General features: G+C 60.6%; 53 protein-coding genes and 3 tRNA genes (1 of these 56 only partly in view). 47 read left to right on the top strand and 9 right to left on the bottom strand.

The features are described from left to right. Positions 1-113: 113 nt before the first annotated feature. The 8 genes from GQ651_RS09320 (at position 114) to GQ651_RS09280 (ending at position 7,311) form a co-directional block, all read left to right on the top strand. Positions 114-1,313: an MFS transporter gene (locus GQ651_RS09320; protein ID WP_160763883.1), complete on the top strand. Its 1,200-nt coding sequence runs from the start codon at positions 114-116 to the stop codon at positions 1,311-1,313. 108 nt (positions 1,314-1,421) lie between these two features. Further along, the gene (locus GQ651_RS09315) at positions 1,422-2,414 is read left to right on the top strand and encodes a hypothetical protein (RefSeq protein WP_160763882.1); all 993 of its coding nucleotides are present in this window, start codon (positions 1,422-1,424) and stop codon (positions 2,412-2,414) included. Positions 2,415-2,688: 274 nt separating this feature from the next. Continuing rightward, positions 2,689-3,804 (top strand): tyrosine-type recombinase/integrase, encoded by a 1,116-nt coding sequence (locus GQ651_RS09310; protein WP_160763881.1) that lies wholly within the window; start codon positions 2,689-2,691, stop codon positions 3,802-3,804. Continuing rightward, a complete protein-coding gene (locus tag GQ651_RS09305; RefSeq protein ID WP_160763880.1) occupies positions 3,801-4,292 on the top strand; it encodes a hypothetical protein in 492 nt (163 codons plus the stop codon). The genes GQ651_RS09310 and GQ651_RS09305 overlap by 4 nt, the downstream gene beginning before the upstream one ends. A gap of 82 nt (positions 4,293-4,374) precedes the next feature. Beyond that, the gene (locus GQ651_RS09300; RefSeq protein ID WP_160763879.1) at positions 4,375-4,587 is read left to right on the top strand and encodes a hypothetical protein; all 213 of its coding nucleotides are present in this window, start codon (positions 4,375-4,377) and stop codon (positions 4,585-4,587) included. Positions 4,588-4,700: 113 nt separating this feature from the next. Continuing rightward, on the top strand, positions 4,701-4,967 hold the full coding sequence (locus GQ651_RS09295; protein WP_160763878.1) for a winged helix domain-containing protein: 267 nt from the start codon (positions 4,701-4,703) through the stop codon (positions 4,965-4,967). Positions 4,968-5,698: 731 nt separating this feature from the next. Next, the gene (locus GQ651_RS09285) at positions 5,699-5,929 is read left to right on the top strand and encodes a hypothetical protein (RefSeq protein WP_160763876.1); all 231 of its coding nucleotides are present in this window, start codon (positions 5,699-5,701) and stop codon (positions 5,927-5,929) included. Positions 5,930-6,162: 233 nt separating this feature from the next. After that, positions 6,163-7,311 (top strand): phage major capsid protein, encoded by a 1,149-nt coding sequence (locus GQ651_RS09280; protein WP_160763875.1) that lies wholly within the window; start codon positions 6,163-6,165, stop codon positions 7,309-7,311. Between the two features lie 580 nt (positions 7,312-7,891). On the opposite strand, the gene GQ651_RS09275 is transcribed toward GQ651_RS09280, so the two are convergent. Then, complete coding sequence (locus GQ651_RS09275) at positions 7,892-8,401, bottom strand: hypothetical protein (RefSeq protein ID WP_160763874.1); 510 nt, start codon at positions 8,399-8,401, stop codon at positions 7,892-7,894. A 137-nt stretch (positions 8,402-8,538) separates the two neighbouring features. Between GQ651_RS09275 and GQ651_RS09270 the strand changes: the two genes are divergently transcribed. After that, a complete protein-coding gene (locus GQ651_RS09270; protein ID WP_160763873.1) occupies positions 8,539-8,988 on the top strand; it encodes a hypothetical protein in 450 nt (149 codons plus the stop codon). A 351-nt stretch (positions 8,989-9,339) separates the two neighbouring features. Here the strand turns inward: GQ651_RS09270 and GQ651_RS09265 are convergent, their stop codons facing one another. The 4 genes from GQ651_RS09265 to GQ651_RS09250 all read right to left on the bottom strand — a co-directional run bounded on the left by GQ651_RS09265 (position 9,340) and on the right by GQ651_RS09250 (position 12,445). Beyond that, positions 9,340-9,930: a hypothetical protein gene (locus GQ651_RS09265; protein WP_160763872.1), complete on the bottom strand. Its 591-nt coding sequence runs from the start codon at positions 9,928-9,930 to the stop codon at positions 9,340-9,342. Positions 9,931-10,284: 354 nt separating this feature from the next. Beyond that, positions 10,285-10,482 (bottom strand): hypothetical protein, encoded by a 198-nt coding sequence (locus GQ651_RS09260; protein ID WP_160763871.1) that lies wholly within the window; start codon positions 10,480-10,482, stop codon positions 10,285-10,287. 76 nt (positions 10,483-10,558) lie between these two features. Further along, entirely contained in the window at positions 10,559-11,911 is a 1,353-nt protein-coding gene (locus tag GQ651_RS09255; RefSeq protein ID WP_160763870.1) for a KAP family P-loop NTPase fold protein, read from the bottom strand. 459 nt (positions 11,912-12,370) lie between these two features. Next, a tRNA-Thr gene (locus GQ651_RS09250) sits at positions 12,371-12,445 on the bottom strand. Positions 12,446-12,539: 94 nt separating this feature from the next. On the opposite strand from GQ651_RS09250, the gene GQ651_RS18715 reads away from it, so the two are divergent. From GQ651_RS18715 to GQ651_RS09115, 28 genes are all read left to right on the top strand, one after another. Further along, positions 12,540-12,698 (top strand): hypothetical protein, encoded by a 159-nt coding sequence (locus tag GQ651_RS18715; RefSeq protein WP_227258016.1) that lies wholly within the window; start codon positions 12,540-12,542, stop codon positions 12,696-12,698. Between the two features lie 2 nt (positions 12,699-12,700). Next, on the top strand, positions 12,701-13,969 hold the full coding sequence (gene murA / locus GQ651_RS09245) for a UDP-N-acetylglucosamine 1-carboxyvinyltransferase (RefSeq protein WP_160763869.1): 1,269 nt from the start codon (positions 12,701-12,703) through the stop codon (positions 13,967-13,969). Continuing rightward, positions 13,966-14,445, top strand: a complete 480-nt coding sequence (locus GQ651_RS09240) for a DUF2948 family protein (protein WP_160763868.1) — start codon at positions 13,966-13,968, stop codon at positions 14,443-14,445. The genes murA and GQ651_RS09240 overlap by 4 nt, the downstream gene beginning before the upstream one ends. 66 nt (positions 14,446-14,511) lie before the next feature. Then, positions 14,512-15,813, top strand: coding sequence for a histidinol dehydrogenase (hisD, locus tag GQ651_RS09235; protein WP_160763867.1), 1,302 nt, complete (start codon positions 14,512-14,514; stop codon positions 15,811-15,813). 42 nt (positions 15,814-15,855) lie between these two features. Continuing rightward, a complete protein-coding gene (locus GQ651_RS09230) occupies positions 15,856-16,335 on the top strand; it encodes a UPF0262 family protein (protein ID WP_160763866.1) in 480 nt (159 codons plus the stop codon). Continuing rightward, positions 16,336-16,803, top strand: a complete 468-nt coding sequence (locus GQ651_RS09225; protein WP_160763865.1) for an arsenate-mycothiol transferase ArsC — start codon at positions 16,336-16,338, stop codon at positions 16,801-16,803. It begins immediately after the preceding gene. Next, positions 16,800-17,387 (top strand): GNAT family N-acetyltransferase, encoded by a 588-nt coding sequence (locus GQ651_RS09220; protein WP_160763864.1) that lies wholly within the window; start codon positions 16,800-16,802, stop codon positions 17,385-17,387. Before GQ651_RS09225 ends, GQ651_RS09220 begins: the two co-directional genes overlap by 4 nt. 178 nt (positions 17,388-17,565) lie before the next feature. Beyond that, positions 17,566-17,784 (top strand): translation initiation factor IF-1, encoded by a 219-nt coding sequence (gene infA / locus GQ651_RS09215; RefSeq protein ID WP_160763863.1) that lies wholly within the window; start codon positions 17,566-17,568, stop codon positions 17,782-17,784. Positions 17,785-17,795: 11 nt separating this feature from the next. Continuing rightward, the gene (locus tag GQ651_RS09210) at positions 17,796-18,374 is read left to right on the top strand and encodes a Maf family protein (RefSeq protein ID WP_160763862.1); all 579 of its coding nucleotides are present in this window, start codon (positions 17,796-17,798) and stop codon (positions 18,372-18,374) included. Then, positions 18,371-19,402 (top strand): ribonuclease E/G, encoded by a 1,032-nt coding sequence (locus tag GQ651_RS09205; protein ID WP_160763861.1) that lies wholly within the window; start codon positions 18,371-18,373, stop codon positions 19,400-19,402. The genes GQ651_RS09210 and GQ651_RS09205 overlap by 4 nt, the downstream gene beginning before the upstream one ends. Beyond that, the gene (locus tag GQ651_RS09200) at positions 19,399-19,578 is read left to right on the top strand and encodes a DNA gyrase inhibitor YacG (RefSeq protein WP_160763860.1); all 180 of its coding nucleotides are present in this window, start codon (positions 19,399-19,401) and stop codon (positions 19,576-19,578) included. Before GQ651_RS09205 ends, GQ651_RS09200 begins: the two co-directional genes overlap by 4 nt. An 88-nt stretch (positions 19,579-19,666) precedes the next feature. Beyond that, positions 19,667-19,741 (top strand) — tRNA-Phe (locus GQ651_RS09195). A 166-nt stretch (positions 19,742-19,907) separates the two neighbouring features. After that, positions 19,908-21,107, top strand: a complete 1,200-nt coding sequence (locus GQ651_RS09190; RefSeq protein WP_160763859.1) for a tyrosine-type recombinase/integrase — start codon at positions 19,908-19,910, stop codon at positions 21,105-21,107. Then, positions 21,104-21,856 carry a hypothetical protein gene (locus GQ651_RS09185; RefSeq protein ID WP_160763858.1) on the top strand — a complete coding sequence of 251 codons (753 nt, stop codon included), beginning with the start codon at positions 21,104-21,106 and terminating at the stop codon, positions 21,854-21,856. Before GQ651_RS09190 ends, GQ651_RS09185 begins: the two co-directional genes overlap by 4 nt. Positions 21,857-21,937: 81 nt before the next feature. Next, positions 21,938-22,258 carry a helix-turn-helix transcriptional regulator gene (locus tag GQ651_RS19085; protein WP_406565449.1) on the top strand — a complete coding sequence of 107 codons (321 nt, stop codon included), beginning with the start codon at positions 21,938-21,940 and terminating at the stop codon, positions 22,256-22,258. A gap of 32 nt (positions 22,259-22,290) precedes the next feature. After that, the gene (locus GQ651_RS09175; RefSeq protein ID WP_160763856.1) at positions 22,291-24,633 is read left to right on the top strand and encodes a virulence-associated E family protein; all 2,343 of its coding nucleotides are present in this window, start codon (positions 22,291-22,293) and stop codon (positions 24,631-24,633) included. Positions 24,634-25,424: 791 nt separating this feature from the next. Next, complete coding sequence (locus GQ651_RS09170; protein WP_160763855.1) at positions 25,425-26,774, top strand: DNA cytosine methyltransferase; 1,350 nt, start codon at positions 25,425-25,427, stop codon at positions 26,772-26,774. Between the two features lie 20 nt (positions 26,775-26,794). After that, complete coding sequence (locus GQ651_RS09165; RefSeq protein ID WP_319637377.1) at positions 26,795-28,333, top strand: ATP-binding protein; 1,539 nt, start codon at positions 26,795-26,797, stop codon at positions 28,331-28,333. Between the two features lie 15 nt (positions 28,334-28,348). Further along, complete coding sequence (locus GQ651_RS09160; RefSeq protein WP_160763853.1) at positions 28,349-30,565, top strand: Z1 domain-containing protein; 2,217 nt, start codon at positions 28,349-28,351, stop codon at positions 30,563-30,565. Next, the gene (locus GQ651_RS09155) at positions 30,565-31,578 is read left to right on the top strand and encodes a PD-(D/E)XK motif protein (RefSeq protein ID WP_160763852.1); all 1,014 of its coding nucleotides are present in this window, start codon (positions 30,565-30,567) and stop codon (positions 31,576-31,578) included. Before GQ651_RS09160 ends, GQ651_RS09155 begins: the two co-directional genes overlap by 1 nt. A gap of 165 nt (positions 31,579-31,743) precedes the next feature. Beyond that, positions 31,744-33,339, top strand: coding sequence for an alpha/beta hydrolase (locus GQ651_RS09150; protein WP_160763851.1), 1,596 nt, complete (start codon positions 31,744-31,746; stop codon positions 33,337-33,339). Between the two features lie 82 nt (positions 33,340-33,421). Then, the gene (locus GQ651_RS09145; RefSeq protein ID WP_160763850.1) at positions 33,422-33,913 is read left to right on the top strand and encodes a hypothetical protein; all 492 of its coding nucleotides are present in this window, start codon (positions 33,422-33,424) and stop codon (positions 33,911-33,913) included. Positions 33,914-34,340: 427 nt separating this feature from the next. After that, the gene (locus tag GQ651_RS18710) at positions 34,341-35,117 is read left to right on the top strand and encodes a helix-turn-helix transcriptional regulator (RefSeq protein WP_227258015.1); all 777 of its coding nucleotides are present in this window, start codon (positions 34,341-34,343) and stop codon (positions 35,115-35,117) included. A gap of 434 nt (positions 35,118-35,551) precedes the next feature. After that, a complete protein-coding gene (locus GQ651_RS09135) occupies positions 35,552-42,085 on the top strand; it encodes a beta strand repeat-containing protein (RefSeq protein WP_160763849.1) in 6,534 nt (2,177 codons plus the stop codon). A 46-nt stretch (positions 42,086-42,131) separates the two neighbouring features. Continuing rightward, positions 42,132-42,860 carry a SapC family protein gene (locus GQ651_RS09130; protein ID WP_160763848.1) on the top strand — a complete coding sequence of 243 codons (729 nt, stop codon included), beginning with the start codon at positions 42,132-42,134 and terminating at the stop codon, positions 42,858-42,860. Beyond that, complete coding sequence (locus GQ651_RS09125; RefSeq protein WP_160763847.1) at positions 42,857-44,161, top strand: TolC family protein; 1,305 nt, start codon at positions 42,857-42,859, stop codon at positions 44,159-44,161. Before GQ651_RS09130 ends, GQ651_RS09125 begins: the two co-directional genes overlap by 4 nt. Continuing rightward, the gene (locus GQ651_RS09120) at positions 44,158-46,299 is read left to right on the top strand and encodes a type I secretion system permease/ATPase (protein ID WP_319637374.1); all 2,142 of its coding nucleotides are present in this window, start codon (positions 44,158-44,160) and stop codon (positions 46,297-46,299) included. The genes GQ651_RS09125 and GQ651_RS09120 overlap by 4 nt, the downstream gene beginning before the upstream one ends. Positions 46,300-46,302: 3 nt before the next feature. Further along, the gene (locus GQ651_RS09115) at positions 46,303-47,613 is read left to right on the top strand and encodes an HlyD family type I secretion periplasmic adaptor subunit (RefSeq protein WP_160763846.1); all 1,311 of its coding nucleotides are present in this window, start codon (positions 46,303-46,305) and stop codon (positions 47,611-47,613) included. A gap of 64 nt (positions 47,614-47,677) precedes the next feature. Here the strand turns inward: GQ651_RS09115 and GQ651_RS09110 are convergent. Continuing rightward, positions 47,678-47,751, bottom strand: a tRNA-Cys gene (locus GQ651_RS09110). Positions 47,752-47,868: 117 nt separating this feature from the next. On the opposite strand from GQ651_RS09110, the gene GQ651_RS09105 reads away from it, so the two are divergent. The 4 genes from GQ651_RS09105 (at position 47,869) to GQ651_RS09090 (ending at position 51,665) form a co-directional block, all read left to right on the top strand. Continuing rightward, positions 47,869-48,522, top strand: coding sequence for a protein-L-isoaspartate O-methyltransferase family protein (locus tag GQ651_RS09105; protein ID WP_160763845.1), 654 nt, complete (start codon positions 47,869-47,871; stop codon positions 48,520-48,522). A gap of 23 nt (positions 48,523-48,545) precedes the next feature. Continuing rightward, positions 48,546-49,910, top strand: coding sequence for a TolC family outer membrane protein (locus tag GQ651_RS09100; protein ID WP_160763844.1), 1,365 nt, complete (start codon positions 48,546-48,548; stop codon positions 49,908-49,910). Positions 49,911-49,979: 69 nt separating this feature from the next. Further along, positions 49,980-51,089 carry a hypothetical protein gene (locus tag GQ651_RS09095; RefSeq protein WP_160763843.1) on the top strand — a complete coding sequence of 370 codons (1,110 nt, stop codon included), beginning with the start codon at positions 49,980-49,982 and terminating at the stop codon, positions 51,087-51,089. Positions 51,090-51,095: 6 nt separating this feature from the next. Then, on the top strand, positions 51,096-51,665 hold the full coding sequence (locus tag GQ651_RS09090) for a cobalamin biosynthesis protein CobQ (RefSeq protein ID WP_160763842.1): 570 nt from the start codon (positions 51,096-51,098) through the stop codon (positions 51,663-51,665). Positions 51,666-51,678: 13 nt separating this feature from the next. Here GQ651_RS09090 and GQ651_RS09085 read toward each other — a convergent pair whose 3' ends face one another. Further along, positions 51,679-52,965, bottom strand: coding sequence for a homoserine dehydrogenase (locus tag GQ651_RS09085; RefSeq protein ID WP_160763841.1), 1,287 nt, complete (start codon positions 52,963-52,965; stop codon positions 51,679-51,681). A 62-nt stretch (positions 52,966-53,027) separates the two neighbouring features. Further along, complete coding sequence (locus tag GQ651_RS09080; protein ID WP_160763840.1) at positions 53,028-53,309, bottom strand: hypothetical protein; 282 nt, start codon at positions 53,307-53,309, stop codon at positions 53,028-53,030. Between the two features lie 83 nt (positions 53,310-53,392). On the opposite strand from GQ651_RS09080, the gene GQ651_RS09075 reads away from it, so the two are divergent. Further along, complete coding sequence (locus GQ651_RS09075) at positions 53,393-53,980, top strand: TetR/AcrR family transcriptional regulator (protein ID WP_160763839.1); 588 nt, start codon at positions 53,393-53,395, stop codon at positions 53,978-53,980. Beyond that, positions 53,977-54,474: a hypothetical protein gene (locus GQ651_RS09070; protein ID WP_160763838.1), complete on the top strand. Its 498-nt coding sequence runs from the start codon at positions 53,977-53,979 to the stop codon at positions 54,472-54,474. The genes GQ651_RS09075 and GQ651_RS09070 overlap by 4 nt, the downstream gene beginning before the upstream one ends. Here the strand turns inward: GQ651_RS09070 and GQ651_RS09065 are convergent. Further along, positions 54,456-54,707, bottom strand: a complete 252-nt coding sequence (locus GQ651_RS09065) for a hypothetical protein (protein ID WP_160763837.1) — start codon at positions 54,705-54,707, stop codon at positions 54,456-54,458. The genes GQ651_RS09070 and GQ651_RS09065 overlap by 19 nt on opposite strands. A 156-nt stretch (positions 54,708-54,863) precedes the next feature. On the opposite strand from GQ651_RS09065, the gene GQ651_RS09060 reads away from it, so the two are divergent. From GQ651_RS09060 to GQ651_RS09045, 4 genes are all read left to right on the top strand, one after another. After that, positions 54,864-56,294 (top strand): Glu/Leu/Phe/Val family dehydrogenase, encoded by a 1,431-nt coding sequence (locus tag GQ651_RS09060; protein WP_160763999.1) that lies wholly within the window; start codon positions 54,864-54,866, stop codon positions 56,292-56,294. A gap of 213 nt (positions 56,295-56,507) precedes the next feature. Further along, a complete protein-coding gene (locus GQ651_RS09055) occupies positions 56,508-56,921 on the top strand; it encodes a TadE/TadG family type IV pilus assembly protein (protein WP_227258014.1) in 414 nt (137 codons plus the stop codon). Between the two features lie 9 nt (positions 56,922-56,930). Next, positions 56,931-57,353, top strand: a complete 423-nt coding sequence (locus GQ651_RS09050; protein WP_160763835.1) for a TadE/TadG family type IV pilus assembly protein — start codon at positions 56,931-56,933, stop codon at positions 57,351-57,353. Between the two features lies 1 nt (position 57,354). Beyond that, on the top strand, positions 57,355-57,671 hold the 5' portion of the coding sequence (locus GQ651_RS09045; protein ID WP_160763834.1) for a Tad domain-containing protein. It continues 1,147 nt past the right edge of the window; the window shows 317 of its 1,464 coding nt (coding positions 1-317); it begins with the start codon at positions 57,355-57,357; its stop codon lies off the right edge, out of view.

Below are 57,671 nucleotides of genomic sequence, written 5' to 3'. Positions count from 1 at the left end.
GAACGGATCGGTACGCAACGCCCTTGTATCGATGACGGGACCTTCGCTATGGGTGACTAGCACTGATGGCACCGGTTCCTTTCGACCGGTTTGAAGGCTTCTAACGCATGAATGTGAGCGCGCTCGCGTCGGGCCAATTCCGCAGGTATCTCGGCGGCAACGTCTTTGCGTTGAACGCGCTCTGGATGCTGCGCGTGACCGTCGGCTGGATCGCGTGGGAACTGACGGGATCGGCCAGCTTCGTGGGCCTCGTGGCGTTTCTCTATTTCGCGCCGACGATGGTGGCGGGGCCGCTTTTCGGCGTGCTGACCGACCGGATCGACATCAAGCGCGCGGCAGTCCTGACCCAGAGCACGCTTATGTTCCTGGCCGCGAGCTTGTCGGTTCTCTACGGCTCGGGCCTGCTGACGCCCTTCGGGCTTCTCGCCTATGCGACGCTGACGGGCCTGACGATGTCGGCCCATGCGCCTGTCCGCATGTCGCTTGCGCCGCGCCTTGTCGAGCGCGACAGGATCGGCTCGGCGGTCAATCTTGTGGCGATGAACTTCAACATCGCGCGCATGACCGGTCCGGCGCTGGCAGGCTACCTGATCGCCGAGTTCGGGGTCTTTACCTGCCTTCTCGTGACGACGGTCTGTTACCTTCCCTTCATTCTGGCGCTGGCAACCCTCCGCCCGAGGGCGCGGCAGGGTCAGGGCACCGAGAAGGTGCGGTTCTTCGAGGCGCTTCTGGCCGGGTTCGGCTATGTCAGAACGGATACCAATATCCGCGCGGCGCTTCTGATCGCCGCGCTGTCGTCGTTCTTTCTGCGCGGTATCATCGAAGTGCTGCCCATCCTTGCGGACGGAGTGTTCGACCGGGGTGCGTCCGGGCTTGGCCTTCTGACATCGGCAGCGGGGGTCGGGGCGGTCCTTGGCGGGCTGTTTCTGGCGATCCTGCCGGGGCGACCGGACGGCAGCGTCCCGCCACTCATCCCCGCGCTTTATGCTTTGGGATTGGGCGTTCTCTCCGCACTCGGCTTGTTTCAGGTCTGGGGTGTGGCCATGGCGCTTGTTGCGGCGCTCGCTTTCGTCGCGACGGTCGTCAGCATCTTCTGCCAGAGCGCGATCCAGATGCAGATCGATGACACCTATCGTGGCCGGGTGATGAGCATCTGGGCCGTCGTCGCGATCGGGTCCGCGGCCCTTGGCTCGCTCGCTTTCGGGGGGCTCGCGGATGTGATGACTTTCCGTGCGACAGCACTGACGATGGCGGGTGCGGGCCTTGCGGCGCTAATTGTGCGGATCGCGGTTCGCATCGCGCGCAGAGGGTGATTGCCGGAGCGGGCGGGTCTCGGCCCCCCCGTTGCCGCATCGGTCGCGCTCGGATAGGACTTTTTCGATGACCTGCCATCGTCCATACCTCAGAGAGAGACAGCGGTCGTGACGCGCTCGGCCGATTCCAAGGGGCTTGTCGCCGAACGCGCGGTTCTCTTCCCGGTCTCTTCACAGTTTCAACTGCTGAACGGTCTGGCCTATGCGCACCACATCCGCGCGAAAGGATCGAAGGCTGAGATTGTTTTCGGCCTGACAGATTACTGGAGCACCGGAATGGATGGTGCGTCCTATGAGAGCGTCGCGGCTGAACTCGGCGTCAGGATCACGGACATGACCGGGTTTCAGCAGGACCTCGCCCGTTTCAAGGGCGCGCCGGGAGTGGTTCATCTGACGACGCAGCCGACATACCGGCGCAGGAAGGGTGCGAGGCAGGTCGAGATCGACGATGGGACGGGCAACTACCGCTCCGACGAAGGGATTTTGTACCGGGACCTGTGCCGCGAGGCTGCCGTTCTGGGAAAAGACATGCCGAGCCGCAGGAGATACGGGCTGGCGCAACTGAAGAAGCGGATACGGTCTCTCTTCGTGACCGTTCCTCATTTCGGGATGCTTGAGGATCGGTTTCAATCGCAGGTTCGTCCGAACGCGGCCTATGTGGAGAGCGCGCGCGCCGTGCTGGCCGGCATGTCTCAGGCTGGTCGCCGGCACGACCTGCCGGATGAACCGTTTGCGTTTCTGATCCTTCCGCCGATGCGGCTGGCGCATCTGGCACCGGACAGGGATTGGCTGGCACGTCTTATCGACAGTCTTATCAGTGATTACGGCGCCGTCGTTCTCAAGCCACATCCCGCCGACCATACCGACACGCTGAATTTCGGAGCATTGCCCGTGACGCTCGAAACCTCGCCCGGAACGGCCGAGCGGCTGATGTTCGAGGCGGGCGACCGGATCAAGGCGGTGGTTGGCTTTCGGTCGACTGCGTCGTGGACCGCGAAACTGCTCTTCGACCTGCCAAGCCTGCGCGTTGGCCCGCCCGTCGCAGACCCGAATGTCGAGCGCATCTTCGGGAGCCTTACCGAGCCTTACGAGGTGACGTAGATCGACGCCTGAACGATCGGCTTGGCCGATAGCGTCGGTCCCGACAGGACCTGTTCGCTGGCGCATCTGCATTTTGGAGGACTAAGGACTGGTGCTGCCGGAGAGATTTGAACTCTCGACCTCTCCCTTACCAAGGGATAAATTCCCTCAAGTTGACCATAGTTGGCTATCAGCTAACCTTAGATATGTCCTGAATTTATTGACTGATTGTGTCAGCTAGCTTTAGTTCAGCCCAGGCAGCCCTTGTTAGCTGTTTTTGACTAAGGTTTGACTAATGGCTGATTTGAGGACGAAGACCGCCCGCGCCAAGCTGGCAACCGGCAAGGCCCATGCTCAGAAACTCGGTACCGGCCGCGCCCTGGTCTACCGAAGGCAGACGGAAGGCCGATCAGGTTCATGGATGCTGCGCACCGCCAAGCCGACCGGGGGATACGCCCACGAAACGCTCGGCACCGCTGACGATACTTCACCCGCAAACGGCGGCGACTGTCTCAGCTATGAGCAAGCCCTATCGAAGGCCGTTGGACAGTTGGACGCGGACCCGTCGAAAATCACCGTTGCCGATGCTCTGGACGATTGGGCGGAATGGAAATGCCGGACGGCGACGACCGCCAAGCGATGCACCGACCTTCGCAACCAAGCGCGCCGCATCGGCAAGGCATTCCCCACGACGGCGCTAAAGACGCTCACCGCCCGCGACGTTACCGCATGGATGAACAGCATCGTGGAGGCAGGCACCAACCCGCAGGCCCGCCGCGCCACCGCCAATAGGGAATTGGCCGTCCTCAAGGCCGCCCTGACGCGCTACGCCGACCTGCACAATTACCAAGGGGCGCGAGCATGGGTATCGGTGCAGAAATTCACCAAGGCGGACAGCTTCGGAAAGCGCATGGTCATCTTGACGGAAGCCGAGGAAGCCCGCCTGATCGACGCGGCACGCCAAGACGTGGCCGACCTGCTCAAGGCGCTTCAACTGACCGGGGCGCGGTGCGGCGAGATTGCCGGGGCCGTGGTGAGCGACCTTGAAGGCAACCGACTGGCGCTCACCGGCAAGACAGGCCGTCGCGTCATTGTGCTTTCACCCGACAAGGCCGAGTGGTTCCGGCTCAAGGCTGGCAACCGCCACCCTGATGCCCCTCTGATACCACGGCAGGACGGGCAGGCATGGCCTGACGGCGGCCACATGAAGCCCGTCAGAACCGCCGTGAAGGCCGCAGGGTTGCCCGAGGACGTGACAAGCTACGCCCTGCGTCATGGCTTCATATCGCGCGCCCTGAGCCGTGGCGTGCCGACCGTGGCCGTTGCTCAGCATGTCGGATCGAGCGTGGATATGATCGAGGCGACCTATGCGAAATTCACGGCCGCGCAACTGGCGGAGTGGTTCGCATGAACGAGTCGGAAGCAAGTCCCGAAACGCTGAAAGCGGTGGATATGGTCAACGGTCTCGCCGCTCGCTTTGTCGAACGCTTGTTGATGCTGAAATACGTGGACACGCCAGATGGACAGGCCGCAGCAATGAAGCAGGCCGAGGAAATGTCTCGCTTCTTTGTGGAGCAGCTAGACGAGCTTTCCGACAGCCCGGCTTGCAGAAATGTCCATGTGAAGCTGGCGATTGCCGAGGCACGGGCAGACATAGAGCACATTGCCGGTGACTTTGCCGTTTTGCGCCGCGTCACAAAATACACTGCAGACCGGCACAGGGGCGGAGCAACAGAGGCCGCACGGGTTGCTGAAGAGCGCGAGGCTGTTCGGCACTATTTCAATGAGCCCGGCGATACCTGGAAGACCGTGAAACGCAAGATGGAAGAAGACGGCGCAGACGTGCCGACAGACAGAGCCTTGCAGGCTCGGCTCACAGAAATTCGTAAGGGAAGATGACAAATTTCGCGGCTAAGTAGGGGCCGCAAAAGGGGAACGACTACGAAGCGTCTACCAGTTGACCGCAACTAAGGACGCACAAATGTCAGACACCGCAATTCCCCGCCTACAGTTCTCTATTGCCGAGGCTGCTGTGGCTCTCGACCTTCCGCAATCGACGCTCGAAAGCGAATGCCGCCACGGTCGCGGGCCGACCTTCTTCACGGTTGGCCGCCGCAAATACACGACCGTCGAACTTATTCGCGAGTGGCAGGCGAAGAAAATCGCCGAAGCTCAGTCCGAGAGCGCCGCCTAAAAACCCCTGCCGCGCGGGACGGTGCGAGGCAGGGGTGAAGATCGAACTGCAGTATAACGGTTCGGTATCTGAATTCCCCATGCACCGCCTGCGCGCAACAAGCGAGCAGCAACATGAAACTCTCAGTCACCATCGAAGGGTATGACAGCCCGATAGCACTCAAGGGCCGCACGGCTTGGGCCTTGCAGCAACTCATCATCGCCGGATCGACCGGCGTCAGCACTGTTGACCGGCCCGCGCCCAGGTGGAGCGCATACGTCGAAAAGCTGCGCAAGAAGGGCATCCACGTCGACACGAAGTGGGAGCGCCACGGCGGCGCCTTTCCCGGCCGACATGGGGTGTATGTGCTTCGTAGCGTCGTGCAGATCGAGGCCGCGTAATGGCGGGCTTCGCCAAATATGAGCGGAGCGAAGTTCAACTTTCCGCCTGGAAGGCTCTGACGCCAGCCGCGCGGGAAGTCTACATGCGCCTGAAGCTGAGATGCTTCGCGGAAGGCAAGAGGCTGAATAACAACGGCAGCGTCTTTCGCTCACCTCGCGACCTCGCGAAGGACACTGGCCTGAGCGTCAAATCCGTCTCGGCCGGCCTAGCTGATCTGCAGGCGAAAGGCTGGATCATTGCCACCGGGGCTTGGTCGCTCGGACTGGACGGGAAAGGCCGCACGGCGACATGGCGTCTAACCATGCTTGCCTCGGGCGCAAAGCCACCATTCAAGCCACCCACGCGCGAACCCGAGAGGTGGAGCGAAGGCTATGACTTCCCGGTACCGGTATACGGGAGCTATCGCCCAAAACCCCGAAAGGCACGGATCAAAAATGTAACCCCTAATCCGAATAGGGCGCACCACCGCGCCCCAATAGGACGCACCCACGAAGCTGAATTGCCCGAAAATGTCGTCGAAGTGCGCCCGAATAGGAAGCATGGGGGCGGGCAATGAGTGCGCCCGAATGGGAGGCATATCTAGTGCCATCTCTCTGGGTTTTTTCGCGGGACGGCACGGGGGGGCATTCAAAGTTCAGCGCCAGCTCGCATGGAAACCCGCCACCCACGTGCGCGTGCAATATCACCTCGGAAAAAGGGGGGTACCCCCCCCCTCACGAAAGGACCGACAATGACCGACACTGAACACGAGCAGATCGCCAGCCTAAAGCCGGGCCTTCAAAACCTCGCCAACCAAGCCGAAAGCCTCGGCATCGATCGAGAGGGCTTCGCGGCAAGCCTGATCGGCTTCGGACATGCGCTGATCGAAGCAAGGGACGGCAGACTTGCCGCTGACAGCTTCCTTTTGAGCCTCGCCCAACAGGCCATCCACGGCGCTGAAACCGGAGGGAGGGCAAGTTGAGTATTGGCGCTTTCACGGTGGGGTGCTATGATACCTCTGTCGGGTTTCTCAGCCCGGCACCCGGTCCCAGCCTGAGCGAGTCGGCGGACTGGAAGACGAGCCTGGCCTTTGTGAGAAAGGTTGGGATGAGGCGGACCCCAGCCGCGGGATGTGGCCGGTCCCCGAGAGTAGGGCCTTCGGGATGAAGGCGCGCTTTGAGAATTCGCATGAAACCTACACTCGGAGTACGCCCAATGGCACTCGATATCACAGCAGTTGAAGATGCGCTCAATCAAGTCGAGCAGAAGCTTCACAAGAAATACACGAGTCGCATCGACGAGCTTGAAACCGAAGTCACTGGCCTTCGCGACAGCATGACCGGAATGCAGCAGAAGGGCTTCGGCGGCGGCCTCATTGGCAGCACGTCGCGGAAATCTATCGGCGCCGAAATCCTCGGCTCTGACGCCTGGAAAGACGTTGCCGCCAAGCGCACCGCCCGTGCTGGCCTCGAAATCAAGAACACCATTCTTGGCGAAGGTGGCTCACCGCAAGACCCGACCGACACCGGCGTTGTTCCCAAGGACAACATGCCGGGAATCGTCGGAGGTGCCTTCCGTCCCCTGCGGCTCTTGGACGTGGTGCCACGCGGCACGGCGACCTCGAACCAGGTTCACTACACGCGGGAAGCCTCTTGGACGAACAACGCGGCCGAAACGGCAGAAGCGGCCCAGAAGCCGGAATCTACGCTAATCTTCGAGGGCATTGACGAACCGGTGCGGACCATCGCGACGTTCCTCAAAGTGTCGCGGCAGGCCATGGACGATCAACCGGCCCTTCAAAGCTACATCGATGCGCGCTTGCGTCACGCGGTGGAGCAGCGGCTCGAACAGCAGATCATCCAGGGCAACGGCTCATCTCCGAACCTCTCGGGCATGAACCAGACCGGCAACCACACCGACCTCACCGTGGTCACGGCCGACAACGACTTCGACGCCCTGAACCGGGCAAAGCAGCAGGTTGTCGTCTCGGACTACATGCCGAGCGCCTTCCTCGTGAACCCGGCAGACTTCGGACGCTTGGAACGCACGAAGACCGGCATCTCGGGCGATGCGTCGTACCTGGCGCAGGGTGGCAACAGCATCACCTATCTTCGGAACGGGATGCAGCCCATGACGTGGGGCTTGCCCGTCATCATCTCCAACAGCGTGCCGTCCGGCTCGTTCTTCTGCATCTCGACCGACAGCATGATGCTTTGGTCGCGTCAGTCCACCGTGGTCGAAATCTTCGACCAGAACGAGGATGACGTGGAGAAGAACCTTCTGACCATTCGAGCGGAAGGCCGATGGGCTTTCGGCGTCTGGCGTCCTGCCGCCGTTATCTTCGGCGCATTCCCTGACGCGTAAGGCATACCAGAGCCTGCCATGAGGCAGGGCGTCCAAGCCGAGAGTGGGCGTGCATGAAAAACCTCGGCAGTCGTGGGCGGCTCTCCTGGCGTTGACACGGCACAAGCGAGGCTCACCGCCGCAAGGCGCTCGCCTGTATTAGCGCCCGCCCGGAACGACCACCGGGCGGGCACCCATAATTCAAGCGGAGTTCCACCTTGGTCTTACCAGCGCCAACAATTCCTCAAGAAGGCCATCTTTCAGCCTCGTTTCGGAAATTACTTGGGAAACAACTGCCGACTGGAACTGCGTTCACGATCGAGCAGACAAAAAATTGGGGCCGCCCAAGTGGACGACCCCAGAACACATGCAAATCACTCGTTACTACACTCAAGAGTGTCGCTCTTCGGAGCGGCGCTTTTGAGGCATCGAGGGACAGTCTTCATGACAATTTAGTGCGAACCCCACGCTGCCTATGAAACAAAACGACGCATCAGCCCCCGGGGGGCGTGAAAAGTAAACAATGCGCGTCAGAGGAAACCGACTAGCCAGCGCTTCTCACACATCCCCAATTCAAACCTTTGGCCGATCTCCCCACCGTTCATTTGGCGTCAGTTGTGTCTGATCCGCTAAAGAAATTATCGTGGCTTGCGTGATCAACCAACTTTTCGGCGACAGCTTCTAACGACTGAATGCTCGGAAGATTTCTCGCACCTGTCAGAAGTTCTTTGATCATCTCACCAGATGGGTACTCTAACGCTTTTCCCGAAAAGAACGGTGAGACATCATCAATTGCTCTGATGTCATCGGCGGTCAGGAATCCGTCTGGAAGCTGCGGTTGAGCGGACCTACTCAGTTTCGAAAGGTCATGCCGAATGCGCTGATTTTCGTCCTTTCTCGCTTGAGTATTATTGTTGTTCAAGAGAAGGGCCTTCAGAACGAGCTCAATGGCTACGGAGTACAAAAAGTACCGATACAGTTTTCTTTCTTTTCCGCTATCAAACGACTTGGCTGACTGAAAAATATCATATGCCAAACGCGCCATGTGGTATGGGGTATAGTCGAACCTGCCTGGCTCAGCCTTCAGATGATGCACTTTTGCTCCCGTCATGGCAGATTCCCCTTTCCGGCCTATCGTAGCCGCAAGCCATCGTTCTGGGCGAGCGTAAAGCGAGCTGCAAGGCGGGGCATCAAGAGGGCGAAGCACTAAAGCCTTAAAGATGGCTCGTCTGTGGCGTATCAAGCCCTATGGATTCGAAAGGTTACATCCAGAGGGTGCTTCAACCGCTGGTCGAGAAGTTGCGCGAGAAGCCTTATGATCAGTCGCTTACCTATTCAGCGTCGATCCTGATCTATCATTGCGCTGATTGGATTGCGGAAGAGAACCGAGAGAAGCCGGGCGTAGTTGTGGCGCGCCTCATATCTCGCGAGCCCATGTTCGAGTACCTTCAAGCAGTTGCGAATATGCACAAGCACAAAGAGCTTCGCCGCGACACACGATTCAAGGGGCTTACGAGCGCACTGAAGCCATCTCAACTAAATGCTGTATTTGGCGGGAAGCTGATTTTCCTCCCTGGAGGCCGGATGGTCACGAACCGCACTGAGGCCTTCTATGAATTCCAGGATGGCACTCGGATCAAGCCGCTCGACCTTATTGAAGCGTGTCTGGTCGCGGTAAAGAAAGAGACCGGCGTGTGATTGCGGCCTAGCGCAATCTCACTCCCGGCCCGCCGCCCTTCTCCACAATGACTCGTGCGCAAGCGGTTTCCGCGCCGCAGGGATTTCGTAGCGGCGAAGGCCGAGGTCGGTCAATGACGGAGCATTGTTGGCGTCTGCAACGTTGCTCACCCTATCACCGCCGGACTTTTGAACCTCCCCACGTTCCTGCGCGGCGTCATATTCGTCGGCCAATCTCGACTTGGCTCTGGATTCAAAAGAAGTGGCAAAGTGAGACTAGCCCCTGAGCATAACGGAAGCACACCGTGCGATCCGGGCGGAGGTGCGGCTGGCGTTCGAGCGAGCAACCGTCCGTATCGTGAGCCTCGAGACCTAATCCTCCAGACTGAACGGCTCTGCCGAGAGAATATCGTCAATTCGGTCCCTCGTATGGCGGCAGTCTAACGTGAACACTTGAGCTTGATAAACCGCTCCAAAGAAGACCGTTCGGACGCCTATCCCTTGCCAATCGCTCTTATAGTATCGGTTTAGTTTCAGTTCGCCCCAAATTGGGCTTTCAAGGTCTATTCGGTTCTCGTCAAATATCATGTAGCCGGAGATGGAGGCTCCACGAGCGTTCTCGTCGAGGGCTATACCTCGGTCACTAAAGATGTTTTTCGTAACAGGTCCATTCCAAGTCACTTCGTCGTCGTTGCGAGCTTCATCCCGTAACTCCAATTCAAGCATGGGAAAGAACCTATCGGACGCGAGCTCATTTTCCTCCAGGATATATGAAAAAATGAGCGTATCACCGACTTCAAACTTGTCAGTTATTCCTGTGTAGCGCACGGGCCTGCCATCTTCGACGGCGATAATCTCGTTGCTCTTTACCTCGCAACGCATTGAACCTTCGATGTCTTCGGCGACGGCCAGTGTCGGCGAAAGTAGAAGGCTCGCGCTGAGGATGAGGTCTCTTCGGATCATTCTCGGTTTCTCCACACGCACATTCGAAATGCAGCCCGAGCCGAACATTTTGAGCTCTGAAGGTCAAATCTTTGGCCTTAGACGGATTGCGACATAGGTATCACTAGAGGTAAAACAGGAAGCCAAAAGTTTATCCAATTTCCGGCTCGCCTCATCCGCGAGGCAAGTATCGCTGAGCCGAGAGGAACTAAACCCTGAACCGAGTGCCAGCGCGCCGGGCTCTGTCGCCTCCGCTTCACGCAGCTTCCAGACTTCGATCATTCCTGGCCCGCCGCCGTTCTATGAAAGTAGCTAGTGGCAGCCACACGCCTGCTTGGAAGGAGCCACTAGATGTTGGCTCAGCACCCTCGACGCTCAGGCTTCATAGAGCTCGATGAAGTTCCGCTCGAGGTCCCACTTGATATCGGCGCGGGCCTTAGAGGGCGGATATCCAAGCCGGCCGCAGGCGTCGATGTACTGATCTACGGTCATCCCGTCGCGGTACTGGTCGAAGCGGCCTATGCTTTTCCCGCGCTTCGGGTTCGGGACCAAAACCTTGATTCTTGTTGGCATTTCGAGACCTTGCTCACTTGGAATCGGCGTCGGCGAATTCGACGGTAGCTAAATAGTCGCCGAAATCCTACCGTACTCAAAACAGTGGATTGAATACATCCAATGTTTCACTGATGATTTGCCTTAGAACTTCCCTTGGCTCTGCTCCTGGAAAGTAGTTGCCCCTCGCGTTTTCTATGTAGTTAGGAGTACTGGTGGTTGTACGTTGATTCCAAGTTGCTGTCCGCCATATGACATGAGGCAAGTACTTGGGGTTGCTGTCGCCCGGTTTATCCGCGAAGTCGATCACTCTCACAAAATCCTCAAAATAGAGAGTTCCTGTCCGCGCCCGATCAACCAAATCTGGTCTCGCCACTTGGAGAATTAGAAGCCCAGTATATAGGTGGAGAATTGTATCTGTCTCACTCCTCGGCTCGGGCGCAACAACCGCCAGCGTAGCAATCTTTTCAACATCTCGAAGTGTCAGTTCGGCATGGCGATCAATCCAAGCAAGGTACTTATCAATCCATCCTACTTTCCAGTAGCTTTGAATTCCCATAGAAATGGAGACATTCCGAAAGTGCTGCTGGATACTTGCCATTCCTGTTGATCCGCCTGTGGAGCTCAGCGGCATTGCCACAGTGATAAATTTTTGCAGATATTTGTGCGAACTGACGCCTGAGCCGTATCGCGCCTGTACTGAGTTGCCGAGTTCTCGAAGATTGACTCCTAGCACAAAGTGAACGTTGGGCACGTCAAAGAGGTGTTTGGCAATTTCCAATAACTCAAGCGCATAGTCCGGACGACAGCGATCTAATTCGTCTACGACGATTACTAACTTCCTTTCACTAGTTGCTGCTTCCTTCAGGCTCTGCCTGAAGAAGTCCATGGCGTCACGCCGCGACTCCTCTGCTTTCCAAAACTTGTTGATTGTTGCGCCGAGCTCACCCGACGTCGCATTGGCAAGATCATCTGCCAAACTTTCTTCTAGGTCTTCGATCCCTCGGACTATCCCTGCAGTAGCGAGAGCCAAGCCTACCTTTATTACTCCGCGCCCGATGGCAGGAGCATATTTTTTCGCCTTATCAATGCCGCTCTTTAGCTGCGAAACCTCCTCTGTATCAGACAAGGAATCGAGCCTGTCCGATACTTCTGCAATCAGTGAAATAAGCGGGTCATCGAGATAATCGTTCTTAAAGGCATCGAAATAGACGGTGGTTGCCGTGCCTTCATTTTCTAGCGTGTGTGCTCCAACCCAACGCTTCAAGAAAACTGACTTGCCAGCTCCCCAAGGTGCGTTCACTGCCACAACCATCGGTTCGGACACCTTTTCAACGAGCTGAGAAAGCTTCTTTCCCAATGGTGCGCGATGGAGTGCGTCGTTGCCTTGGAAGCCATCAGAATAAATGTCGATTGTTGTCTCGGGGACAGTCAGCAGAAAATCTGGCAAGGGATGCGCCTTTCAATACATATGAGTATTTGCAGTACGAGGCTTGAACGCCAAATCTGACGAAGTGATGGCGCCTCTCAAATTTGAAGCTTGTCGCAGAACTCTACCTGATCTCAAGAAACTTCCCCACCTCTCGGAGCATCCACGCCTCGCCGCCTAATTGGACAGCGCCGTGACGTCCGGACCAGATCGACCGCGCTCCGGCGACACGGTCATCCGGCCGTGTGTCTTCAACTAACGACTTGTGAGGTCGTCGTCTCATCGTCATCGCCGGAGAACAGTTGCACAGCACTGTCAAAAGGGGGGCAGTATTGTCCCAGACCGCAAGCTCCTCGTCGGTCCCAATGCCCGAAAATCGCCAGGCCGATCCCGACAGACCGACTTTCGCTTTCTCTCTCCGCGATTTGACTAGAATTTGACTAGGACGCTGCAGATGTTTTGCTAAGCTATTGTTTTTTATGGTGCTGCCGGAGAGATTTGAACTCTCGACCTCTCCCTTACCAAGGGAGTGCTCTACCCCTGAGCTACGGCAGCGCCGGTGTCCTTGACGGCGTGCGGGATAGACGCAAAGTGCGGGGCGCGCAAGCGTTATCTGGACCCTTTTCGAGCAACCCTGTAGGAAGGTCCAATGGCGGAGAAAAGCGGCAAATCAGACGGGACGAAACCCGCGAAGAACCGGGAAGACCGGCTGAAAGCCGCACTCAAGGCGAACCTCGCAAGGCGGAAGGCGCAGGCGAGGGCGCGGGCGGCGGCTCCGGACGCGGACAAGGCAGACAAGGCAGGCTGAGCATGGATTCGATTGTTGTAACGGGTGGCGCGCCTCTGAACGGGCAAATTCCGATCGCGGGAGCGAAAAACGCGTGCCTGACGCTGATGCCGGCAACCCTTCTGACGGATCAGCCGCTGACGCTGACCAATGCGCCGCGTCTGTCGGACATCAAGACGATGACAACGCTTCTGCAGTCGCTCGGGGCAGAGGTGCAGGCTCTGCAGGACGGCAAGGTGCTGGCGCTGTCGTCGCACAGGATCGGGACACTCAGGGCGGATTACGACATCGTCCGGAAGATGCGGGCGTCGATCCTTGTCCTTGGGCCGATGCTGGCGCGGTTCGGTCAGGCCGAGGTGTCATTGCCCGGCGGCTGCGCCATCGGCGCGCGTCCTGTGGATCTGCATCTCAAGGCGCTGGAAGCGATGGGGGCCGATCTGGAGCTGCGCGATGGGTATGTCCACGCCGAGGCGCGTGGCGGGCTGAAGGGTGCGGTCGTTGAATTTCCATTCGTGTCGGTCGGTGCGACCGAAAACGCGCTGATGGCGGCGACGCTGGCCAAGGGGACGACCGAACTCAGGAATGCGGCGCGCGAGCCCGAGATCGTCGATCTGGCCAATTGCCTGATCAAGATGGGCGCGCGGATCGAGGGCGCAGGCACATCGACCATCACGATCGAGGGCGTCGACGCGCTTGGCGGCGCGACGCATCCTGTCGTGACCGACCGGATCGAGCTTGGCACCTACATGCTTGCACCGGCCATTTGCGGCGGAGAGGTTGAGTGCCTCGGCGGGCGGATCGATCTTCTGGAAGCCTTTTGCGAACGTCTCGACGCTGCCGGTATTTCGGTCGAAGAGACCCCCGCCGGGCTCAAGGTCGCGCGGAAGAACGGGCGCGTTTCGGCGGTTGATGTCGAGACCCAGCCTTTCCCCGGCTTTCCGACAGACCTTCAGGCGCAGATGATGGCGCTTCTTTGCACGGCGGACGGGGTCAGCCACCTGCATGAGACGATTTTCGAGAACCGCTTCATGCATGCGCCCGAGCTTTTGCGGATGGGCGCGCGGATCGACGTTCACGGCGGCACAGCCACGGTCACTGGGGTGGAGCGTCTGAAGGGCGCACCGGTCATGGCGACCGATCTGAGGGCAAGTGTGTCGCTGATTCTTGCCGGGTTGGCCGCCGAGGGCGAGACGGTGGTAAACCGGGTCTATCACCTTGATCGCGGCTACGAGCATGTCGAAGAGAAACTCGGCGCGGTCGGTGCAAAGATCGAGCGGGTGGTGGGCGTATGACCGAAGACGCGCGATTTGAGGACGGGGGCGAGCGCCCGCTCCGGCTGAAGGCTGAGGATGCCGACGACCTGGGGGTTCTTGCCGCGCTGGTTCAGGACGCCGTCTTTCCGGTGACCGAGATGGCGTGGCGTCCGTCGGAACGCCGTTTCGCGCTGCTGATCAACAGGTTCCGCTGGGAGGACAAGGCGCTGGCCGAGCAGCGGGGCCGTCCTGTCGAGCGGGTACAATCGCTTTTGGCCATCGATGATGTGCAGGCGGTCAGAAGCCAGGGCGTGGACCGGAGTGACAAGGGCGTCGTTCTGGCGCTTCTGACGGTCACTTTCGTGCCGGGCGATGACGGCACGGGGCGGATCGAGCTGACGTTGGCGGGGGACGGTGCCATCGCGCTCAACGTCGAAACGGTGAATGTCACGCTTCAGGATGTGACGCGGCCCTATATCGCTCCCAGCCGCAAGGCGCCCAGCCACCCCGAATGACCGCGACTTGAGGCGGCGGGGCCGGGGCGGTAAGAGGCGTCTGTCGTCACGAAGGATCACCCGCCGATGCCTATCTTCCTCAATACCCGGGATGAGGATTTCGAAGACCGCTTCGCCTCGCTTCTGACCATGAAGCGCGAGGATAGCCCCGACGTGGACGAGGCCGTCGCCGCGATCATCGCGGATGTACGCCGCCGGGGCGATAAAGCGGTGATCGAACTTACCTCGAAATACGACCGGCTGGACCTGACGCCCGAGACGCTGGCCTATTCGCAGGACGAGGTCGACGCGGCAATCGCCACCGTGCCCGAGGCCGAAGCTGAGGCGCTGGAACTGGCGGCCGAGCGTATCCGCGACTATCACGCGCGGCAGTTGCCTGAGGATGAAAGCTGGACCGACGATGCGGGCGCGACGCTTGGTTGGCGGTGGGGGCCTGTGTCGGCGGCAGGACTTTATGTGCCCGGCGGGCTGGCGAGCTATCCGTCCTCGGTTCTGATGAACGCCATTCCGGCGAAAGTGGCGGGTGTCGAACGTCTGGTCATGACCGCGCCGTCGCCGGGCGGGGTGACCAATCCGCTGGTTCTTCTGGCCGCACGGATTTCGGGGATCGACACGGTCTACCGTCTGGGGGGCGCGCAGGCGATTGCGGCGCTGGCCTACGGCACAGAGACGATCGCGCCCGTGGACAAGATCACAGGGCCCGGCAACGCCTGGGTCGCGGCGGCGAAGCGTCGGGTCTTTGGCAAGGTCGGGATCGACATGATCGCCGGGCCGTCGGAGATCCTCGTCATCGCGGATGGCGACAATGACCCGGACTGGATCGCGGTCGATCTGCTGAGCCAGGCCGAACACGACGAGAGCGCGCAATCGATCCTGATCACCACCGACGCCCAGATGGCGAAAGAGGTGGCGCGCGCCGTCGAGCTTCGCTTGGAAACGCTTGAGAGGCGCGAGATCGCGGGCGCAAGCTGGCGCGACTATGGCGCGATCATTACCGTGCAGGATCTGGGCGAGGCGGCGGCGCTGGCCGACGATATCGCGCCTGAGCATCTGGAACTATGCGTCGACGACCCGGAGGCGCTGGCCGACAACATCGCCCATGCGGGCGCCATGTTCCTTGGAAAATGGACGCCTGAGGCCATCGGCGACTATATCGGCGGGCCGAACCACGTTCTGCCCACGGCACGCTCGGCGCGTTTCTCGTCCGGTCTCAATGTGCTCGACTTCATGAAGCGCACCACCATGGCGCGGATGACGCCGGAGGCGCTCAAGGCCATCGGCCCTGCGGCCGAAGTACTGGCGAAGAGCGAGAGCCTGGAGGCGCATGGTCTCAGCGTGCGCGCGCGGCTCGACCGGCTGAACGATTAGGCGGGCGTTGCCCTGACCGCGTCAGTATCCTATCGAAGCGGCATGAGCCGGATTACCCATATCGAGATCGACGACAGCGCCTTGCCGCCGCCAACACCTGAGATCGAGCAGGAGCGCCGCGTGGCGATCTTCGACCTGCTCGAGGACAACAGTTTCTCGCTGCCGCCCCGCGAAGGCCGCGCGCCCGCCGAGGGGCCGTTCAAGCTGTCCCTCGCGATCCGGGACAGGCGGCTGGTCTTCGACCTGAAGACCGAGGACGACGAGCAGGCAGCCGAGTTCCACCTGTCGCTCGGGCCGTTCCGGCAGGTGGTGAAGGATTACTTCCAGATCTGCGAAAGCTATTTCGACGCGGTGAAAAAGCTGCCCCCCGGCCAGATAGAGGCCATCGACATGGCCCGGCGCGGCATCCACAACGAGGGCGCGCGGGTCCTGCAGGAGCGGCTGGACGGCAAGGCCGAGCTGGATATCGACACCGCGCGTCGTCTCTTCACCCTGATCTGCGTTCTGCATTTCGGGGGCTGAATGGGCGATCTGCCGTCATCCGTCCTGTTCTGCTGCGACCACAACGCGGTCCGCTCGCCCATGGCGGAAGGGATGATGAAGCAATTCTATGGCCATGCGGCCTATGTGCAGTCAGCGGGCGTCTATAACGACATGGAGATCGACGGCTTTTCGGTGGCCGTCTGCCAGGAGCTGGGGATCGAGCTTGCCCGGCACCGGTCGCGGTCCTTCGACGAGATGGAGCAATGGGGCGACGACCTGTCGGGCTTCGACCTTGTGGTGGCGCTGTCGCCTGCGTCGCAGCGCCGGGCGCTGGAGCTAACGCGGTATTTCCATCTTGAGGTCGAATACTGGCCCATCCTCGACCCGACCGGGCTGGGCGAGACGCGCGAGCAGAAGCTCGACAGTTACCGGCAGGCGCGGGACCAGATCCGCGAGCGGATGCTCAAGCGGTTCGGCCCGCCCACCGTGCCCCAGTCCGACGCATGACGCTTGTGATCGAGACGCTGACCGGGCCGGAGCTGGATGCGGCGCTCGACGATGTGGCGCGGCTCAGGATCGAGGTGTTTCGCGATTTTCCCTACCTCTACGACGGCGATCCGGCCTACGAGCGGCACTATCTGGAAACCTACCGCGACAACCCCAGCGCCATCCTTGTCGTTGCGCGCGACGGCGCCCGGATCGTTGGCGCGTCCACCGGCACGCCGCTTCTTCAGCACGACACGGCTTTCTTCGCACCTCTGAGCGAGGCGGGCTATGCGCCGCAGGACGTGTTCTATTGCGCGGAAAGCGTTCTTTTGGCCGGATATCGCGGGCAAGGTGCCGGTCACGCCTTTTTCGATGCGCGCGAGGCGCACGCGAGGACGCTCGGGGCGCGGCATAGCGTCTTTTGCGCCGTCGAACGTGCGCCGGATCATCCGGCGCGACCGGAGGACTATCGCGCCCTCGATCCCTTCTGGCGAAGGCGTGGTTATGCCCCCATTCCCGGCGCCGTGGCACGCTTTTCCTGGCGCGAAGTGGGGCAGGACGTGGAAACGGAACACCGTTTGCCCTTCTGGGGCCGCACGCTCTGACCGGGCGCGGGGCCGCCGGGCAAGGCCCGGCGAGGCGGAAAAGCCCCTTTTCCGGCGCGGCTCGGCCCGAAACGCGACGTTTCGCCGTGGCGTTCGAGACGATTTCGGTTGAAAAACGCGCGACTTCCGCCCATTTAATGCGCGCCCGGGACGTGTCCGGGCGCGACAAGGAGACATCATGGCCAAGGAAGAACTGCTCGAATTCACTGGCGTCGTGAAGGAACTCCTGCCGAACGCGACGTTCAGGGTCGAGCTTGAGAACGGCCATGAGATCGTCGCCCATACGGCGGGGAAGATGCGCAAGAACCGTATCCGCGTTCTTGCCGGCGACCGGGTGCAGGTCGAAATGACGCCTTACGACCTGACCAAGGGTCGGATCAACTACCGCTTCAAGTGAGCGCGGGCCGATTGCGGCTGGTTCTGGGCTCGGGCAGTCCGCGCCGCCGCGAATTGCTGGCGAGCCTCGGGATCGTGCCCGATGACGTGCGCGCACCCGACGTGGACGAGACGCCTCTGGCGCGTGAATTGCCGCGGGATTATTGCCGTCGTGTGACTGCCGCAAAGATCGACGCGATCCCCTGCGAGCCGGATGAGGTCGTGCTGGCCGCCGACACCACCGTCGCGCTCGGCCGCCGCATCATGGGCAAACCGGCCGATGCGGACGAGGCGCGGGCCTTTCTCGAATTGCTCTCGGGCCGGCGTCACCGGGTCATCACCGCCGTTGCCGTCAAGAGCGTGCGGGGGCAATGGCAGCGCGACGTCGTCAGCGCCGTGCGGATGAAGCGGCTGAACCGCGACGAGATTGACGGCTATATTGCCACGGGAGACTGGACGGGCAAGGCGGGAGCCTATGCCATACAGGGGCCGGCAGCGGCCTTCGTGCCGTGGATATCCGGTTCTCACTCGGCCATCGTGGGCCTGCCGCTTGCCGAGACCGCGACGCTGTTGCGGGCGGCGGGCTATGACTGGAGCGGAGAAACGGCATGAAGGGTAGTCTCGTCGCATTCGACACGGTGAACGGACGCGAGGCGGCGGCGCTGATGGTGGACGGCGTGCTGACCGATCTTCTGATCGACCCGCCCGAGGACCGCATCCGCCCCGGTGCCATCTATCACGCCCGTGCCGGTCGGCAGATGAAAGGGCAGGGGGGTGTCGTACTGGAGACGCCCGACGGCCCGCTCTTCCTGCGTCAGGCCAAAGGCATTGCGCCGGGCCAGAGTATTCTGGTGCAGGCCAGCACGTTTGCGGAGCGGGACAAAGCCGCGCCCGCCACAAGCCGCGTCGTCTTCAAGAGCCGCTTCGCCCTGATCACGCCGGGCGCGCCGGGTCTGAACGTCAGCAGGTCCATCCGCGACGAGGAACGGCGTGTGGCGCTCACCGATCTGGCGGCGGATTTGCACGATACTTCGCTCGGTGGCCTGATCCTGCGGTCGCTGGCCGAAGACGCCGAGGACGAGGCTGTTGCCGACGACATCGTGGCGCTGACGAGGGTCGCGGCGGCCGTTCTGGGCGATCCTCTGACCGGGGCGCCTGCGCGGCTTCTGGACGGGCCGGGCGCGCATGAGACCGCGCTCCGGGACTGGGCCGCACCAGACATGAGCGACACCGAGGAAGGGTCGTTCGCCCGCCATGGAATTGACGATGCGATCGACCGGGTGAGGCGCGCCGAGCAGTCCCTTGGAGCCGGCGCCTCGGTGGTGATCGAGCCCACGCGGGCGCTTGTCGCGGTGGACGTGAATACCGGGGCCGACACCTCGCCCGCGGCCGGTCTCAAGGCCAATATCGCCGCTGCGCGCGCGCTGCCGCGCTTGCTGGCGCTCAAGGGGCTTGGCGGGCAGATCGTGGTCGATATGGCGCCGATGCCCAAGCGTGACCGCGTCCGCGTCGAACAGCAGATCAAGTCCGCCTTCCGGAGTGACGCGGTCGAGACGAGCTTCGTCGGCTGGACGCCGCTCGGCCATGCCGAGCTTCAGCGCAAGCGCGCCCGGCTGTCGCTGGAGGAACTTCTGACGTGAGCTGTCCCATCTGCAAGAAGCCGTCCGACAAGGCCTATCGGCCGTTCTGTTCGCGGCGCTGCGCGGATGTCGATCTCGGCCGCTGGCTGACCGGTGGCTACGCGATACCCGCCGTGTCGGACGAAGACGAAGACCCCGAGGATCAGGGCCCCGATGCACCACGCCGCCTGAACTGATTTTTTCGCGCGAAGGCACTGGACAGCCCCCCGGACCGCCATTAGAACGCAGCGACCCAGACGAGGCCACCCGCGCCGCGTCACCCGTGCCCGGGTAGCTCAGGGGTAGAGCAGTGGATTGAAAATCCTCGTGTCGGTGGTTCGATTCCGCCCCCGGGCACCATCACCTCCTCCAAGAAAGACCAGAGACGTCCAAGCGCCACAATAGCGCCTTGCTTTTGCTGGGTTTGGTGTCCAGCCTCGTCCAGAGGCGCCCGATAGCATCCTCAGTGATTGGGGGTGGAATTGGGGGTAGGGCAAGCTAAGGACAAGTTTCGGGACTTTCTGACATGCCTTTGAGTGATACGGGGTTACGTAACCTCAAACCAAGTGACCGTCCGTACAAGCGTTTTGACGGAGGTGGGCTCTTTGTTCAGGTCAATCCTTCCGGGTCGAAGATTTGGCACCTCAAGTATCGCCACTTGGGCAAAGAGAAGCTCATAAGCTTTGGGCCATACCCGGTTGTTGGTCTCAGAGATGCTCGAGACAAACGAGACCAAGCCAAGCGTCAACTCCTTGAGGGCCTTGACCCCTCCGCCGAACGCAAGCTCGCTCGCTTGAAAGATGAACGAGATCAGAGAGTGGCTTTTGGCGGGATTGCTGCCGAGTATCTTTCCAAGCTCCGTAGTGAAGGGCGTGCGGCCCAAACTATGAAAAAGCAGGAGTGGCTTGTTTCGTTCACTGAGCCCGAACTCTCGAACAGACCAATCGCGACCATAGAGGCCCCCGACATACTGTCTGTGCTCAGACGTATTGAGGCGAAGGGAAACTATGAAACTGCTCGACGCCTGAGAAGTACGATTGGCGCAGTATTCAGATATGCCATTGCGACCGGGAGAACTCGCTACGATCCAACAGAAGCTTTGAAGGGGGCCCTGATTCAGCCGCAGGTATCGCCACGAGCTGCTCTTGTGAATCGCGAAGAGATCGGAAAGCTGCTTCTAAAGATTGAGAGCTTCAAAGGGCAAGCCACCACGAAACACGCACTGATGCTCCTCGCCATGCTTGCTCCGCGTCCGGGGGAGCTACGCTTCTCGATCTGGTCTGAATTTGACCTTGAAGAGGCGATTTGGCGTATTCCGGCAGAACGTATGAAAATGCGCAGGCCACATAGAGTGCCGCTCCCAAGGCAGGCGCTGTGGCATCTGTCCGAGCTCCAGCGCCTAACCGGAAATGGAGACTTTCTTTTTCCTTCGGTGCGGAGTTGGAAAAAACCGCAATCTGAAAACACTTGGAACGTGGCCTTGCGGCGCCTTGGATACACGTCACGACAGATGACGGCTCACGGGTTTAGAGCCACATTTAGCACCATTGCCAACGAGTCGGGCCTTTGGCACGCGGATGCCATTGAACGCGCGTTGGCACACGTTGAAGGCAATGATGTACGTCGAGCATACGTTCGAGGGGAGCATTGGGAAGAGAGAGTTCGAATGGCCCAGTGGTGGGCTGACGAGCTAGATCGTTATGAAGAGGCGGCAAAAACCCATTGACGCAAAGAGCCCAAAACTCACGTCGTCCAGGACGCCCAGGGCGGGTCACCGAGGCAACTGCCAAGCAGATAGTTGCGGCGGTTGGCTTACCGCTTTGCGACGGCGTAGAAGTTCCAGCACTCACCGCTGCACTGAACCACGTTACAACTGAAACTGCTATTCGTGCGCACGAACTGCCACCACGCGCTAGGATTGAAACGCTTTCCAAGTTCAAAAAAAGCTTCGAGGCAGTTGAGAAGCAGCTTAAACGCACGCTTCCAAAGCACGAACTCTACCCGCCACCTCCGACTGATGAATGGGTCGACCAAATCAGGGAGTGGGTTGCTTCTGCAGAGGAAGAACTGGCCGCCGAAGCTGCGTCGCACAGAGGACGCCCAACAGCGCTCCCATCACATTTTTTCGATCTGTCCCTTGGCCTCTACCATGCAGCATTTGGGAAGAAACCAGCTTACACTCTCAACGATTCAAATCAGAAAATTGGGCCAACTGGACGTTTCGTGTCAGCCTTTGTTCGTGCGGCGATTAACAGCTCCGAGGAATTAATGGTTTATAATGAGTACTTTCAATCGCAGGGTTCGAGAGATGATTGGTCAATCCTTGGAGACGACGCGCTGTCGAGCACCCTAAAGCGCGCAATTACAAAACCTAGTCGAGATCGCAGCGCTGAAGCGAAGGTAGCCGCTGACCATAAGTATGAGTGGCAGGTCTACTCGAACTTCTTCCGCACAGCATTTCTGCGTAGACGATAAATATACGCATTGCACATTCGCTGGGGGGGTAAAATCCTACCAACCAAGAGTACTAATTTTTCCCCATAACTTGCCGTTGCAATGCCGTGGCACGTTCCCCTCTGCACCTCGATGGACATCCCTGGCTTGGAGGAGAACATGACTACAGCCTTTATCTCTGAATCCCTTTGGACTGAAGTGCCGCCTACTGGTCGGCTATTGCGACCCGCGGAGGTATGTGAGCGCGTCGGCCTGAGCCGCTCACAAGTCTACGAACTCATCCGACGCGGAGAGTTTCCTCCTTTTATCAAACTGTCACCAGGAACATCTGCGATGCCGGAGGCTTGGCTCGACCAGTTCATTGTCGCGAAGGCTCGCGATGCTGTCAGTGACACCCAATCCTCGCCGCCCATCAAGACCTAAGTCGAAGGATTGAAGTTACACAGAGACGACCAATGACTAAAGAAATGATGTCTGTTCCGGGCGAGCAGCAAGAAAATCTGATCCCCTACGCGGTCGGTGGTCAGAGATTTGGGACGGTCGAAAACCGTTCCGGAACCTTCGCGCAAATTGCTTCTGAAGTGCTGCAACCACTTGAGTCAGATCTGACGCGGGAAGAGTTTTTGGAACTTCCCCCTAACAGACAAGCTTTCGAAAAGGGTTCCCATGGCTTCTGGCTCCGCACTACTTGTTTGGATGGTATTCGACGAAACGATCATGTGGAGCCGGGACGCATACTGACGCTCGACCTCGATTACCTAGAGGAAAGCTTCTTGCACTTTATGCGTATGGTGGGCTTGGCACCTTTGGTCGGCGTGGCAAATTTCTGGCACACTTCCCGGTCACACAGCGCAACCTGTCCAAAAGTGCGTCTCGCAGTGTTGCTATCGCGGGATGTGATTGCCCCGGAGTATGAGTTTGTTGCCCGCATTTTCGGTGAACTTATCGGACTAGAAAAGTGTGATTCAAAGGGATTCCGTCCGGCGCAGATGATGTTCAAGCCAACCACGCATAAAGGTGAGCTTGAGAATTTTGTTTCGGAATTTCGGGACGGCAAGCCGTTGGATGTTGACGCTCTGATTAACGAACACCCGGACGCAATCTACTCCGATCCAAGCACGTGGCCGCGCCTTCCCAATGAGAAACCCTTACCAAATACTCATGGCCGCAAAGCTGAATATCCACTCGACAAGGGTGGTCTCGTTGGAGCCTTCTGTCGTGCTCATCCAAGCTTGTCGGACGAGATCGATGATGGGCTGCTAACTGAATTTTACCTGAGCTCTGCCCGTGCCCAAGGCCGAGTGGCTAGGGCCCAGTGGATCGGTGGCTCTGGCGGCGAAGGCGTGCTCGTCTATGATGATGTTTTCCTTTATTCCCACCACGAATCCGACCCATGCGGTGATGGCCGCGTGCACAACATTTGGGATGCCGTGCGGATCCATCGCTTTGGCGAACTCGACGATCAGGATAGGCAATACACAAACCCTTCGAGCCGTCCGAGTTGGAAAGCGATGGTCGAGTTCGCCAACAATGACGAGGCGACAAGAGAGCAACTCCTGGTCGAGCTGAGCGACGCTTACAATCTCCTTGAGGTGGAAGAGGATCGAGTTCCTGCGACAGCGGAGCAAGCCCGTTCCACGATTATCTTCACGGTCTCGGGCCAAATCGCCCAGACCATGACCAATGCAATCGCATATCTCACGATCATCAACGAAGAAAACAATTTGCGTCTCTCACATAACGAACTGACGGGCGAAGACGAATGGAAGGGTGGACTTGAGATAAAGGATGCTGATCTGGCGCTTATCCGCGTCCAAATCGAGCAACGGGGATTCAGTAAAGTGTCCGACTCTCTGACTGCTTCTGCCGTCCGCGTTGTGGCAATGCGCAACGCCTTCAATCCAGTTACCGATTACCTTGACGGGCTAGTTTGGGATGGCGTGCCGCGTCTCTCTTTTTGGTTGTCGACTTATGCAAGAGTCGTTGATTCACCATATGCGCGGGCAGTTGGGCGGGCCTGGATTATCCAACTTGTCGCGAGAGCTTACATCCCTGGTTGCAAGGCAGATCATGTACTGACGCTCATAGGTGATCAAGGCATCCGGAAGAGCACACTTTGCGCGGTCTTGGGTGGGCCTTGGTATGGCGATGGCTTGCCTTCAATCGCTGGCCACAATGGAGAAGAAAGAGCCGCCCAATGGCTGCCCGGGCATTGGGTAGTCGAGCTTTCGGAAATGGCCCCAACTAGAGCAGCAGACATAGAGTCCCTAAAGGCGTTTCTCTCTAGGGGCACTGACAAATCAAGACACGCATATGCGCGACTGCATGAACGCACCCCAAGACGATGCGCTTTCATAGCGACTACGAACAATGCGCAGTTTATCCGAGACAAGACGGGGGGACGTCGCTTCTGGCCAGTCAACTGCGAGAAAGTGATCGACATCGACGGACTTCGTGTAGCCCGCGACCAACTGTTCGCGGAGGCGCGTGATGCCTTTAATGCAAATGAACCTTGGCACCTTTCGGAGGAGATCGAGCAATTGGCACGGGAGGCGCAAGAAGAAGCCGCCGAGCTTGATCCGTGGGAGGAACTTCTTTCCAATCACATTCAGCAGCAGAACGAACAGGGCAAACCTGCAGAAGGCTTCTCTACAACGGGACTGCTTGGAATTGTCGGCATGGAGCCGGGTCGATGGTGCAACAAGGATGCTGCTCGCATGGGGCAGATCATGAAAGGTCTGGGGTACACAAAGCGACGCAGGGGAAAGGACAGTTCACGAAAGTGGTGGCTCGGATAGCGTTAGGGGGCAAGCGGCGCTTTTTGACGGCACCAGGCGCAGGTTTGGAGGCAACCTACGGCAATCCACCGGCGATCACGCTTGCCGCTATTTTTTCTCATAAAAACAACGTCTTTCAACCCGAGCGGCGGGAGCGGCAATCACATTGACAAAAAGTTCCTTGAGGTCCCGATTAAATAGAGGGCTCATTATCGGTCCTTCGGAACAACAACGGTAAGTGGCTGGCCGGCGGTCGCCGCTTGGGTCCCTCTCCGGCCTGGGAAGCCTCCGTGGGGTGCGCTGAGCCGCGGTTCCAAAGAATTTTCGGTTCGTAGCGCAATCACACATCTATTTTCGTAACCTGTGCATAACGAGCGCCCTACAGATGTCTCATGAAGGATGCATGACTCTAGAGAGCGGCCGCCACATCCGCTGCCGCTCGGACTGAGAGCCTTGGGTGCTAGGTACGGCATCGACGACATCACCAATCGTCACATTTGACCTAGCGGCAATCTCAACGGCGTCTTGCACGGTAGTAGCAACTCACAAATCGCTGTCATGAATTGGTGCAATCTGGTGCATTGTCGTGTAGAACAGTGCACAGTGTCACTAGGAGGGTTTTATGTCAGACCCCGGAAGATCCGAGATGCATCGCTTCACTATCTCTCTGGAGGCGACTGCGTACGATGAACTGAAGCAACTTGCAGCGTCGCAGCGACCGCCGCTCACACTTCAGTACATCGTGCAGTACGCGCTTCTTCGTTTTCTTGACGAGAATAGAAGTCAGCAATTGAAATTGGACATCGAATAAAATGCGGGCTCTTCGCTTTATTGATCTTTTTGCGGGGTTGGGCGGCTTTCACATGGCCCTGGAATCCCTTGGGCATAGTTGCGTCTTTGCTTGCGAGAGAGACGAAGACCTGGCGGCACTCTACGAGAAGAATTTCGGTCTACGGCCGCACCTCGACATCCGCACGCTGGATTTAGGTGAAGTTCCTGAACACGACGTCCTGTGTGCCGGCTTTCCATGCCAACCTTTCTCAAAGGCAGGAGGGCAGCAGGGCCTCGACTGCCCCCAGTGGGGCGACTTAATTGATTACGTGATACGTATCCTTAGGACCAAGAAGCCTCAGTTCTTCATCATCGAGAATGTTCCAAATCTTGTACGTCACAATCACGGCCAGACTTGGCGGAAGATTCTCCATCGTCTGCGACTAGCAGGGTACAGTGTGGACGACGGGATGTTGTCGCCGCATCAGTTTGGTGTGCCTCAAATTCGGGAACGCGCCTTTATTGTTGGTCGGCGCAACGGACTCGAGGGCTTTTCTTGGCCAGAGCCGCGCAGTGACTCGAACCTGTCGATTCACAAAGTGCTGGATAAGAATCCATCTGAAGCGCGACGTCTACCAGAAGTGTTCGTCGAATACTTGGAGGCTTGGCAAGAGTTCCTCGACTTGTTTCCAGCAGACGAACAACTACCCTCCTTCCCAATTTGGGCGATGGAGTTTGGGGCAACATATCCCTTCGAGGAAATGTCACCACGTGGCGCGGGCTTCGATAGCATCAGTGGCTTTAAGGGCGCCTTTGGGAAGTCATTGCATGGCCTGGACGAACCTGGGGTTCTGGCTGCCCTTCCAGCTTACGCACGGTCTTCGCAAGATGCCTTCCCGAAGTGGAAAAGGGACTTCATCAGGCAAAACCGTGAGCTCTATCGGCGCCACAAGAATTGGATCGACGGCTGGTTGCCGCGAATACGGAAATTTGCGCCGAGCTTCCAAAAATTCGAGTGGAACTGCAAAGGTGAAGAGCGCTCTATTTGGAACTACGTGATTCAATTCCGCGCTTCAGGGATACGAGTGAAACGGCCCGTAACGGCTCCTTCGTTGGTCGCAATGACTACCAGTCAGGTGCCCGTGATAGCGTGGGAGCGCCGTTATATGACCGCTCGAGAGTGTAGCCGGCTGCAGAGCATGGGAGAACTCAGGCATCTTCCAACTGCGCAAACGTCTGCTTTCAAGGCACTTGGTAACGCAGTCAACGTTGACGTTGTACGCGAAGTCGCTTCGAACCTTTTAACAGAAACCAATTGCTCAAATCGAGCAGAGTTACTGCCCATTATTAGAAAAAGACCTACAAGTGCAGAATTGAATCCTGCTGCATAGAATTAGACAATAGAGAGGCTTTGAGCTTGTCGACGAAAAAGGTTGATATTCGCCCAGGAGTCAGTGTCCTGGCCGTTCTACGCCACCTGAATTACAAACCTTGGTACGCGCTTGCGGAGTTCGTAGACAACTCGGTTGAGAGTTTTGCGCGAAACCAAAACTCGCTCCGGGCACATCACGGAGAGGACTTCAAACTCAGAGTGAGTATCGACATAGACACGTCGGTGCCCGCTCGCATTTCCATCCGCGATAACGCGGGGGGGATTGCCTTGGAAGACTTCAGTAGAGCCTTCAGACCAGCCGCTATCCCGCCAGATCGTTCTGGGCTCGCCGAATTTGGCATGGGAATGAAAAGTGCCGCCTGCTGGTTCGCTCCGCAGTGGCACGTGCGCACTTCGGCTTTCGGTGACAACGTCGTTCGCACCGTGAATTTCGAGATCGCGAATATCGTTAACGACGAGATCGAGGAACTCGATATTCATGAAGAAGGCGAAGACGCGGGCCGGCACTACACAGAAATAGTCCTGGAGAACATTTTTCATGTCCCGGTCGGTCGCACATTGGGCAAGCTCAAAGAGCATCTAACCGACATCTATCGCGTTTTCATTCGTGAAGGCACGCTTGAGCTCCGGTTCGGGGGTGAAGTTCTCACTCCATCGGAGCCACCAATCTTGAGCGCTCCGTACTTCAGGGAAAAAGAAAGCCCACCTCGTCTTTGGCGCAAAGACGTCGCCTTTGACTTTGGGGATGGCCTCTCTGTGCACGGTTTTGCTGCGTTGCGTGAAACTGCCAATACTGCGAAGGCGGGGTTCGCTCTCTTCAGGAGAGGACGGGTGATCGAGGGAAGTGGCGACGAAGGCTACCGCCCAGCTCAGATTTTCGGCAGCTCGAATAGCTACCGCTACCAACGACTTTTCGGGGAGCTCCACTTAGACGGTTTCGAGGTAAGCCATACGAAGGATGGCTTTCGATGGGATGAGAACGAACAACCCTTCCTCGAACTCTTGCGAGAGCATCTCGACAGCGAAGACTTGCCGCTACTCAAACAGGCCGAGGGCTATCGTGTGCGTGTAGCTCGAGCGCAGCTGGCAAGCACCGCCACTCAAGCCGTGAATAATACAGCACGCACTATGGCAGAACGCTTGCCTGCTGCGTTGCCTCCGATCTCAGAAGCTCCCCCTGTCGAGGACATTCCGGACGAAGAACTTCCACACGCACGGACGCTGGCCCGGAAGCAGTTTAAGGTTCGCTTCCGCGACAAAGACTGGGACATAAACGTAGAACTCACCGACGATCCAGCGGAAAGCCAGTGGCTTGTATTTAGCGATGTCGCTGCTTCGACAGAGCAGCCGCGCAACCTCGATATTCGGGTGTCTATGGTGCACCCGTTCATGGTCCGGTTTGCCCAAAGGGATAAGGAAGATGTTGAAGCGCTGTTGCGAGTGGCAGCAGCCCTGGCGCTTTCGGAAGTTTTGGCCAGAGATTCAGGGGTACGGAAAGCGGGTACTATTCGCCGCAACCTGAATGACATTATTCGTGACGCATTTTCAGACGCATAACTTTTTGGAGATGAAATGACTGACGATTCAACCGTATTTGTTCAGCCTATTGCAGCCGGAGACGGCGACTGGGAACCCACGATTGGTCCAGAGACACACGATTTTCTTGAGCATGTCGTTCCAGAAGGCAGCCGTGACACCGTGCGAGACGCGGCCGCAGGCATCCTCGCCCGAGGCGTCGCGCCGGATGCAACTGAAGGCCAAGAAACCGGTTTAGTTGTTGGGTATGTTCAGAGCGGAAAGACCATGTCTTTTGAGACTGCCGCCGCTCTTGCACGAGACAATGGTTTCCAAATGGTCATTGTAGTGGCCGGCATCTCAAAGCCGCTACTAAACCAATCGACAGGGCGTATTAGGCGCGACTTGCGGCTCGATGAAACGGACCGCGCGAGGAGTTGGATTCATTTCGAGAATCCAGAGCGCGAGGATTCGGTTGTCCAAACATTGCGCGATGTATTCGAAGATTGGCGGGACGCAGGCACGCCAAGTGAATACAAGATGACTGTGCTCGTAACTGTCCTGAAGCATCACCAAAGGCTTAGGAACTTAACTGGGCTTCTTCAGGCAGTGGGGATGGATGGTGTGCCGGTACTTATCATTGATGACGAAGCCGACCAAGCAAGCCTTAATACAGAAGTCGCGCAAGGTGAGGAGAGCACGACTTACAGAAGGCTGATGGAACTGAGAGATGCGTTGCCGTTGCACAATTACCTGCAGTACACGGCAACGCCTCAAGCCCCTCTACTCGTGAGCATTGCGGACTCCCTGTCTCCGGGTTTTGTGGAGGTGTTGACGCCAGGCGACGCTTACGTGGGCGGCCAAGACTTTTTTGCAGGTGGCTTGGATCTTGTCCGCACGATCCCGGCAACGGATGTTCCCACTAACGCAAACCCACTGCCCGAACCACCAGACTCGCTCCTCGAAAGTCTTCGGATATTCATGGTGGGTGTAACCGTCGGACTTCACCAGGGTGGCAATCGCGGCAATCGTTCGATGTTGGTGCATCCATCGCACCGAACGGCACAGCATCAAGAGTATTACAATTGGGTAAGAGACATATTCGAAGAGTGGAAGCGTATCCTCGGGCTGCCTGATTCAGATACCGACAAACTTGAGCTGCTGGAGGAGTTACGCGTCGCCTACCAGGACCTAGCGGAAACCGTCCAGGCCGGGTTGCCTTCGTTTGAGGAACTATCACCCACCTTCCGTTTCGCCTTCCGTCGCACCCGTCTTCTTGAAGTGAACGCGCGTGCCGGTAGTACTCCACCTGTTGATTGGGGCAGTGCCTACGCTTGGATATTAGTTGGCGGGCAGGCAATGGATCGTGGCTTCACGGTAGAAGGTCTGACCGTGACCTATATGCCCCGCGGGATCGGCGTTGGTAATGCTGATACTGTGCAGCAAAGAGCCCGCTTCTTTGGATACAAGCGCAGCTATCTTGGTTTCTGTCGTGTATACCTTGAGCAAAGCACACGCCGAGCTTTCGAGCGATATGTTGAACACGAAGAAGACATGCGCAGGCAGCTCGAAGCCATTCGGGACAACGGCAGCAGCCTCGATGAATGGAAGCGCGCGTTCGTTTTGGACAGTGCGCTCAGGCCATGTCGTCACAGTGTTTTGGAGTTTGACTACATCAGGGGCATGTTCTCTGACCAATGGGTCGCACCGCGTGTAGTTTTGGCCACCGACACAGTTTTGACTGCAAACCGGTCAACGGTGGAAGCCTTTATGACTGCCACCTCGTTTGAGGACGACGAGGGTCATGCTGACCGAACCGAAACTCAACGACATCATGTTGCGAGGGGCCTATCGCTTAGGGATGTGATGGAAAGCCTCCTAGTTCCTATGAGAATAACCAGTTCCCGAGACTCGCAACAGATTACTGGATTGCTTCTTCAACTTAGTCGAGCTCTCGAGAATGACCCAGACGAGCAATGCACCGTTTATCGGCTTAGCCCCAATTCGAGGCGCGAGAGGGGTATCGATGCAAGTGGTGAGGTTACCAACCTCTACCAAGGTGAAGCACCCGTCAGCCCTCCAGAAAGGCGGGGCGAAGTTTATCCCGGTGATCGCGCCATCAGAGAAGATGACCAGGTAACCGTTCAGATTCGTATGCTCGACCTTAGACGCGATGGAGTAGTAGTGCGCGAGAACGTTCCGGTGCTTGCTGTTTGGGTTCCTTCTCGTCTCGCAGTTGGTTGGATCGACCAGACTCAGCCGGGACAAGTTTGATGAATAGCGCCGGTTTAATCGGCATTTTCGATGGGATCACCGCTCCCAACAACGAGACGTCTAGTTCCCCTATCTTCGCTGCTAGGCAGGTGCCTGGCTCTGAATGTTATTTTGTGGGCAAGGATGCCAATTCTCAAGCCTGCCTGCTGGTGGCTACCATGGATGGAAGTGGGCGCAATCCTCCGCCGATCCGACTGGAAAGCCTTGATGCGCAATTCGAACTCATATGCCAGATCACAGATGCCGATGGTCAGATGGCCGAGGGACGCTTCACAGTTGTCCGCTGTCGCTCTCGTGACGTCGAGACAATCCGGTACTTTCTTTCGGTATGCGGAGTTCTCATTCGCCATTTAGGTGACTTGCCATCTCGCTCTGATCTTGCATCGGCAGTTCAACGGATTGCATCTATCTTTCAAAGTCTCCGAAAGCCCCCGGTTCGTTCTCTGAACGGTCTGTTCGGCGAACTCTTCCTTATATCTAGAAGCAGAAACCCAGAGCGGTCAGTGGCGGCATGGCGCATTGATGAAGGTGCGCGTTTTGATTTTTCGGTCGGAGATGTGAGGCTAGAGGTGAAGACCTCCGCGGGACGCGCCCGCAAACATGTTTTTTCATATGAACAGTGCAATCCGCCATCGGGAACGGAGGCTATAGTTGCTTCACTTTTGGTCGAGAGAATCCCGGGCGGGCTTTCACTGGCGAATTTGATTACCGACATTGAAACGCGAATTTCGAAGAACGAAGACCTCCTTCTTAAGCTTCACGATGTTACGGCTTCCACTCTCGGAACTAGTATCTCAGGCGCGATGGATGTCTGTTTTGACCCCCGCTTAGCGGAGAGTTCGTTGCTTTTCTTTGACCTGAGGGAAATTCCAGCGATACGCGGCGAGTTGACCCCAGGCGTTTCTGATGTCCGTTTTGCATCCGATCTTGTTGATCAGTCACCTCTGACAGCATCCTCGCTGATAGACCGTGACCCTCTCTTCTGGGAACTGATGCCAGACCAAACACAATAGAAGGCTACGCTTGGATGGCCAATGCTATGCCTTTTCATATTGCCAAAACTGGCGGACTCAGAACGAACCAATTTTTGGCTGTGCGCTGCGCCAAGTTCGAAAAGTCTGAATTGCACATCGGCGAGCTGAGCCTGCGAAGGAAACTGAAAAAGGGGACAGAGACCGATGGCGGATAGTTGGCATGTTGCTTGGCTTCGCGAAGGCGTAGAGCAATGGAACGGTCGACGGCGAAAGGCGAAGTTTAAGCCGGACCTTTCGGGTGTGAACTTCAAGGAAGTGCTTCCTTCGCCAGATACGGAAAAGGATTTTTTCGATGGCGTTAATCTATCTAGCGCCAATCTAAGGGGCGCTGATCTTTCGGGGCTCAGTTTTCGCGACGCCAAGTTTACCTACTCAAAACTAGAGCGCGCTAACTTGGCGGAGTCCGACTTCAGCGGTAGCCAATTTTACCGAGCCAACATGCAGGGCTCTACCGCGCGAGCAGCGAGATTCAGCGGCGCTGCGTTGAGAAGTGTGAAAATCGCTGAGGTGGATCTTTCCGGTGCGAGCTTTGATCGCGCAGTGCTTTCCGGATCGGACATTTCTGCGGAGCAAGTATTGAGCTTGGAAAGTTTTGAGTTTGCCGAGATGCCGGAACGTATTCTTGACTCAGACTCCGTTATCCGGCGTCTAGCAGATCAAAACATCCGCCTTTCTTCGACAGAGTACCGTGATTATCGCGGCCCGGCTGAATCACTCGGCTATGCTTCCAGTTCACCACAAAGTACTTCGCGGAAAGCCGCGGCAGAAAAAGTTACATACGATGTTTATTATGGGACCGACAGAAAGCCGATATTTGTTAATGGTGTAGTTCGTGACTACAGCGGAGATAGGCACTCAAATGTTGACTTCGGGGTATGCGAGGTCTTCATACCGAAGTCACACAAGGTGGGCTCAATCGGTTCCCCTCTTTGGAAACGTATCTTTAGCGGGGATGATCGACTCAAGATCACTGGTCTCTATCAACTAAATGAGACGATCTTCTGGTCACAAGTTAGGCGCGTCTTAACAAAAAGTGGTCCGTCGGCATCACCTACGCTGTTCGTACATGGATATAATAATTCCTTCTCTCAAGCCGTCATTCGAGCGGCTCAGATTGGACGCGATCTGGGTCTGGGAAGTGGCATCGGCCTTTTTAGTTGGCCGTCAAAAGGAAGAAGCGGAAGTTATTCGGCAGACGAAGCTTCCATGGAAGCAAGCAAGTATAACCTAGCTGACTTCATTGAGAGGTTTGTTCAGAACTCTCCTTCAGGCGGGTTGAACATCATCGCTCACAGCATGGGATGTCGTTGTTTTTTGCTTGCGCTTGAGATCCTCGCACATAGGGGCTCCACGTCCGTTGATAGGCTTGAGCAAATAATCCTTGCTGCAGCCGATGTCGATCAAGGCATCATGACCAAGTTGGGGGCACATGCCGTAACGCACTCAACTCGATCCACATGTTACGTATCAACTGAGGACAAAGCGGTAGCTATCTCGGAATGGCTGCATGATTATCCCCGTGTTGGTATCTGCCCCCCAGTTTTTGTGATGTCCGGGCTCGATACGGTCGTGGTGAACAATACCGATCTCACAATGCTTGGGCATAGCTACGTTGGGAGCAGCAGAGAGGTACTTTCAGACATTTTCCATTTACTAAAGGATAATGCAGCGCCGACAGATCGTTTCACCGTCGAAGCGGCGGAGACACTTGGGATAGCACACTGGAAGCTAAAGGACTGAGGTGCCGCACTAGCACATGCAGTAAGGCGCTATCGAGCTTTCGCGTGAAGTACTGCTGAGGAAAATTATAGGAACTACGCGAATGGCTACTAGAAAGCTCAGACCCATCAAAAAGAAGAAGCCCTATACTGATGCCTCCGACGAGGAGAAAGTCGCTCGCAATTGGACCAAAACACTTGGATTGTTTGAGCGCGGAGAATACTCCGCTTCGACCCTTCGTGCGGCAATAACTCTGGAGCTTATGGTAAATTTCGCCATAAGAGAGGAGCTTGTAGTGGAGAAGGGGCTTCCTCTCGAATTTGTCGATAAGCTTTTGAAAGACGCGAACGGAATTACACGCAAGTATCAAGGTATCTTTCTCCCCATCATGTTGGAGTATGAGGAACACGATGAACTCAAGACCCTTTGGAACAGCCACATCAAAAAGGTAAACGAACGAAGGAACCGCATTGCCCACGGTGGTGAGTTTGACAACAAGAAGGCTGTAAAAGAACTGCTACAAATGGCACACCACGTCTTAGAGCGGATTGTGGTCATCTTTGGCTCCACTCAGACATTTCGAGCTCCGGGATAGACTGGGTCTTCCCACGTGAAGTCATTGATGGAAGGGAAGCCTCGCGTTCGGTGCCAACGGAAGCTATCTAAACAATCCGAGGTTCGACGCGCAGAGTTTGACGGTTGGGGTGTTTTTGGGGGTGGCTAAGGTTAGCTTTTCAAATAATTGATAATTTAATCAGTGTAATAGAATATAATCTCGATTCCGCCCCCGGCACCACTTTCTGAAGCTTAACGAACGTTACGTCTCGCGCCGCGACGGAGCTGCCTATTTCATGGGCGCGAGGCGTTCCGATCATGGTAATCGGATCCCGTCGAGTCATGGAATATTGAAGTTTGCATGTTAATTGCCCTGATTGCTGGCACTTCGGGGCCGGCGCGACTATGCACGACTATGACGTTGGGGCAGTTTGCTGACGTCCGGAAGACCGGGAACATCGAAGACCATGGAAGATCATACCAATGTGTCGGCCGCTCACGCCGATCTTGTTGCCATCCTGAGGCGCCTGAACGAGGCGCGGGACGCGGGTGAGAACTGGGAGACTTGTGTCGCTATCGCGCGAGAACTGGGTGCTGACGCGCTGAACATCGCCAAGTTCCGGGCCGATACGCCGGTGCCAATCTGGATCCGTGTTTCGACCCATGAGAAGGGTGGGCTCGAGGAGTACGTTACCCGCGACTACATGAGCGTCGATCCCGTTCTGGTGCCGCGCGCCGATGGCAGCATGAAGGACGTGGACCACATTTCGATCCACAGGAATATGGCCGAAAAAACGCTCTCGGAAAAAGAGCTCGAGTGTTATGACCATCTTCTGAAATACGGGCAGTCGGACTACGTCACCTTCCGCATCCGTGACAAAGGCGACGAGAGCGAAGAGATCCTCGTCGTCTTCGCCTGCTCCTCCGGTGTGGCCGAGATGCTCAAGGCTGATATCGACCAACTGGGTGTTATTGCGAACCTGCTGGCGCTTTATACCGCGCCGCCGACGCCTGAGCGGCCCGAGGGCAAGGTGCCTCTTCTCTATGATTTCCTGACCTCGCGCGAGCGTGACGTTCTGACGGCACTCGCCAAGGGAATGCACAACTCGGAAATTGCGCATGAGCTTGGCATTACCGAGGTCACGGTCCGGATGCATACTACCGGAGCGCGAAAGAAGATGGGCGCCACGACTCGTGCGCAGGCCATCGCGCTTGCACTCAAACGTGGCCTGATCACGGTGTGATGCCGGAAACCTATCGCTTTCGATAGGTTGCGGTGACGGGCATATCTCTCTCTTTTTGCTGACGCGGGGTAAAGACCTCCGGGACGGGGAGCCGTGCCGGTTCGGAGAGAGCAGTGAATCGACCCAAGTGCTTCGAGGTGAGCGATATTTCCCTGTCGATCATAGACATGGGGCTTTGCGCGCTGTGAAGAACGCTTTTGTCGCCGCTCTCCATCCATCACCAGACATCGCTGATCGTGCCGTTGGGCGCTGCAAGTCTTTTCAGTGTCGCGCCACACCCGTGTGCCGTGACCTGACGGGCCGCGCGGTGTGTTTTCAAAGGAACGGCAATTTTCAAACCGGGTCGCTGGCCCGGTCAGGCAAACGCAACGCCAAGTTGTGACGAAACGACAATTCCCCGGACGGGATGCCGGGGCCAATACGGGAAGTAACAAATGCTCGACAACAGACATGCCTCCACCACCTTCACGTTCGGCAAGGGCGAGGTGCGGGTCGCCCTCGATCGCGGAACGGTTCTGAACGGAGTCTTCCTGACCGAGGACACTGCGGCGCTCGCGGGCGTCGCCGACCGGCGTGTCTATGTGCCCCGGCAGGGGGATCTGCGCGCGCGTTTCCTCCGCGACTGGGCAAGGAAGAACATGCGCCGGGCGGCTGCGGGTCTGGGAACGCTGACGCTCGTCCTGCCTCTGGCGGGCATGGCTCAGGCGCAGGATGCGGACCGGGTGGACCTGTCGACGGTGGACGGCGTTGTGGCGACGCGCATCGACGAGAACGGCGACCTGATCGTTACGCTGGAAAATGGCCAGACGCTGACCCTGGGTGAAGGCACCTTTCTCGTCGGTGAAAATGGCGAGATCATCGTCACTGCGGGCACCGCCGACCAGATCGCGGCTGCCGCCATCGCAGAGGGCGGTGCGGGCAGTGGCATGAGCGGCATCCTTGCGGGCGGCGTGGCGCTTGGCGCGCTTGCGGGCGGGGGCGGCGGCGGTGGGGACAGCGGCGGTGGCGACCCCGCGCCCGAGCCTGACCTGGCCTATGTTGTCGACGGCTATCTGTCCGGCGCGCAGGTCTTCGGCGATGCGAACAACAACGGCGTTTTCGACACGGGCGAGACCACGACAACCACGGCGGCGGACGGCAGCTTCGACTCGTCGCTCTTCGCCGATGACGTGCCTCTCGTGGCGGTGGGCGGCATCGACATCTCGACCGGTGAGGCCTTCACCGGGACGCTCAAGGCGCCGGCGGGATCGAGCGTGGTGACGCCACTGACCACGGTCGTGCAGGCGATCATCGAGGCCGATACCTCTGGCACTCTGACCCCGGAGCAGGCGGCTGCGAACCTTGCCACATCGCTCGGCCTTTCCGGCGATCTTCTGAACGACGACCCCTCGGCTCTGGCCGAAGCGGGTGACCTGTCGCAACTGCAGGCGGCTGCCAAGATTGCGGCGGTGATCAACCTTGTCTCGGCTGCGGCCCCGAGTGATCCGGAAGGCGCGGTGGATGCGGTTCTGGCCGTTCTGGCAGAGGACCTGACCGATGGCGTAGGGGGCGATCCATTCGACGATCCGAGTGCAATCGAAGCCGCGCTCGCCGCCGCGGGCGACACGATTGAGGTGACGAGCGCCGATCTGGCTGAGGCTCTGGTCGGCGCGGCGGCGGAAATCGACGCGGCGACGGACCTCGCGGGGATCGAGACGTCGCAGACCGTTGTGCAGGGCACCCTGACCGATGCCGTCACGCAAAGTGTCGGGGATAGCGATGGCACCTCCGCGCTCAGCGACGCGAATGACGACACGACTCTCTACGACAACGTGGTGCCGCTCCGCCCCGAGATCACCAGTTTCACGCCGGATACCGATGTGATCGGCAATGGCGGTCCGGCCAACGCGATCACGATCGAAGGCACCGCGCGCGCCTTCTCGACAATCGACTACCAGGTCGGCAACGCCACCGGGACTGCGCAAACCGACGCCAATGGCGACTGGAGCTTCACGATCAGCAACCTGGCCTACGTATCTTTCGGAACCGAGGGCGACGTCACACCGGTCATTACGGCAACGTCGGGCGGTATCACTTCGGGTGCCGCCATCGGTGCGCCGACGTATACTGTCGACGGTGCACCCCCCGAGCCGCTGACGCTTGTGTCCCTGCCCAATGGCGATGATGCTTTCATCAACGCGGCCGAAATCGTGGGTGGCGAGTTCGTCGGACAGACCGAACCGGGTGCAGAGGTCACGATCACCCTGAACGGCGGCCCCGAGGTCGTCGTGATCGCGGATCAGGACGGCTTAGTCACCGTCTCGCTTGATGGCGGGCCGCTTGGTGACCTCATCGAGGGGCTGAACCAGTTGAATACGCTTGTCCGTGACAGCGTTGGAAACGTCGCCAGCGGCAACCTGAACGTCAGTTTCAGAGTAGATACGATTGCGCCGGATGCGCCCGTGGGCTCGTTCGACGACGTCGTGACTGACGGTACCATCGGCAGCGGCTTCCGGGGTGCCGGTACCGGCACGGCGGGCGAATTCGTCCGTGTCGAGTTGCGGCAGGACGGGCAGGACGCGATCCAGCTAGGCACGACGCAGGTGCAGGGGGACGGCACATGGGGCTTTGTCTCGACGCTGACCACTGTGCCGGATGGCTCTTACGACGTGGTGGCCATTGCCATCGACGCCGCCGGTAACGAGACCGAAGCGGCCCCCGAGCCGGTGCTGATCGACCGCGGTGCGCCAGCCGCTCCGCTCATCTTCGTGCCGCCGACCATCGGGCCCGACGACGTGGTCGACGGGTTCTACACCGTGAACGGCTTTGCCGAAGTGAATTCGACGGTCATCGTCACCATCGACGGCGTGGTCCAACCCGACATCACCGCTGACGCGAACGGAGACTGGTCGATCCTGGTGGCGGCCGAAGACGGCACCGACACGATCACAGCCATCGCGCGGGATGCGGGCGGCAACGAATCTCCCCAGGGCTTCGCGAGCACTACGGTCAATGTCGATCCTCCGGTCATCGGCGCGACGAGCGTTGATGCCGTGGTGAACGCGGCGGAGGCCGCCGCACTGGAACTGACCGGCTCGGTTCAGGGGGCGACCGGCGTGACCATCGAAATCGTCGATGGCGGCGGCACGGTCGTTCTGTCGGGCAGCGCCACGCCCGACGGAAGCGGCAATTGGGCCGACACCCTGTCCCTGACGTCGCTGGACGATGGCGCCTACACGGTCCGGATCATCGCGACCGACGGTACACTTGAGGCGACCGACAATGCAGCGGCGTCGCTGACGCTTGACCGGACCGCCCCTGCGGCGCCGGTTCTGGTGGTGGACGGCGCCGGCGTGGATTCGGTCGTCAACATCACCGAAGAGGCGGCTGCGACCCTGTCCATCACCGCCGAGCCCGACACGGATATTGCCGTCACCATCGGCGGCGCTCAGCAGGTGGTCACGACGGATGCGAACGGCGAGGCGACGGTGTCGCTCGACGGCCTTCTGGCAGATGGTGTCACTGCCATCAGCGCGACCCAGGCGGACGCGGCCGGGAACGTCTCTGCTGCTGGCGAGGCGAGTGTCACCGCCGACCTGACCGCGCCGGACGCACCGACAATCGACGCAATCACCGGCGACAACGTCATCACCGCCGATGAGGCGGCGGCGGCGGTCTTCGTCACCGGTACGGGAACGAACGGCGACATGGTCGAGCTGTTCATCGACGGGGCGTCGCAAGGCACCGACACGGTATCTGGCGGGGTGTGGTCCATCGAACTTACCGTGCTGGCGGACGGCGACTATATCGCGACGTCAGAGGCGACAGATGAGTACGGCAATGTCTCGACCGGATCGGCGCCGGTGAACTTCTCGGTGGTGCCGAACGCGCCCACGATCGGGATCGACGCGCTGACCATCGGTGGCGTGGCGAACGCGGATGAGATCGCGTCGCCCGTCACGGTGACCGGCACGTCCACGGACGCGACAAGTGTCAGCGTGCGGGTCATGCAGGGCGACACGCAGATCGGCGAGGTTGCCACGGCGACGCTCAATACCGACAACGGAAGCTGGATTGCACAGGTTTCGCTTTCGGTTCCGGATGGCAGCTACACGATCGAGGCGACGGCCACCGACGGCGTGACCCCGGTCACCACGAGCACGCCGATCGAGATCGACGCGACGGCTCCTGCCGCCCCGGTTCTGAAGCTGACCGGTGCGGGTGGCGACACGGTCGTCAATATCGACGAGGAAGCAGGCGCCACGCTTGAGATCTCGGGCGAGGCCAATACCGAGACGACCGTGACCATCGGCGGCGTCGAGCAGACGGTCACCACGGACGGCACCGGCAGCGCCACGATTTCGCTGGACGGGCTATTGAGCGATGGCAGCACCGCGATCTCGGCGACCCAGACCGACGCGGCGGGTAATGTCTCGGCTGCGGGCAACCTGAGTGTCACCGCCGATCTGACCGCGCCCGCCGCACCTGTGATTTCGCTCGTCGACACGGTGATCGACGGAACCGAGATCGGCGCAGTCACAATCTCTGGCAGCGGGGCCGAGGCGGGGGCGACGGTGCGCCTGTCCTCGACGCTCTTCGACACTGATATCGATGTCGTGGCCGACGGGTCGGGCAACTGGACCACCGGGGCGCTCGACCTGACAGGTGCGGCAGACGCGGTCTATTCGATCTCGGCGGTCGTGATCGACGATGCGGGCAACGCCTCGACCGTTGCTTCCGCGGACCTGACCATCGATGCGGTGCCGGACGGTGTCGTGACCTTTACCCTTGAGGGTGGCGAGCAGGAAGGCGACCTTGTAATCTACGACGCCATCGATTTCGGCCCGCTTCTCGATCCGACGGAAGACCCCGAGGGCGGTGGCAACGTCTCGAATGTGCCTGCCGGAACCGAGGTCACGGTGCGCCTGACCGGCGTGTCCTCAACGGGCCCATTCGACGAAACCTACGGGCCGTTCCTGACGGATGCGAATGGCGATTTCGTCGTGTCGATCCCCGACGCCGATCTGATTTCCTTCGATGGAATGACAGAGGCCGGAACCATCACCTTTAGCGCCGCCGGCGAGACGCTGACACTTGCTCTCTTGATCAACTCCGAGATCAACGCCGATGGAAGCACTGTCTTCAACATCGGCACCACCGCCGTCGATCCGATCGCGGCTGTGGCGGATGCGGTGACGGGCGAAGTGTCGGTCGATCTTCGCGATGGTGAAATCCTGCTGAACGACCTGGGCCTTATCATCGTCGACGTGACCGGTCCGCCCGAGGGCTTCGACTATCAGGTGGCCGTCGCCTATGACGGTGTCAGCGCCACGCCGGTCGAGCTTTATGCCTTCGACGGCGGAGCCAGCACGGATGTTCCGGCCCTGAGTTCGCAGCTCTTCATTCGGGACGATGCGCTTTACGTGCTTCAGGCCAATATCTCGGGGACGCTCCCGACGCCGGTGACGCAGGGCGAGAGCCCGCTCTACACGCTCTACCGCGTGCCGTCGGGCTCCATCGCCGCGGCGCTGCCGGACTTCGGAACGGCTGACAACTTCGATACATCGGCGGCCGGTGTCGTGAGTTTCGACATCGCCCTGACCGATATCGACCCGGACTATGCGGGGGGAGCGCTGGCCTCGAACGACGTTTTCCTGCCGCTCGATCTGTCTGATGGCGACAGTGCGCCGGTGGTTCTGTTCTTCCGCGAGGATCAGGACACTCTGATCACGTCCGAAGCCTATCTGGTGCGGATCAATCCTTCGGACGGTACCGTCGAATCCCGCGAGGTGGATATCTCGGCCTATGTCGATGGAAGCGGAAGGCTGGATGAATTCCCGATCGAGCAGTCCATCGTGACCGACCCATTCACGGGAGAGTATCTGCGGATCGATCTGCAGGGCTTCAACTCGCCCGAGGGTCACGCCCGCACCGTGTCCTATGACTACAACGGCGGCGGCTTCCTGACGCTGACGACGACAGGGACCGCCCAGCAGACCGATGTCATGGTGGCGGATGGCGGCATCCTCGAGTTCATCGATGGCGGCGGTGACAGCGGCACCGGTCAGGACAACGACTTCATGGCGCTCGGCAACACCATCGGCGACGAAAGCGCGATCAACATCACGGTGACCGGCGGTCAGGTGACGATCTCGATCGACCGGGATGTCTTCCTGAATTTCGTGGCCAATACTGGAACGGTTCCGAACTTCGCCTTCGACGTTTTCTGGACGGGTTCCGCTAGCCCAACCGGGGTTGCGGGTTTCGGTACATACACAAGCAATGGCACCGAGCCCGTTGGTGATACCACCGCCGAGGGTTTCAATTATGCTCGTTTCTCGGTGGATATCGACGCCGGCTCGTTCAACGCCGCCGGCGACGGGTCGGGTCCGCTGGAGCTTGTCACGCTGGATGTCTCGGGCGTTGATGGCTCTGACTTCTACGGGTTCGGGTGGAACCTCGTCGAGTTCGACGAGCTCGAACAGCCGCTGGACCCGCGCTTCGACGGGTTCCAGAAAGTCGACGGTGTGGACGGCTCGGGCGCGCAGTTCGTGGTGATGACTGACAGCCAGTTCACGTCCGGTTTCGACATCGTGCAGGGCTTCGATCTGGGTGCAGATGGCGATGTGATCCAGGTCTTCGCGCAATTCCCGAACTATCAGGGAACGGCGGTCGAGCGGATTGGCGAGGGCGAAACCAATGTCAGCCTTGCTGCGGACACCGGTATCGTCATTTTCGAAGGTCTCGTGGGCGCCGAGGATGCCGATGTCATCGCCATGGCCGAGGCGCGGATTACTGGGCTGGTCGACAAGTCAATCATTGCGGTCACCGCCGATGACAGCGGGCTTTTCGTCTGGAGCCTGGCTTTCGACGGCGCCGGGAACGTCTCGACCGACAGCTTCCTCCGTGTCGACAACCTCAACTACCTCGATCTGCCTGATTTCAACCTGAACACGACGGATATCGAGTTGTTCCTGCCGGAGGTCTGACGCTAGGGTCCGGCGCGCTTTCTGCGTGCCGGACCAAGACACTGACATGACGCGATTGGCACCTCTATCACAGGCCGCGCACGGCACATTGGGCTGGACACCGACGGTGTCCGGCCTGTCTCTTGATGGGACGGCTTCGGTGCCTGTCAGCATGGACGAGCTGCCGGATTTCGCGGTCCGCTTTCCACTTGCGATCCGCATGGTGCGCGGTCGGGCGGCGCCGGTGGTGCCTGTGGGCGCGTTGCAGGGCGGGAACACGCCGCTTCTGGATGCGTCAGGCGGCTGGCGACCCCGGATCGTGCCGTTCGCGCTCAGACAGGGGCCGTTCCAGTCGGTGCGCACCGGCGAGCGTGACGCGGTTTTCGTGGACGAGACGGTCCTTTCGGCGCCGGGCGGTCCGGTGGTCCCTCTGTTCGACGGCAAGGGCGACCTGAGTGATGCCACGCGGGAACACCTGTCCGCGCTTGCGGGTTGGCAGAAGAGCATGAGACAGGCCGAGCAGGCGGCGACGGCGCTGTTCAAGGCGCGGCTTCTTCAGCCCTGGCGCGAAGGCGAGACGACGCTTTTCGCACCGGATGCCGACGCCTTGGCGGCGCTGGGCGGGGTCCGGCTGGCCCAGATGCATGAGACCGGGGCGCTCAGGCTGGCGCATATGGTCGAGCTGTCGCAGGCGCTGATCGGCGCGGCCGTTCCCCCAGCGAGACCCGCGCCCGCGCGCGAAGCGAATGCCGAGGGCGACGCGTTCCTCCGGGCGCTGCGGGAAGAAATGTCATGAGGGCCGCCGGTCCGCTCCTGGTAGCCGCCTTTCTGCTGGCGGGGTGTGCCGAAGAGCCCGCAACGCCTGCAGTTGAAGGCGACGCGCACGAAGCCGATACCACGAGCGTCCGGACAAGTTATCAGCGCGAGCCCATCTTCGCCGGGCGTCCCTTTGCCGTTGCCGTTAGGCAGGCCGTCGAAAATGGCCCGACGCTGATGGCGGGGCGCGCGGGCGAGGCGAGCGCTGTCGCCCGCGTGGCCGAAGCGCGCTCGGCACTCCGCCCGACCGTCAGTCTCGGCCTGACCGCCGGGCGCGGGCTGGGCACGACGGATGATGTCGCACCGAGCGTGCGGGTCAGTCAGCGCCTCTATGACGGCAGCGCTGCGCGTCTCAGGATCGAGGCGGCCAGCCTGCGCGCCGAGCGTGCGGGGGCGGAAACGGCGCTCTCGGTGACCGAGCGGGTGCTTCTGTCCATCGAGGCCTGGGAAGAGCTGCATACCGCACGCCGTTTGCGTGACATCGCACGCGAGGCTGTCAGCCGCACCGATGCGCTGGCCCTTCGGATCGAGCGCCGCCTGTCAGCCGGCGCGGGGCGCATGGCCGACGCTCTGCGCGCCACATCTAGGCAGGCAGATGCCCGTGCGGGTCTGGCCGCGAGCGAGGGGCGTCTGGCCGAGGCCGAGGCGCGCGCACGCGAGCTGTTCGGCACCGTCCCCGCTCCCGGGCCATTGCCCGCTGCACCGGCCCCGGTCTTTGGCGGAGAGGCCAGCGCCGCGCTGCAATCCATTAACGTGCAATTGGCTGCCGCTCGCGCCGATGTCAGGGCGCGGCGTGCCGAACGCGCGCCCACAGTCTTTCTCGATCTCATCGGCGGTCTTGACGCCCGCGACGACCCGGACGTGGGCGCGGCGCTTCGCCTCGACTACGCGCTCGGGACCAGCGGCCAGCGGCAGGCCGCGGTCGAGGCCGCAGAGGCCGAGGTTGCCCGACTTGAAGCCGAGCAGGCCCTTCTGCAAAGCGACATCGGCCGGGCGCTCTCCTCGGCGGCGGCGCGACAGGCGAGCCTTGGCCGCGAACTTTCTGCCGCGCGAGAGGCGGCGGAGACGGCGGCGGCGGCGCTGGCCGATGCCGAGCGCGGCTTCGATGCCGGGCGGGTCGACAGTCTCGATCTCTTGGACCTTGGCCGCGAACTGGACCGCGCCGCAAGCCGAAGCGCCGAGATTGCCGCCGCACAACGGCTGGCCGGCTACGAGCGTCTGGCCTTGGCAGGCGAGTTGCTGGACGTTATCGGGCTGTCCTTGGAGGAAGAGGCAGAGTGAACGAGACGATCCGCATCAATTCGGGCGACCCGAAAGCGCAGGAGGAACGGCGCGGCGACAGCGGTCCGATCGAGCATGCACTGGCCCATGCCTCGGCCGTCTTGGGCCATCCGATCCCACAGAGCCGTTTCGAGGAGGCGCGTCGACCCGATGACCGGGATGGTGGGCTTGCCGGCGCCCTTCGCGCCGCCGACAGCGCGGGGTTCGAGGTGGCTGTCGGGCCGCTTTCCCTGTCCGAACTGGATCGGGCGGTTTTGCCGGCGGTTCTTCTGACGCGATCCGGAGCGCTGGTACTGGAAGAGCGGCAGGGCGCGGGATGGGCTGTTCACGATCCCCGGCTTGGGGCCGGGTCGCGGACCTATCTGGCAGATGCCGACGTGACCGCCGCCTATGCGGGACAGGCGATCCTGCTGCGTCCGCGTGCGGGTGCAGGGGGGGAGACGGTTCAACGCGGACACTGGTTCCGCTCGGCGCTGGCTGCGAATAAATGGAGCTATGTGCAGGTCGCGCTGGCCGCAGCGGTGGCGAACATCCTCGGCCTGACCACATCGATCTTCATCATGGTCGTCTATGACCGGGTCCTGCCGAACGAGGCGATGGAAAGCCTCGTCGCGCTGACCATCGGCGTCGGCATCGCACTTGGTTTCGATTTCGCGATCCGAAGCCTCCGCGCCGGGTTCATCGACCGCGCCGGACAACGGGCAGACCTGTCCATGGGGCGGGCCATCTTCGAGCGGGTGCTGTCGATCCGGCTGGCGGCACGTTCGGGTTCGACGGGGGCAACCGCGGCGTCCTTGCGCGAATTCGAGATGATCCGGGATTTCTTCACCTCGGCCTCGCTGGTCGCCATCGTGGACCTTCCGTTCATCCTGCTCTTCGTCGGGGTCATCTATCTGATTGGCGGACCGCTGGCGCTGGTGCCTGCCGTTGCAATCCCCACGGTCCTAATCGTGGCGCTGGTCACCCAGCCGTTCCTTGCGCGTCTGGCCGAGCGGAGCTTTGCGGACGGGCAGTCGAAGCAAAGCGTTCTCGTCGAGGCGCTGTCGGGGCTGGAGACGATCAAGGCGTCCCGTGGCGAGGCCCGCATGAAGACCCGCTGGGACCGCGCCCTTGCCGCGCAGGCCGAGCATGGCGTCCGGTCGCGCGCGATCAGCCAGCTTGCGTTGAATGCGACGGCCTTCGTCCAGCAGGTCTCGCAGATCGCAATCGTGTTCTTCGGTGTCTTCCTGATTGTCGAAGGATCGCTTTCGATGGGCGCGCTGATCGCCAGCGTGATCCTGACAGGGCGCGCTCTGACGCCGCTTGCGCAGATCGCTCAGACGCTGACCCGCATCAGTCAGACCCGCACGGCCTATCGCGCCATCGAGCGGATGATGCAGTCCGAGACCGAGCGCCCGGACGGAAAACGCTATCTCGCACGAGACCTGGTCGCGGGGCGCGTCAGCATTCACAAGGTCAGTTTCAGCTATCCCGGCGCATCAGAAGGCAGCCTTGAGGACGTGAGCCTCGACATCGCGGCGGGTGAGAAGGTCGCCATTCTCGGCCCCATAGGGTCGGGCAAGAGCACTTTGGCCCGGCTTATGCTGGGGCTCTATCAGCCAGCTTCCGGGGCCGTCCGCGTCGATGGAACCGACATCCGTCAGATCGACCCCGGCGATCTGAGGCGCAATATCGGTTCGGTGCTGCAGGACGCGTGGCTGTTTTCGGGCACGCTTCGCGAGAACATCACCCTCGGGATGCCCCATGCGGGCGACGCCGAAGTGCTGGAGGCCGCGCGCGTCGCAGGTGTCGAAGACTTCGCGGCCACGCGCGCGGACGGTTATGATCTGATGATCGGCGAGCGGGGCGAAGGCCTGTCCGGCGGCCAGAGGCAGTCTGTGGCCCTGGCCCGTGCGCTTCTGGGACGGCCACCGGTCCTTCTTCTGGACGAGCCGACGTCAGCCATGGACGTGATGACCGAAAAGGCCGTAATCGCGCGCCTGAAAGAGCATCTGGCGGGCCGGACGCTGATCGTGGTGACGCATCGGCCCAGCCTGCTTGAGCTTGTCGACCGCGTCATCGTGCTGGGACAGGGCAAGATCGTCGCGGACGGGCCGAAGGATAGCGTCGTCGGATCGGTTGCCGGGCAGGGAGGCTGAGAAATGGCGCCTCATGTCAAAGCCGCCCGCGATATGGCGCGTCAGATGCGCGGAGGGAACCCGCTCAAGGCGTCGCTACTCCTGCTGCTTATCCTTGCCTTCCTCGGCGCCACGGCGGTCTGGGCGGCGATGACGGAGCTCGACTCCGTGACGCGCGCGGATGGCCGCGTCGTCCCGAGCGGCGAAGTGCAGGTCGTACAATCCTCGGAAGCGGCCGTCATCGCCGAGATCCACGTCCGCGAAGGCGATATTGTCGACGCCGGCGCCGCTCTGGTGACGCTGGATGGCCGGCAATTGGAGGGAGAGCTGACCCAGGCCGAGCGACGGGTCGCCTCGCTTCGTCTCAGGATCGCGCGGCTGACTGCCGAGGTCGCCGGCGCGCGGTTCGTCCCAGACCCGATGCTGGCCGCTGACAGTCCTGCGCTGGTCGCCTCGGAACTGTCGCTTTTCGAGGCTCGGCAATCCGCCCTTGCGGATGAGATCGCGGTTCTGGAACGACAGGGTCGCCAGCGCGAGCAGGCTGTGATCGAAGCTGAGACGCGGGTGCGCACGTCGGAGGACACGCTGGCGCTGATCCGCGAGGACATCGCCGTAATGCGCCCGCTTGTCGAAGAAAATATCGAGCCGCGCACCACCCTTATCGGACTTCTGGGGCGCGAGGCCGAGGCCGTCGGGCGCCTGTCCGAAGCCCGTGCCGCGCTTGCCGGCGCAAAGGCGGCTGTGGAAGAAATCGCCGATCGCGTGGTGGCCGCCCGTTCAGGCGCGCGGGCCGATGCGCTGGATCAGCTTGCTCAGGCGGAAGCGGAACTGGCCGAGGTGCGCGTGATGCTGCCCGCGCTCGAGGCGCGCGTCGACCGATCCGTTCTGCGGGCCCCGGCGCGAGGCGTGGTCAACCGGATCATGCTGACGACGATTGGTGCGCTTGCGCGCCCTGGCGAGCCGCTGGTCGAGGTCGTGCCGCTCGGAGACGAACTTCTGGTGGAAGCCTATCTCGCGCCCGAGGATGTGGCCTTCGTGCGTCCGGGTCAGGATGTGCGCGTGTCGCTCAGCGCCTATGACCCCTCCCGCTACGGCAGCATCGACGGCACGATCTTGCGCGTCGGCGCCGACGCCGTCACCCGCCCCGACCGCGACGAACGCGCGTTCGCCGTCGAGATTCGCACGCTCGGGACACTGACGGATGCCGAGGGCGCTGACGTTGACATTCTGCCCGGCATGGTCGCCACGGTGGACATCCTGTCTGGCAAACGCACCGTCCTCGGCTACTTGACCGAGCCCATCGTGCGGGTGAAGGAGACGGCGCTCCGGGAGTGAGTATAAACGCTCCGCATCCGAGAGACCTGTAAAGAGGCAATATGCACGCCTGAGGGATGAGCGCTGGAGGCGAGTACCGGAATCGAACCGGTGTACACGGATTTGCAATCCGCTGCGTAACCACTCCGCCAACTCGCCGGCGCCGGGTGCTCTTAGCTGAAGGGCGGCGGCGCTGCAAGCGTCTCAGGTCACTTGCCCGCATTGTTCGAATGTGGTTCAACCGAAAAGACAGTTCTGAACGAATGAGTTTAGCTAATGAGCGATTTCGCCGTTCGCCGCCGCATCATGGTCGACACGCAGGTCCGGCCGTCGGATGTCACGAAGTTCCCGATCATCGACGCGATGCTCACCGTTCCGCGTGAGCGGTTCGTGCCCGATCATCTGAGAGAGACCGCCTATGTGGGCGAGCATCTGCCACTCTCGGGCGGGCGCGTGGTGCTTGATCCGCGTGTTTTCGCGAAGATGCTCGAAACTGCGGATATCGAACCGGACGATCTGGTGCTCGATATCGGCTGCGGGCTTGGCTATTCGTCCGCCGTCATGGCGCGGCTTGCCGAGGCGGTCATCGCAGTCGAAGAGGACGGCAGCCTCGCCTCGGAGGCCGAGCGCGTTCTGGGCGAGACCGGGGCCGATAATGTCGCCGTGATCGAGGGGTCTCTTTCCGAAGGGGCTGCCAAGCACGGGCCATATGACGTGATCATGGTCGAAGGCGGCGTTGAAGAGGTGCCAGAGACCATATTGCAACAATTGAAAGACGGCGGCCGCGTGGTCGCGATTTTCAACGACGGGCATCTGGGAACGGTGCGCGTTGGGCACCATATCGACGGTGCCATCAGCTGGCGCTACGCGTTCAACGCGGAAGCCCCGGTTCTGGAAGGATTTGTACGCGCGCGGGATTTCGTATTCTGACGCCTGTCTAGGGAACGGGATCAATGGGACGAAAATTCGGTTGGACGGCACTGGCCTGCGTCGCGGCACTGTCTTTTGGGGGCGCAGGGGCCGCCGTGGCGGAGACGCTGGCGGACGCGCTGACAAAGACCTATCGCAACAGCGGTCTGATCGAGCAGAACCGTGCCGTTCTTCGTGCAGCGGATGAAGATGTCGCGCAGGCGGTCGCCGCGCTGCGTCCGGCGATCACATGGGCCGGGTCGGTGAACTACACGAACCCCACGATAGGGGATGAGCTGACCGGGTCGCTCGGCCTGAATGCCGACATGCTGCTTTACGATTTCGGTCGGTCCCAGCTTGGGATCGACGCGGCCAAGGAAACCGTACTGGCCACGCGTCAGGCACTGGTCGACGTGGAGAACACCGTTCTCTTGAACGCGGTCACGGCCTATCTGGCCGTACGTCGGTCAGAGGCGTTTGTCGGGCTTCGCGAGAATAACGTGCGGCTCCTGACAGAGCAGCTTCGCGCCACACGCGACAGGTTCGAGGTGGGCGAGGTGACGCGCACCGACGTGTCGCTGGCCGAAGCGCGTCTTGCCGCCGCACGGTCGGGCCTCGCTGCCGAGCAGGGCGGTCTGGCGCGCGCGCAAGAGCAGTACAAAGCCATCGTCGGTGATTATCCGGGCAGCCTTGCCGCCGCGCGCGCGCCGGCCGTTCCGGGCTCGGAAGGTGCCGCGCGGGATATCGCCCGGAAAGAGAACCCCCAGATCCGGCAGGTTCAGCATCAGGTGCGGGCGACCGAGTTGATTGTCGAGCAGGCCAAGCTCGGACGGCGTCCGTCGCTGACCGCGTCGGGCGGTCTCTCGATCAATGACGAGGGCGACGACCAGACCCGGCTGGGCCTTACGCTTGGCGGACCGATCTATCAGGGCGGTGCCGTCTCGTCGCGCGAGCGCAGGGCGCAGGCGCAGCGTGATCAGGTCCGGGCGCAGCTTTATACGACCGGTCTTCTTGTCGATCAGCAGGTCGGCAACGCTTATGCCAACCTTGCGGTCGCGGTGGCCTCGATCGACGCGTCGCAGCGCCAGGTGCGGGCGGCGGAACTGGCCTTGGAAGGCGTGCGGGAAGAGCTTCAGCTTGGCGCGCGCACGACACTCGAAGTCTTGGACCAGGAGCAGGAGCTTCTGGACGCGCGGACGAATCTCGTCTCGTCCGAGGTGGATCGTATCCTCGCCGCCTATCAGATTCTGGATGCGACCGGGCGTCTGACCGCGACCAATCTTGGGCTGAACGTGCCGATCTACGATCCGGCAGCCTATTACAATTCGGTCAAGGACGCGCCGTTCAGCACACCCAGCAAGCAGGGTCAGCGTCTGGACCGCGTAATGCGCGCACTCGGCAAAGAGTAGACCGGCACCCTGTTGTGTCGCTGCGGGGTCGGGGGTACGCTTTCGGCCGGGGGCAGGAGTCGTAGAAGCATGTCGAAATCCGTTTCGGGTCAGAACGTCGAGGATATGCTTTCCTCGGTCAGGCGCTTGGTATCGAGCGAGTTGCCGCGCAATCAGCGAAGCCGCCTGCCCGACGGGCCGGGGGCTCTTGTGCTGACCAAGGACTTGCGTGTCCAGACGGCTCCGCCACGGGCCGAGGCCGCGCCTTCGTCGAAGACGCTGGAAGAGCGCATTGCGGAGCTTGAGGCCGCCGTCGATCATCAGGAAAGCGAGTGGGAGCCGGACGGGTCAGAGGATCAGACGGTTCATCAGCCCGACCGCATTGTGTTTCGTCCTTCGCGGCCGCTGACCGAGCAGGAACAGCGTCGCCCGCTGCGCTTGAGCGAGATTGCGTTGATCGAAACCGGCCCTGCGAATGAGGGCGAGGCCGAAGATGAAGGCGACGAAGCTGCGACTGCTGAAGCGTCTTTCCGGCATGAAGGCGTCGATGTGGAGGATACGCAGCCGGTTGAACCCGAACCCGCTGCGCCCGTCGAAAGCGAGGCCGCTGCTCCGGAACCCGAATCCGCAGAGAGTGCGTCCGCCCCGGCCGAGCCGGTGAGCGCACAACGCTTCGCACAAGATCCGTTTGCAGACGCCATAGCGCGGGATGTGGCCGCTGTCGTGGCTGAGATGGCCGAAGCGGCGCTTCAGGAAGACCGTGACTTCGAGGCCGCGCTGGCCGAGGCTGTCCGCGCTGCACCAGCCGTTGCCCCGATGGAAGACGAAGCCGTGGCCGTGGCGGAAGATGAGCCCGAGGCGGACGTCGAGGCAGAGGCCGACATGGACCTCGCCTTCGACGACGAAGCCGATCATGTCGAAGCCGAAGCCATGGTCGAAGAGCTTGAAGCCGAGGTTGCCCTCGCGCCCGAGGAAGGGCCGGAAGAGGCTCCGGAGGCGCAAAGCCGCGAGGATCGCGCTCAGGCGCTGGATGATTTGCCGGCTGCGGCGCCACTTTCGGAAGAACAGCTTCGTCCTTTGATCTCTCGCATGATCCGCGACGAACTGCAGGGCGAGTTGGGCGAGCGCATCACACGCAATGTCCGCAAGCTGGTCCGGCAGGAAATCAACCGCGCGCTGTCGGTTCGCGATCTCGAATAACTTCAGGTGAATACCCCGGCGCATCTTTTGATCGGCGCGGCGGCGATGGGCCGGCCCGGTCAGGCGCGGGTGACCACGGCGGCGGTTCTGGGTGCGCTGGCGCCGGACCTGTCGCTTTACCTGATGGTGTCGGTGTCGATCTGGGGCATGGGCATCCCGGCCGAGACGGTGTTCCGGCAGCTCTACTATTCCGACGCATGGCAGGCGGTTTTTGCCGTCGATAATTCGTTCGTGCTATGGGGCGCGGGGCTATTGCTGGCGCTCTGGCGGAAAAGCCCGGTTTTCATCGCCTTCACCGGTGCGGCGCTCCTGCACCTGGCGTTCGACTTTCCGCTCCACACCCATGACGCGCGGCAGCATTTCTGGCCGCTCAGTTCGTGGGTTTTTGAAAGCCCGGTCAGCTATTGGGACAGCCGCGCACACGCCGATATCGTCGGGCCTGTCGCGTTGATGATCTCGTTCGGCTGTCTCGCCTGGATCTGGCGGCAATATAGAAGCCTTGCCTTCAAGGCCTTTGCTGCGCTTCTGGCGGCAGCGGAGCTGATGAGTTCGGGCATCTGGCGGTTCATCTTCTGAACCGCCACCGCCGTCAGACTTCCTCGATTCTAAGCGCAACCGGCGCCGCGGTCAAAACGCCGGTCCCGTCCATCGCGGCGATAGCCTCGTCCAGTGCCTGACGCGGTGTCTTGTGCGTGACGATCACCACCGGGGCGCTCGGGTCCGTATGGGAAAGCTGGCGCATCCGGTCGATCGAGATGCCCGCATTGCCCAGAACCGTCGCGATCTTGGCGAGCGAGCCGGGTTTGTCGGCAAGCGCCATGCGAAGATAGAAGGGCGCCGGCGCGGTAGAGGTTGCCGCCCGTGCACGGGTCAGGGCCGAGGCGGGGGCGCCGAAGGTCGGAAGGCGGAAGCCGCGTGCGATGTCCGCGATATCGCTCATCACCGCGCTGGCGGTCGGTCCTTCGCCCGCGCCCGCGCCGCGGATCACGATCTGGCCAACGCTGTCGCCTTCGAGAACGACCATGTTGGTTGCGCCTTCGAGCTGACCCAGGGGCGAGGCCATGGGCACGAGGCAGGGAGACATCCGCGTCTCAAGCCCGCGTCCGGTCATCTGCGCCACGCCCAGAAGCTTGACGCGGTAGCCCATCTCGGCGGCCAGTTCGATATCCTCGATGGATACGCGCTCGATCCCCTCGATCTGCATCGCCGGGAAATCCACCTGCGTCCCGAAGGCGATGGAGGCGAGGATGGCCAGCTTATGCCCCGCGTCGATCCCGCCCACATCAAGGGTCGGGTCGGCTTCGAGATAGCCAAGCGCCTCGGCTTCGGAGAACACGGTCTGATAGTCGAGGCCCGCGTCCTGCATCCGGGTCAGGATATAGTTGCAGGTGCCGTTCATCACGCCCATGACGCGCTTGATCCGGTTGCCCGCCAGACCTTCGGTCAGCGCCTTGATGACGGGGATGCCGCCTGCGACCGCCGCCTCGAAGCGAAGGCGTAGCCCCGCGGCCTCGGCCGCTTCGGCCAGCGCCTGTCCATGAACGGCCAGAAGCGCCTTGTTCGCGGTCACCACGTCCTTGCCGGCGGCGATCGCCGCCTCGACCGCGTTCTTTGCCGGGCCTTCGTCGCCGCCCATGAGTTCGACGAACACGTCGATATCATCCCGTTTGGCGAGGGCCACTGGATCGTCTTCCCATGCGTACCCTGACAGGTCCGCGCCCCGGTCCTTGTCCCGCGACCGGGCCGAGACCGCCGTGATCTCGATGGTCCGGCCCGTGCGCTCGGCCAGCATCTCGGGCATCGATTGCACGATCTTGACGACACCAATTCCGACGGTGCCGAGCCCGGCGATCCCAAGGCGAAGCGGTTCAGACATTTGCGGGCTCCTTGACGGTTCGGGCAGGGTGTTAGCGGCTTCGCCCCCGGCCTGCAACGGCGTTAGCGCGCAAGCCTTTGGCGGAGGGCTTCCATGTCGTCCTCGTCGCGGACGGTGCCGCGCAGGATCGCCGCCCGTCCCCGCAGCGCCAAGGCCCGCACAAGAAGCGTTTCACGCAGCGCGTCGGGGTCGTCCACGACCTGCGCGCCCGCCACCTGATCGAGCGGCAGGAGTGTCGGCCAGGCGGTGCGCTCGGCGGCCCCCTCGACCTGCGGCACGTCGGGCCAGCCGGAGCAGGCGGCCAGCGCTGTAAGGCTCAGGACAAGGGCGGAGGCGCGAAGCATGGGCCAGTTATGCCATGCCGCCCGTCCGGAGCAAGCGCCCGAGAGGTCTTTAATATGAACGTGCGTTCAGATATCAGCGGATTATGGCGCGCAAGGCAGGCTCTCATGCTGAAATCACCGGTCCGGCGATCCGCGAGGCGGCGCTGAAGCTGTTTGCGCGGTCGGGGTATGCGGCGGTGTCGATGCGCGAAATCGCGGCCGAGGTCGGTGTGCAGGCCGGAGCGCTGTACCTCTACACGCCCGACAAGCAAACGCTGCTCTTCGAGCTGATGAGGGGCCACCTGGAGGACCTGCTCGCGGCCTGGGCGGACATTCCCGAAGCGGGAGCGCCCGCCGACCGGCTGGAGGCGTTTGTCCGGTTCCACCTTGGTTATCACCTGAACCGGCCCGACGCGGTGTTTCTGGCCTATATGGAGCTCCGCAACCTGACGCCCGAGAACTTCGCGGTGATCGAGGGGCTGCGCCGCCGGTATGAAGCCGAGCTGGAGCAAATCCTGATAGCAGGGCATGAGGATGGCAGCTTCCGGATGCCCGATGCCCGCGTCACGGCCATGGCGATGATCGCGATGCTGGCTGGTGTCCATGTCTGGTACCGGCCCGATGGGCGATTGACGCCGGACCGAATTGAGCGGATTTACGTCAGGCTTGCGCGACGGATGGTAAAGGCATGACCGAGAGCGACGACAGGATACTGGCGGTTCTACCCGCCTCCGAGCCGCGCCGCTGGGCTGGGATCGGGATGCTGGTTTGCCTTGGGCTTCTGCTGATCTGGACGGCGTTTGCTGCCGTGGGCGCGGTGGTCTGGCAAGGCGTCTTTCTGATCTGCGGCGTGCTTGCGCTCTGGGGCGCGGATGCCATGCGCCGGGCAACGAGCGCTGTGATCGAACTGACCAAGACCGAGCTTCGGACCGACGCCGGCGCGGTTCTGGCCCGCATCGAGGATGTCGAAGGTGTCGAACGCGGCGCCTTCGCGTTCAAGCCTTCGCAAGGCTTCCTTGTCCGGCTCAAGACGCCGGGGCCACGGGGCTGGGCGCCAGGTCTCTGGTGGCGGGCCGGCACCTTTCTGGGTATCGGCGGAGTCGTGTCGGGCGGGCAGTCCAAAGCCATGGCCGAGATCCTGACGGCGCTCATCCTCGAACGGGACGGTCACCTGTCCCGCGACTGACCGCCTTGTCGCATCCGCAGCCCGGCCACAAGCGCGGGGATACCGGCGGCGAGTGCGATGATCCCGATCATCATGATCGCAAGCCCCCAAAAAATCCACGACCGGTCCGGTGCGTCCAGAACTCGGATGACGCCGATGACATAGGTTGCGATGGCCCAGACGCCGAAGAGGGCGGCCAGACTGCCGGTGGCGATCAGTCCCCAAGACAGGATGCTTCGTGTGCCGTTGCCCATGCCATTGTCTCTTTCCTCAGAAGCTACTGGCTGGGTGGAATCCTTGGCAAGAGTCTCGACACTTTCAATCGACGGTCAGTTTGTTACGCTGCCTGAAAATTGTGCGGTTTGTGAACGGGCCGCGAAAGAACATTCAGGGAGGACTTGGTGATGGACATGCGCGCCACGAATGAACCGACGTTTCGCGAGAGCGTCGATCTTATGTTCAACCGCGCGGCAGCGCTGATGGACCTGTCGCCGGGTCTGGAAGAGAAGATCCGCGTCTGCAACTCGACCTACACCGTGCGCTTCGGGGTGAAGCTGCGGGGCAAAATCCAGACCTTCACCGGGTATCGCTCGGTCCATTCCGAGCATATGGAACCCGTGAAGGGCGGTATCCGCTATTCGCTCGGTGTCAGTCAGGACGAGGTTGAGGCGCTGGCGGCGCTGATGACCTACAAATGCGCCCTCGTGGAAACGCCCTTTGGCGGCTCGAAAGGCGGGCTGTGTATCGATCCGCGCGAATACGAGGAAGACGAGCTCGAGCGGATCACGAGGCGCTTCGCCTATGAACTGGCCAAACGCGATCTGATCGACCCCGCGCAGAACGTGCCCGCGCCCGACATGGGCACGGGCGAGCGCGAGATGGCGTGGATCGCAGACCAATACGCCCGGATGAACACCACCGATATCAATGCGCGGGCCTGCGTCACCGGCAAACCGCCCCATGCGGGCGGTATCCAGGGCCGGGTCGAAGCGACGGGGCGCGGCGTGCAATACGCGCTTCAGGAGTATTTCCGTCATGCCGAGGACGTGGCCGAGGCGGGGCTGTCCGGCACGCTCGACGGCAAGAGGGTCGTTGTTCAGGGCCTCGGGAATGTGGGCTACCACGCCGCCAAGTTCCTGTCCGAAGAGGACGGCGCGAAGATAGTTGGGATCATCGAGCGTGACGGTGCGCTGGTGGATGATGACGGTCTGGATGTCGAAGCCGTCAGCCAGTGGATCCGGAACCATGGCGGAGTGAAGGGCTATTCGGCCGGAGCCTATGTCGAGGACGGGGCGAGTGTCCTGGAAATTGACTGTGACATTCTGATCCCCGCTGCGCTGGAAGGTGTCATCAACCTGTCCAATGTCGAGCGTATCAAGGCGCCGCTCATCATCGAGGCCGCCAACGGTCCCGTTACGGCGGGCGCGGACGAGGTTCTGCGCAAAAAGGGCACCGTGATCATCCCCGACATGTACGCCAACGCAGGCGGCGTGACCGTGTCCTATTTCGAATGGGTCAAAAACCTGAGCCATATCCGCTTCGGCCGGATGCAGCGCCGTCAGGAAGAGGCGCGCCATATGCTGATCGTGCAGGAGCTGGAACGGCTGAGCGAGCATTTGGGCGACGCGTGGTCCATGACACCGAGCTTCAAGGAGAAGTACCTCAGGGGCGCGGGCGAGCTGGAACTGGTCCGTTCGGGTCTCGATGACACGATGCGGGGCGCCTATCAGGCGATGCGTGAGGTGTGGAGGTCTCGTGACGATGTCACCGACCTCAGAACCGCGGCCTATATCGTCGCGATCGACCGTGTGGCGGCGAGTTACCGTGCAAAAGGGCTGTAGAGGCGAGCGATTCTCGCCTCATTTTCCGGCCCTTTCGGTGACAGTCCCGCAAATCAGGCCGTGTTGTTTCGGCATCGGAGACGGCGTCTCTCAAAAAAGCCGCAATTCGACGAATTGCTGACATATTTCTTGCCTCTGGGTTAAGCTGATCGCGTTCTCACGGCCAAGTACCCCCCGGTCGTGAAGTTGATTGGTTAACGAGTAGGTGCCGTTATGCACGTCCCCCACGGGCCCATTTGGGCAACTCTAGCGCGATTCCGTTCTGATGAACGCGGTGCCATCACGGTCGAGTCCGTGCTCTGGATGCCGATTTACATGCTGTTTTTTGCATTGATCGCGGATGTTTCGATGATGTTCCACAGCCAGGCCAAGGTCACCCGCATCGTGCAGGACGCGAACCGCCTTGCGTCGTTTCAGATCCTCGAAGACGCCGACGCTGTTGAGAATAACGTAAAGGCACGTCTGGCACCCTTTTCGAAGAACGCCAGTGTCGAGACGACGCTGGGTTCGGGCGCTGTGGCGACGACCGTCACGATGCCGGTCACGGATGTCGCGATCATCGGCTTTGTCGGGAAGCTCTTGGAATTCGACATCACCGTTTCGTCCATGCATCTGGTTGAAAGCTGAGGTTCCCCCATGTCTGTCAGCAAATTCCTTTCCTCCGCCGCGCGCCTCAATCGCCGTTTCCGGAAAAGCGAAGACGGCGGGGTCACCGTCGAAGCCGCGATCTGGCTGCCGTTCTGGATCCTCTTCATGATCGGGATCGGTGAAATCGCGCTGCTCTTCAACGGGCAGGCCGCGGCGCTTGACGTCACTCAGGATGTCCTTCGCTCCTATTCTATCGGCGACATCACGTCCGAGACCGAAATCAAGGCACGCATCGTCAAGGCTCTGGCAAGCATCAGCGACGACGTTTCGGTCTATTTCTTCATGGCCGATGGCATGGCCACGGCGTCGGTCACTGTACCGGCTAGCGATCTTTCGGGTGGGTTTGGCATTTTCTCGGCCATGTCGGGTTTCGACGTGACCATCACAACCCAGCAGATGCGGGAGATTTGATATGACCCGGTTGCCCATGAATGATTATCTCAAGCGCACCCTCGACGGGGCGCGGGACGAGACCGGCGCGATTTCCGTGCTGAACCTGTTCTTCACCGTCGCGCTCGCCATCTTCGCGGGCCTTGCCATCGACATGTCGAGCCTGATCTCGGCGCGGACGCAGCTTCAGGTGGCTGCTGACGTCGCCGGTCATGCGGCGCTCTACACCCGGACCGAGACCGGCGACCCGGACCTGGCCAAGGATACCGCCGTCAAGGTGGCCGCCGCCAACATGGAGCAGAGTCGCTTCGGCACGATCCTGGAGACGTCGGATATCCA

Origin of the sequence: Kangsaoukella pontilimi, from assembly GCF_009830125.1 — a bacterium.
GTDB lineage: Bacteria > Pseudomonadota > Alphaproteobacteria > Rhodobacterales > Rhodobacteraceae > Kangsaoukella > Kangsaoukella pontilimi.
The sequence above is the reverse complement of the archived record's forward strand: the minus strand, read 5'-3'. Positions and strand labels throughout refer to the sequence as shown.

Coding starts and splice junctions, on each gene's coding strand:
- GQ651_RS09310 (WP_160763881.1), top strand. CDS start 2,689: ATGGCTGATTTGAGGACGAAGACCGCCCGCGCCAAGCTGGCAACCGGC.
- GQ651_RS09305 (WP_160763880.1), top strand. CDS start 3,801: ATGAACGAGTCGGAAGCAAGTCCCGAAACGCTGAAAGCGGTGGATATG.
- GQ651_RS09300 (WP_160763879.1), top strand. CDS start 4,375: ATGTCAGACACCGCAATTCCCCGCCTACAGTTCTCTATTGCCGAGGCT.
- GQ651_RS09295 (WP_160763878.1), top strand. CDS start 4,701: ATGAAACTCTCAGTCACCATCGAAGGGTATGACAGCCCGATAGCACTC.
- GQ651_RS09285 (WP_160763876.1), top strand. CDS start 5,699: ATGACCGACACTGAACACGAGCAGATCGCCAGCCTAAAGCCGGGCCTT.
- GQ651_RS09280 (WP_160763875.1), top strand. CDS start 6,163: ATGGCACTCGATATCACAGCAGTTGAAGATGCGCTCAATCAAGTCGAG.
- GQ651_RS09275 (WP_160763874.1), bottom strand. CDS start 8,401: ATGACGGGAGCAAAAGTGCATCATCTGAAGGCTGAGCCAGGCAGGTTC.
- GQ651_RS09270 (WP_160763873.1), top strand. CDS start 8,539: ATGGATTCGAAAGGTTACATCCAGAGGGTGCTTCAACCGCTGGTCGAG.
- GQ651_RS09265 (WP_160763872.1), bottom strand. CDS start 9,930: ATGATCCGAAGAGACCTCATCCTCAGCGCGAGCCTTCTACTTTCGCCG.
- GQ651_RS09260 (WP_160763871.1), bottom strand. CDS start 10,482: ATGCCAACAAGAATCAAGGTTTTGGTCCCGAACCCGAAGCGCGGGAAA.
- GQ651_RS18715 (WP_227258016.1), top strand. CDS start 12,540: ATGGCGGAGAAAAGCGGCAAATCAGACGGGACGAAACCCGCGAAGAAC.
- murA (WP_160763869.1), top strand. CDS start 12,701: ATGGATTCGATTGTTGTAACGGGTGGCGCGCCTCTGAACGGGCAAATT.
- GQ651_RS09240 (WP_160763868.1), top strand. CDS start 13,966: ATGACCGAAGACGCGCGATTTGAGGACGGGGGCGAGCGCCCGCTCCGG.
- hisD (WP_160763867.1), top strand. CDS start 14,512: ATGCCTATCTTCCTCAATACCCGGGATGAGGATTTCGAAGACCGCTTC.
- GQ651_RS09230 (WP_160763866.1), top strand. CDS start 15,856: ATGAGCCGGATTACCCATATCGAGATCGACGACAGCGCCTTGCCGCCG.
- GQ651_RS09225 (WP_160763865.1), top strand. CDS start 16,336: ATGGGCGATCTGCCGTCATCCGTCCTGTTCTGCTGCGACCACAACGCG.
- GQ651_RS09220 (WP_160763864.1), top strand. CDS start 16,800: ATGACGCTTGTGATCGAGACGCTGACCGGGCCGGAGCTGGATGCGGCG.
- infA (WP_160763863.1), top strand. CDS start 17,566: ATGGCCAAGGAAGAACTGCTCGAATTCACTGGCGTCGTGAAGGAACTC.
- GQ651_RS09205 (WP_160763861.1), top strand. CDS start 18,371: ATGAAGGGTAGTCTCGTCGCATTCGACACGGTGAACGGACGCGAGGCG.
- GQ651_RS09190 (WP_160763859.1), top strand. CDS start 19,908: ATGCCTTTGAGTGATACGGGGTTACGTAACCTCAAACCAAGTGACCGT.
- GQ651_RS19085 (WP_406565449.1), top strand. CDS start 21,938: ATGCCGTGGCACGTTCCCCTCTGCACCTCGATGGACATCCCTGGCTTG.
- GQ651_RS09175 (WP_160763856.1), top strand. CDS start 22,291: ATGACTAAAGAAATGATGTCTGTTCCGGGCGAGCAGCAAGAAAATCTG.
- GQ651_RS09170 (WP_160763855.1), top strand. CDS start 25,425: ATGCGGGCTCTTCGCTTTATTGATCTTTTTGCGGGGTTGGGCGGCTTT.
- GQ651_RS09160 (WP_160763853.1), top strand. CDS start 28,349: ATGACTGACGATTCAACCGTATTTGTTCAGCCTATTGCAGCCGGAGAC.
- GQ651_RS09155 (WP_160763852.1), top strand. CDS start 30,565: ATGAATAGCGCCGGTTTAATCGGCATTTTCGATGGGATCACCGCTCCC.
- GQ651_RS09150 (WP_160763851.1), top strand. CDS start 31,744: ATGGCGGATAGTTGGCATGTTGCTTGGCTTCGCGAAGGCGTAGAGCAA.
- GQ651_RS09145 (WP_160763850.1), top strand. CDS start 33,422: ATGGCTACTAGAAAGCTCAGACCCATCAAAAAGAAGAAGCCCTATACT.
- GQ651_RS18710 (WP_227258015.1), top strand. CDS start 34,341: ATGGAAGATCATACCAATGTGTCGGCCGCTCACGCCGATCTTGTTGCC.
- GQ651_RS09135 (WP_160763849.1), top strand. CDS start 35,552: ATGCTCGACAACAGACATGCCTCCACCACCTTCACGTTCGGCAAGGGC.
- GQ651_RS09130 (WP_160763848.1), top strand. CDS start 42,132: ATGACGCGATTGGCACCTCTATCACAGGCCGCGCACGGCACATTGGGC.
- GQ651_RS09125 (WP_160763847.1), top strand. CDS start 42,857: ATGAGGGCCGCCGGTCCGCTCCTGGTAGCCGCCTTTCTGCTGGCGGGG.
- GQ651_RS09115 (WP_160763846.1), top strand. CDS start 46,303: ATGGCGCCTCATGTCAAAGCCGCCCGCGATATGGCGCGTCAGATGCGC.
- GQ651_RS09105 (WP_160763845.1), top strand. CDS start 47,869: ATGAGCGATTTCGCCGTTCGCCGCCGCATCATGGTCGACACGCAGGTC.
- GQ651_RS09100 (WP_160763844.1), top strand. CDS start 48,546: ATGGGACGAAAATTCGGTTGGACGGCACTGGCCTGCGTCGCGGCACTG.
- GQ651_RS09095 (WP_160763843.1), top strand. CDS start 49,980: ATGTCGAAATCCGTTTCGGGTCAGAACGTCGAGGATATGCTTTCCTCG.
- GQ651_RS09085 (WP_160763841.1), bottom strand. CDS start 52,965: ATGTCTGAACCGCTTCGCCTTGGGATCGCCGGGCTCGGCACCGTCGGA.
- GQ651_RS09080 (WP_160763840.1), bottom strand. CDS start 53,309: ATGCTTCGCGCCTCCGCCCTTGTCCTGAGCCTTACAGCGCTGGCCGCC.
- GQ651_RS09075 (WP_160763839.1), top strand. CDS start 53,393: ATGGCGCGCAAGGCAGGCTCTCATGCTGAAATCACCGGTCCGGCGATC.
- GQ651_RS09070 (WP_160763838.1), top strand. CDS start 53,977: ATGACCGAGAGCGACGACAGGATACTGGCGGTTCTACCCGCCTCCGAG.
- GQ651_RS09065 (WP_160763837.1), bottom strand. CDS start 54,707: ATGGGCAACGGCACACGAAGCATCCTGTCTTGGGGACTGATCGCCACC.
- GQ651_RS09060 (WP_160763999.1), top strand. CDS start 54,864: ATGCGCGCCACGAATGAACCGACGTTTCGCGAGAGCGTCGATCTTATG.
- GQ651_RS09055 (WP_227258014.1), top strand. CDS start 56,508: ATGCACGTCCCCCACGGGCCCATTTGGGCAACTCTAGCGCGATTCCGT.
- GQ651_RS09050 (WP_160763835.1), top strand. CDS start 56,931: ATGTCTGTCAGCAAATTCCTTTCCTCCGCCGCGCGCCTCAATCGCCGT.